The organism is Rhodovulum strictum, assembly GCF_009649175.1.
In the GTDB taxonomy this organism is placed as follows: Bacteria; Pseudomonadota; Alphaproteobacteria; order Rhodobacterales; family Rhodobacteraceae; genus Rhodovulum; species Rhodovulum strictum.
This window is the reverse complement of record NZ_WJPO01000005.1, coordinates 113082-164686: the sequence shown is the minus strand read 5'-3', so window position 1 is coordinate 164686 and position 51605 is coordinate 113082. Positions and strand designations below refer to the sequence as shown.

General features: G+C 66.3%; 48 protein-coding genes and 1 pseudogene. 27 read left to right on the top strand and 22 right to left on the bottom strand.

Translation table 11 applies throughout. The features are described from left to right. Positions 1-137: 137 nt before the first annotated feature. Positions 138-2036: an alkyl sulfatase dimerization domain-containing protein gene (locus GH815_RS05565; RefSeq protein ID WP_170290299.1), complete on the bottom strand. Its 1899-nt coding sequence runs from the start codon at positions 2034-2036 to the stop codon at positions 138-140. Positions 2037-2217: 181 nt separating this feature from the next. Between GH815_RS05565 and GH815_RS05560 the strand changes: the two genes are divergently transcribed. After that, entirely contained in the window at positions 2218-2913 is a 696-nt protein-coding gene (locus tag GH815_RS05560; protein ID WP_153747762.1) for a Crp/Fnr family transcriptional regulator, read from the top strand. 218 nt (positions 2914-3131) lie between these two features. On the opposite strand, the pseudogene GH815_RS19575 reads toward GH815_RS05560, so the two are convergent. Further along, a pseudogene (locus tag GH815_RS19575) lies at positions 3132-3461 on the bottom strand (IS1634 family transposase); the annotation flags it as partial. A 414-nt stretch (positions 3462-3875) separates the two neighbouring features. Continuing rightward, positions 3876-4502, bottom strand: a complete 627-nt coding sequence (locus GH815_RS05550; protein WP_153747761.1) for a J domain-containing protein — start codon at positions 4500-4502, stop codon at positions 3876-3878. A 76-nt stretch (positions 4503-4578) separates the two neighbouring features. On the opposite strand from GH815_RS05550, the gene GH815_RS05545 reads away from it, so the two are divergent. Next, entirely contained in the window at positions 4579-4848 is a 270-nt protein-coding gene (locus tag GH815_RS05545; RefSeq protein WP_153747760.1) for a BolA family protein, read from the top strand. Here GH815_RS05545 and GH815_RS05540 read toward each other — a convergent pair. Next, positions 4845-5252, bottom strand: coding sequence for a DUF4177 domain-containing protein (locus GH815_RS05540; RefSeq protein ID WP_153747771.1), 408 nt, complete (start codon positions 5250-5252; stop codon positions 4845-4847). The genes GH815_RS05545 and GH815_RS05540 overlap by 4 nt on opposite strands. 543 nt (positions 5253-5795) lie before the next feature. Here GH815_RS05540 and GH815_RS19145 point away from each other — a divergent pair. Together GH815_RS19145 and GH815_RS18820 are read left to right on the top strand one after the other, a co-directional pair. Then, on the top strand, positions 5796-6272 hold the full coding sequence (locus GH815_RS19145; protein ID WP_281354774.1) for a VPLPA-CTERM sorting domain-containing protein: 477 nt from the start codon (positions 5796-5798) through the stop codon (positions 6270-6272). Between the two features lie 200 nt (positions 6273-6472). After that, positions 6473-6697 (top strand): hypothetical protein, encoded by a 225-nt coding sequence (locus GH815_RS18820; RefSeq protein ID WP_170290298.1) that lies wholly within the window; start codon positions 6473-6475, stop codon positions 6695-6697. Between the two features lie 186 nt (positions 6698-6883). Here GH815_RS18820 and gatB read toward each other — a convergent pair whose 3' ends face one another. Continuing rightward, positions 6884-8392: an Asp-tRNA(Asn)/Glu-tRNA(Gln) amidotransferase subunit GatB gene (gene gatB, locus GH815_RS05530; RefSeq protein ID WP_153747759.1), complete on the bottom strand. Its 1509-nt coding sequence runs from the start codon at positions 8390-8392 to the stop codon at positions 6884-6886. Positions 8393-8631: 239 nt separating this feature from the next. Here gatB and GH815_RS05525 point away from each other — a divergent pair, with 239 nt between their 5' ends. The 6 genes from GH815_RS05525 (at position 8632) to GH815_RS05500 (ending at position 12909) form a co-directional block, all read left to right on the top strand. Next, the gene (locus tag GH815_RS05525; protein WP_246176325.1) at positions 8632-9195 is read left to right on the top strand and encodes a transglycosylase SLT domain-containing protein; all 564 of its coding nucleotides are present in this window, start codon (positions 8632-8634) and stop codon (positions 9193-9195) included. A 143-nt stretch (positions 9196-9338) separates the two neighbouring features. Further along, a complete protein-coding gene (locus tag GH815_RS05520; RefSeq protein WP_246176324.1) occupies positions 9339-10439 on the top strand; it encodes an ABC transporter ATP-binding protein in 1101 nt (366 codons plus the stop codon). Between the two features lie 141 nt (positions 10440-10580). Further along, positions 10581-10793: a twin-arginine translocase TatA/TatE family subunit gene (gene tatA / locus GH815_RS05515; RefSeq protein ID WP_153747757.1), complete on the top strand. Its 213-nt coding sequence runs from the start codon at positions 10581-10583 to the stop codon at positions 10791-10793. Between the two features lie 24 nt (positions 10794-10817). Next, complete coding sequence (gene tatB, locus GH815_RS05510) at positions 10818-11189, top strand: Sec-independent protein translocase protein TatB (RefSeq protein ID WP_153747756.1); 372 nt, start codon at positions 10818-10820, stop codon at positions 11187-11189. Further along, on the top strand, positions 11186-12070 hold the full coding sequence (gene tatC / locus GH815_RS05505) for a twin-arginine translocase subunit TatC (protein ID WP_153747755.1): 885 nt from the start codon (positions 11186-11188) through the stop codon (positions 12068-12070). The genes tatB and tatC overlap by 4 nt, the downstream gene beginning before the upstream one ends. 8 nt (positions 12071-12078) lie before the next feature. After that, the gene (locus GH815_RS05500; protein WP_153747768.1) at positions 12079-12909 is read left to right on the top strand and encodes an ATP-binding protein; all 831 of its coding nucleotides are present in this window, start codon (positions 12079-12081) and stop codon (positions 12907-12909) included. 119 nt (positions 12910-13028) lie between these two features. Here GH815_RS05500 and GH815_RS05495 read toward each other — a convergent pair whose 3' ends face one another. The 9 genes from GH815_RS05495 to GH815_RS05455 all read right to left on the bottom strand — a co-directional run bounded on the left by GH815_RS05495 (position 13029) and on the right by GH815_RS05455 (position 22648). After that, positions 13029-14234 carry a peptidoglycan DD-metalloendopeptidase family protein gene (locus GH815_RS05495; RefSeq protein WP_153747754.1) on the bottom strand — a complete coding sequence of 402 codons (1206 nt, stop codon included), beginning with the start codon at positions 14232-14234 and terminating at the stop codon, positions 13029-13031. Between the two features lie 52 nt (positions 14235-14286). Beyond that, positions 14287-14934: a protein-L-isoaspartate(D-aspartate) O-methyltransferase gene (locus GH815_RS05490; protein WP_153747753.1), complete on the bottom strand. Its 648-nt coding sequence runs from the start codon at positions 14932-14934 to the stop codon at positions 14287-14289. After that, entirely contained in the window at positions 14931-15716 is a 786-nt protein-coding gene (gene surE, locus GH815_RS05485; protein WP_153747752.1) for a 5'/3'-nucleotidase SurE, read from the bottom strand. Before surE ends, GH815_RS05490 begins: the two co-directional genes overlap by 4 nt. 93 nt (positions 15717-15809) lie before the next feature. Then, positions 15810-16472 (bottom strand): SDR family NAD(P)-dependent oxidoreductase, encoded by a 663-nt coding sequence (locus GH815_RS05480; RefSeq protein ID WP_153747751.1) that lies wholly within the window; start codon positions 16470-16472, stop codon positions 15810-15812. Between the two features lie 62 nt (positions 16473-16534). Further along, positions 16535-17992: an amidophosphoribosyltransferase gene (purF, locus tag GH815_RS05475; protein WP_153747750.1), complete on the bottom strand. Its 1458-nt coding sequence runs from the start codon at positions 17990-17992 to the stop codon at positions 16535-16537. Between the two features lie 137 nt (positions 17993-18129). After that, positions 18130-18735: a CvpA family protein gene (locus GH815_RS05470; RefSeq protein WP_153747749.1), complete on the bottom strand. Its 606-nt coding sequence runs from the start codon at positions 18733-18735 to the stop codon at positions 18130-18132. 18 nt (positions 18736-18753) lie between these two features. Next, entirely contained in the window at positions 18754-20118 is a 1365-nt protein-coding gene (gene radA, locus GH815_RS05465; protein WP_153747748.1) for a DNA repair protein RadA, read from the bottom strand. Positions 20119-20254: 136 nt separating this feature from the next. Next, on the bottom strand, positions 20255-20818 hold the full coding sequence (gene ilvN, locus GH815_RS05460; RefSeq protein WP_153747747.1) for an acetolactate synthase small subunit: 564 nt from the start codon (positions 20816-20818) through the stop codon (positions 20255-20257). A gap of 84 nt (positions 20819-20902) precedes the next feature. Next, a complete protein-coding gene (locus tag GH815_RS05455; RefSeq protein WP_153747746.1) occupies positions 20903-22648 on the bottom strand; it encodes an acetolactate synthase 3 large subunit in 1746 nt (581 codons plus the stop codon). Between the two features lie 461 nt (positions 22649-23109). On the opposite strand from GH815_RS05455, the gene GH815_RS05450 reads away from it, so the two are divergent. The 7 genes from GH815_RS05450 (at position 23110) to GH815_RS05420 (ending at position 31833) form a co-directional block, all read left to right on the top strand. Continuing rightward, complete coding sequence (locus GH815_RS05450) at positions 23110-24192, top strand: TRAP transporter substrate-binding protein (protein WP_153747745.1); 1083 nt, start codon at positions 23110-23112, stop codon at positions 24190-24192. Positions 24193-24307: 115 nt separating this feature from the next. Further along, positions 24308-25237, top strand: coding sequence for a TRAP transporter small permease subunit (locus GH815_RS05445; protein ID WP_153747744.1), 930 nt, complete (start codon positions 24308-24310; stop codon positions 25235-25237). 17 nt (positions 25238-25254) lie between these two features. Beyond that, positions 25255-27612 carry a TRAP transporter large permease gene (locus GH815_RS05440; RefSeq protein ID WP_153747743.1) on the top strand — a complete coding sequence of 786 codons (2358 nt, stop codon included), beginning with the start codon at positions 25255-25257 and terminating at the stop codon, positions 27610-27612. 221 nt (positions 27613-27833) lie between these two features. Beyond that, the gene (zwf, locus tag GH815_RS05435; RefSeq protein ID WP_153747742.1) at positions 27834-29288 is read left to right on the top strand and encodes a glucose-6-phosphate dehydrogenase; all 1455 of its coding nucleotides are present in this window, start codon (positions 27834-27836) and stop codon (positions 29286-29288) included. After that, positions 29285-29947: a 6-phosphogluconolactonase gene (gene pgl, locus GH815_RS05430; protein ID WP_153747741.1), complete on the top strand. Its 663-nt coding sequence runs from the start codon at positions 29285-29287 to the stop codon at positions 29945-29947. The genes zwf and pgl overlap by 4 nt, the downstream gene beginning before the upstream one ends. 12 nt (positions 29948-29959) lie before the next feature. Then, the gene (pgi, locus tag GH815_RS05425; RefSeq protein ID WP_153747740.1) at positions 29960-31597 is read left to right on the top strand and encodes a glucose-6-phosphate isomerase; all 1638 of its coding nucleotides are present in this window, start codon (positions 29960-29962) and stop codon (positions 31595-31597) included. 44 nt (positions 31598-31641) lie between these two features. Then, the gene (locus GH815_RS05420) at positions 31642-31833 is read left to right on the top strand and encodes a hypothetical protein (RefSeq protein ID WP_153747739.1); all 192 of its coding nucleotides are present in this window, start codon (positions 31642-31644) and stop codon (positions 31831-31833) included. A gap of 42 nt (positions 31834-31875) precedes the next feature. Here the strand turns inward: GH815_RS05420 and GH815_RS05415 are convergent, their stop codons facing one another. The 3 genes from GH815_RS05415 to GH815_RS05405 form a co-directional block, all read right to left on the bottom strand. Next, the gene (locus GH815_RS05415) at positions 31876-32202 is read right to left on the bottom strand and encodes a phosphoribosyl-ATP diphosphatase (protein ID WP_153747738.1); all 327 of its coding nucleotides are present in this window, start codon (positions 32200-32202) and stop codon (positions 31876-31878) included. Continuing rightward, on the bottom strand, positions 32199-32960 hold the full coding sequence (hisF, locus tag GH815_RS05410) for an imidazole glycerol phosphate synthase subunit HisF (protein ID WP_153747737.1): 762 nt from the start codon (positions 32958-32960) through the stop codon (positions 32199-32201). The genes GH815_RS05415 and hisF overlap by 4 nt, the downstream gene beginning before the upstream one ends. Positions 32961-33191: 231 nt before the next feature. Then, a complete protein-coding gene (locus GH815_RS05405) occupies positions 33192-33596 on the bottom strand; it encodes a hypothetical protein (protein WP_153747736.1) in 405 nt (134 codons plus the stop codon). Between the two features lie 38 nt (positions 33597-33634). Between GH815_RS05405 and recA the strand changes: the two genes are divergently transcribed. The 3 genes from recA (at position 33635) to GH815_RS05390 (ending at position 37384) form a co-directional block, all read left to right on the top strand. Further along, positions 33635-34705 (top strand): recombinase RecA, encoded by a 1071-nt coding sequence (recA, locus tag GH815_RS05400; protein WP_153747735.1) that lies wholly within the window; start codon positions 33635-33637, stop codon positions 34703-34705. 108 nt (positions 34706-34813) lie between these two features. Further along, on the top strand, positions 34814-36640 hold the full coding sequence (locus GH815_RS05395; protein ID WP_153747734.1) for an ABC-F family ATP-binding cassette domain-containing protein: 1827 nt from the start codon (positions 34814-34816) through the stop codon (positions 36638-36640). Positions 36641-36712: 72 nt separating this feature from the next. After that, entirely contained in the window at positions 36713-37384 is a 672-nt protein-coding gene (locus GH815_RS05390) for an alpha/beta hydrolase (protein ID WP_343030668.1), read from the top strand. 15 nt (positions 37385-37399) lie between these two features. Here GH815_RS05390 and GH815_RS05385 read toward each other — a convergent pair whose 3' ends face one another. Both GH815_RS05385 and GH815_RS05380 read right to left on the bottom strand, forming a co-directional pair. After that, positions 37400-38320, bottom strand: coding sequence for a response regulator transcription factor (locus GH815_RS05385; RefSeq protein WP_153747732.1), 921 nt, complete (start codon positions 38318-38320; stop codon positions 37400-37402). Next, positions 38310-41684, bottom strand: a complete 3375-nt coding sequence (locus tag GH815_RS05380; protein ID WP_153747731.1) for a hybrid sensor histidine kinase/response regulator — start codon at positions 41682-41684, stop codon at positions 38310-38312. The genes GH815_RS05385 and GH815_RS05380 overlap by 11 nt, the downstream gene beginning before the upstream one ends. Positions 41685-41893: 209 nt before the next feature. Between GH815_RS05380 and urtA the strand changes: the two genes are divergently transcribed. The 7 genes from urtA to GH815_RS05345 all read left to right on the top strand — a co-directional run bounded on the left by urtA (position 41894) and on the right by GH815_RS05345 (position 48468). Next, positions 41894-43162, top strand: a complete 1269-nt coding sequence (urtA, locus tag GH815_RS05375) for an urea ABC transporter substrate-binding protein (RefSeq protein WP_153747730.1) — start codon at positions 41894-41896, stop codon at positions 43160-43162. An 81-nt stretch (positions 43163-43243) separates the two neighbouring features. Further along, on the top strand, positions 43244-44170 hold the full coding sequence (gene urtB, locus GH815_RS05370) for an urea ABC transporter permease subunit UrtB (RefSeq protein ID WP_153747729.1): 927 nt from the start codon (positions 43244-43246) through the stop codon (positions 44168-44170). 10 nt (positions 44171-44180) lie between these two features. Further along, positions 44181-45362 carry an urea ABC transporter permease subunit UrtC gene (urtC, locus tag GH815_RS05365; RefSeq protein WP_153747728.1) on the top strand — a complete coding sequence of 394 codons (1182 nt, stop codon included), beginning with the start codon at positions 44181-44183 and terminating at the stop codon, positions 45360-45362. Positions 45363-45371: 9 nt separating this feature from the next. Continuing rightward, positions 45372-46121, top strand: coding sequence for an urea ABC transporter ATP-binding protein UrtD (gene urtD / locus GH815_RS05360; protein ID WP_153747727.1), 750 nt, complete (start codon positions 45372-45374; stop codon positions 46119-46121). A gap of 12 nt (positions 46122-46133) precedes the next feature. Beyond that, positions 46134-46823, top strand: coding sequence for an urea ABC transporter ATP-binding subunit UrtE (gene urtE / locus GH815_RS05355; protein ID WP_153747726.1), 690 nt, complete (start codon positions 46134-46136; stop codon positions 46821-46823). A 32-nt stretch (positions 46824-46855) separates the two neighbouring features. Continuing rightward, positions 46856-48085 carry a formamidase gene (fmdA, locus tag GH815_RS05350; RefSeq protein WP_153747725.1) on the top strand — a complete coding sequence of 410 codons (1230 nt, stop codon included), beginning with the start codon at positions 46856-46858 and terminating at the stop codon, positions 48083-48085. A gap of 53 nt (positions 48086-48138) precedes the next feature. Continuing rightward, positions 48139-48468, top strand: a complete 330-nt coding sequence (locus tag GH815_RS05345; RefSeq protein WP_153747724.1) for an FmdB family zinc ribbon protein — start codon at positions 48139-48141, stop codon at positions 48466-48468. Positions 48469-48472: 4 nt separating this feature from the next. On the opposite strand, the gene GH815_RS05340 is transcribed toward GH815_RS05345, so the two are convergent. The 3 genes from GH815_RS05340 to GH815_RS05330 are packed head-to-tail and all read right to left on the bottom strand — an operon-like array spanning position 48473 to position 51389. After that, on the bottom strand, positions 48473-49342 hold the full coding sequence (locus GH815_RS05340) for an NAD-dependent epimerase/dehydratase family protein (protein ID WP_153747723.1): 870 nt from the start codon (positions 49340-49342) through the stop codon (positions 48473-48475). Then, positions 49339-50175: a glycosyltransferase gene (locus GH815_RS05335; protein ID WP_407072163.1), complete on the bottom strand. Its 837-nt coding sequence runs from the start codon at positions 50173-50175 to the stop codon at positions 49339-49341. The genes GH815_RS05340 and GH815_RS05335 overlap by 4 nt, the downstream gene beginning before the upstream one ends. Beyond that, on the bottom strand, positions 50172-51389 hold the full coding sequence (locus GH815_RS05330) for an NAD-dependent epimerase/dehydratase family protein (RefSeq protein WP_153747722.1): 1218 nt from the start codon (positions 51387-51389) through the stop codon (positions 50172-50174). The genes GH815_RS05335 and GH815_RS05330 overlap by 4 nt, the downstream gene beginning before the upstream one ends. Between the last annotated feature and the right edge of the window lie 216 nt (positions 51390-51605).

The window sequence follows — 51605 nt, the reverse complement described above, 5'->3', positions numbered from 1 at the left end:
TGACACCTCCGTCGTTACGGGCGTCATCTCGGACAGCAGACCACCTCAGGCAACGAGGGTACTGGGCGGTCGCTTACGCCCAATTCAGAGGTGATCGGGGGTCCCATCTTCGGGGGGGCGGAAGGCTTCTTTGCGATCTACTGCGAGCCCTCGCCCAGCAGGTGCACCTCCGCGGCAGGGTCGTCCAGAACCGCGGCTGGGGAGGCAGGAAGGAAGACGAACCCGCTGCGGTCGAGCGCAGCATCGAGGACGGCGAGCGGCGAGTCCGATGCCGGTGCGGCGAGGCCGAGGACGAACTCGGCGAGCTCATCGGCTGTCAGTTCCACGTGGTCGTGCAGCGGCACGGTCGCAGGCTCTGTCAGGATCACTCCGTTGCGCATCTCGATGTGCCATGCCGTCTCGTCGCCTTCGACTTGGAGCGTAAAGGCGGTGCGGGTCTCTCCAGCCTGGTCCGGGTCCACGAGCACCCGCAGAAACGCAAGGCTGGCCGCGGTTCCGGCCGCGATCAGATCCTCGCGCCGCGGCGTGCCCAGGACAGCCCGCACTTCGCCGATGGTGACCGGCCGGCCCATGGCGAGGAGATTGCCGTCAAGCTCCAGCGCCTCGGTGATGTACCAGCCGCGGGCGTTAGACGATGTGGTGCGCTGGCCAAGCGCGCGGGCGGCGATCGACCGCGTGGCGCGCGCGGCCTGGTCCTGCGAGTCGAGTTGGAGGAGAAGCGAGGTCAGTCGCAGCGCCCATTGCCAACCGGCGATGTCGCCCCCTGCGGCAGAAGCCGCTGCAGCGGCCTGCACCTCTTCCCGGCCGCCCATGAGCGCGATGGTTCGACGAGCCTCCTCGCGGACCGGAAGCGGATTGATGTCATAGACGTCATTGCCGAACCAGCTGACTTCCGTATTGTAGATCTGACGAACCTGGCTTTCGACCTGCCCGTAGAACTCGTAGTCCTCTCGCAGGCTTGTCGGCATTTCGACCGCCTCCGCCGCCTCTCGCCCGTCCATGCCGCGCGCGATCATGCGCAGCGACTGGTCGCGGATCAGGCGGATCCGATCAGCGGAGCGGCGAATGGCCGAAAGCACCGCGTCCTCACCCGTAACCGGCGCCGCATGCAGATCGAGCAGGATAGCAGCGTTGTAGGTTTCCAGATGACGGGCATCGTCGAGGTAGGGATCAGGGTCCCGCAAGGGGCCGCCGCGCAGGGTGGAAAGGTTGAACATGAACCCCGGCGCCATGGCGTTCGTGATCAGGAGCCGGAGCCGCGGGAAATAGAATCCCACGCTGTCGGTCGCATCCGATCGGTTCGGCATGACCGTCACGTCTTCGCCGGCGATCTTGAGTGTCTCGACGATACCGTTCGTGAACAGCCGATCAGGTGCGCGGTAGCTCGATTCCGCCAAAAGCCTTTCAGGGGTGAAACCGAGGTTGTTGGGGAAGGCGTCGGGTCCTTCCGGGGGATGGAACACGCCGAATTGAGCGACAGCGCGCGCCTTGAAGAGACCTGAGAGAGGACCGAGACCCACGCTGGCCGTGCGGTTCCTGTCCAGCCATTCGTGCCCCCAGAGTTCGACGCCCTCGTCTGACCAGGCCGCAGTGCCTTCGGAGTAGTGCCAGTGGGTGAGTAGGATCGCTGCCACACGGACAGGCTCACCCAAGGCGGTTGCGAGCGCGTCGCGCATCTCCTGCGCGGCACCCGTCGAATCGCCAGTGTCGATGATGATCCAGCCGTCTGGCGCACGAATGGCCATGGAATGCGCGATGCCCCAGCCTGCGAGAAGCCAGATGTCGGGCGTTACCCTGATGGCGCGCCTTTCGGTCATCGCAAGACGTTCGTTCGCACCTGCCACGGGAGCGGTAGTTATCGCGCCATTCGCAGCTATTGCAGTCTCCTCGCGCAGCGACGGGCTGCGCCAGAGGGGACCGGGGACCGACGTCTCCTGAGCTCGGGCTGCCGAGGGAACAGAGAGGGCTGCCGGGCCGAGTGCGAGGAATGCTCCCGCGACGGGGGCGGCGGAAAGAAGGTCGCGGCGGGTGGTCATCGTTGCAGTCTCCTTGCAGGCAAGACCGGTGAAAGTAGTGGCGCCTTGCGGGGGGGCGGGTGGGACACATTCAGCACGCGCATGACCGTCGGCGCCGGATCGGATCGTCTCAGGCGGCATCTCTTCGTTGAAGTCTGCACGGCGGCACGGTATCGATTGTGCAGAATTGGCCAGTTGCACCATGAAATCCTTTCCCAAGCCTTCGGCCCTGATCCAGACGGGATGGCTCTCGCGGTCCACGCCAGAGTTTCGTCGGGACCTCATCGAGGGATCGACTCCGCACAGGATCGCGCCAGGCCAATACCTCTACCACACGGGGGACGAGACCGGCGCGCTCTGGGGCCTCGAGTCCGGAAGCGTCGCGATCGAGTTCGCACATTCCGACCACCTGATGCGGACGGCCTTCGTGCTGCATCGCGGACACTGGCTCGGCGAAGGAACGCTCTTCGATGGAAGAGCACGGGTGGTCGGTGTCCGGGCCCTGCGGGAGAGCGTGTTCTTCGGGGTCCCGATGCTCCGTTTGCGCGGCCTTCTTTCCCGCAAGCCCCAGTACTGGCGCGAGTTCGGCCGTCTTGCCCTCGAGCATTTCGACGTTGCCACCGGCATAGCCGCCGACGGGATGATCCCCGATGGTCGTCGGCGGTTTCTTGCGGTCCTCATGCGACTTTCCGGCCTACGGGACACAACTCCACCGGAGTATCCCGAGGTCAATCTGTCCAAGGAGGAACTGGGCGCGGTCGCCAACCTCTCCCGAAGTTCGCTCACGCCCATCCTGCGCGATTTGGAGGCGAAGGGCGTCATCACGCTCGGCTATCGTTCGCTTCGGGTCATCGATCCTGTGATGCTCGGCGCAATATACGGGCGAGCGAACCGATGAACGGCTGGGAAACGAAAGCCTCCGACCAGGCGGGTAGCATGCCCGAGATGCCGGCCAAGATCGAACATCACCACCTCCTGCGGGCGATGGATGCGCTGATGGACAATGTCGATCGGGTGGAAGCCGAACTGGCCCGCCAGATCCGCCCCCTGGTCGATCGTGACCTGACCATCGCACGCAGTTGCCATTGGCGCGCCATCGGTCCGAGAGACAATGGCGACGGCATCTGCCTCGATCTTGCGCCGCCCGGATCGCATCGCGCGTCCAAGGGCGCGGTCGAAGCCAAGGTCTTTCCAAAGTTCGTGCAGGGCAAAGACGTTGCCATAGGCCTTGGAGCTTTCGATCTCGACGGGAAACGCGGTGTTGTCGCTCCGCCCCATGGCCCGGTTCAGGCCGTTGATCAGGGGATCGAGCTTCGCGGGGTTCAAGTCTTCCAGTCGGCCGAGGTTGGCGACGACCCGATGGCGGACCTTGCCCTCATCGTTGCGATAGCCCTCGACCAGTTGCAGATACTGGCGCCCGCCGGATCTCGTGATCTTCGTGTACATGTCGCAACATTATAATCTGATGCGTCATACTGAAATAGCCGCGCATGATACGACGTGCCACAACATGACTTTCGTCAAAATCGGGCTTTCCGCACGCGAAGAGCCCTTGCTTTATTGAACTCCGCCCCGCCAAATCGGGCTCAAATCTACGGCGAAGTGTCGAAGTTGGGGGGTAAGTCCGTCCGGGGAAAGGGGAATTCCGGACCTCAGCCGATTTGTGCAACAGTGCCGGTCCTGACCCTAACTGCATGGATTCGTGATGTGAATCCTTCACGGCGAGAGTTCTGCAACAATGCCTATTGAACACCTACATAAGGCCGCGAATATCCCGGGGAGAGGCCGAAGGACGGGGGGCAGCGCCCCCGTCGTGACGGCGGCGATCCCTCGGGCCGGGCAACGCGCAGGCACCCGGTCTCAGCGAAAGCTGCGGCTGTCCTTGATCTGGTCCCAGGCCCAGACGACCTCCTGCAACCGGTCCTCGTCGGCGCGGTTGCCGCCATTCATGTCCGGGTGCAGATCCTTGACCAGCGACTTGTATTGCTTGCGGATTTCCAGCTTGGTCCAGTTGTCCTCGGCGCCCAGGATTTCCAGCGCCTTGCGTTCGGTCGGCGGCAGCCGTCGCGTTGCGCCCTGCTTGCGGCCCGGGTTGCGGGTGGCGTTCTCGCCCAGCACCTGCATCGGATCGTCCACGCCCAGCCGCGACCAGGCGCGCTGTTCGTCACGATTGCCGAAGGGCCGCGTCTCGCGCTCCCAGACCCGGTCCTTGTCGACCTGGGCCTCGAATTCCTCCTCGGTGACGCCGTGGAAGAAGTTCCAGCGCAGGTTGTATTCGCGCACATGGTCCTTGCAGAACCACAGGTACTCGTCGAGGTGATCGGGCGATTTCGGCGCACGATACTGACCCGACAGGGTGCAGCCCGGATGCTCGCAGACCCGCTGAGAGGTCTCGAACGCGCCAGACATGCCGCGCCGTCCGCGCGTGCGCTTCTTCTTGTCCGCCGAGACGGAGATGTCGAACCCGAATGGGTCGGTTTTCGTCATGGCCTGTGCCCTTTGCGACTCGGACCAGAGAGTTTAGTCAGTTGAGTGTGAGAATGAAGGGGGCAGAGGGCGAAAAATGAGTATTGCCGAGGAAATCCGTGGGCGGCTTGAGGCAGCACTTGCCCCCGAGCGGCTGGAAGTCGTCGACGACAGCGAGCGTCACCGCGGCCATTCCGGCTGGCGCGAAGGGGGCGAGACGCATTTCCGCGTCACCATCGCCGCGCCCGCCCTTGCGCCGCTCTCGCGGATCGAGCGGCACCGCGCCATCCACCGCGCCCTCGGTCCCGATCTGGTCGCCCGCATCCATGCGTTGGCGCTCGACATCCAGGTTCAGGCCCCGGACTAGCTGTCGTCGCCCTGCGCGGGCCCCAGCCGGCGCACCGGCCGCGGCGCCGCCTCGCGGCTGGGCGCGCCCAGGGTCGGTGCGAACCCCCGCCCGGCAAAGGGCGAGAGCGAGGCCGCCGCCGCCGCCGCGATCGCCTCGGGGCTGGCGGGCAGGGGGCGTGCCGTACCCTCGGGCCGGGCACGGCGGAACACCAGCAGGTTCTGCGTGACCTCGATCCGCCCGGTCAGCCCCTTGCGCTCGGTGCAGGGCAGGCTTTCGGCGCGCTGATATTCCCAGCCCTCGGCCGCCATCGCGTTCAGGATCTCGGTCAGCGCCAGCGCGAACCGGTCCGCCGCCCCGTTCGTTCCCTTGACCCGCTTGCCCCGCTCGGGCGCGGGCAGCACCTTGTATTCATAGACCGTCATCGCTTGCATTCCCCCGGACATGCCTCCGCACATCCCGTTGTGATTTGCCCGATCCCGCGCCGAATGCCGCACCCGGCCGCTGTGCCCCGACTGATTCTGATGTCCTTGAGGTTGTAGTCCTCTGCGGCATCAAAACCCATAGGCGAGCCGCCCCCTGTCCGGCGAAGTTGCGGTCATTCCAGGAAATCTCATGTATTCAAGCGTTTGCAGAAATTTTCCCGGCGCGATGCAAAGGACGCAGCACCTGACTCGAAATACAGGCGCCGAGCGCTTCGTGAAAGCCGAAAATCATGTTAGCGTGGAACCGTTGCAAGGTACCTGCAACTTGATGAGGGGGGTTATCTCATGTCGAAATTTCTGAAGACAACCGCGTTGGCCGCAGTGGCGGCTCTGGGCATAACGGGGGCGGCGTCCGCGGCAACGGTCTAGGGGACGATCCCGGGCGGCACGGCGACCAATGACGGTCTGGTTCCGGTCTACGGTGCCGGCACGGCCGAGCGCGACGGCTGGTATGGCGGGCAACTCTGGCTGATCGGCACCGACGTGACGCTGACCTTCGATTTCCTGGGCAGCGAAGCAGGCTTCAACAACTCGTTCTGGTTCAACGGCGTCGAGTTGTTCGCAACCGGCGGGAACACGAACAGCTGGTGCACGGTCGACTGCACCGTCCCGCTTGCCAGCGTCTCTGTGGGCGGCCTGTCCACCGGTCTGCTGGACTTCAAGTTCGTCACGCCGGTCGGTGAGGCCGTGAACGGGTCCAATCCGGACAACACCACGCCCACCGTCCCGAACTTCTTCCTCAGCTTCGACGGGGCCAACCCGAAAGCGGGTTCGGGCACTTCGGTTGTGCTCTGGCTCGATGATGGTGGCGCGGACGGCGATGACAACCATGACGACATGGCCGTGCGGATCCGGATCGACAATGGCTCGATCTCGGCCGTTCCGCTGCCGGCCGCCGGCTGGCTGCTGATCGCAGGCCTCGGCGGGCTCGGCGTGGTCGCGCGGCGCAAGAAGTCGTAACGAATCGTCCCGTCTTGCGGACAGACCGGAACGGCGGCCCCAGCGGCCGCCGTTTCCCGTGCTGCCCCCGGATGAAGCGGCCCCCGGTCAGGATTCCGAAAGCGCCGCCAGCGTCGCCGCGATCCGCTCGCGCAGCGCATTGGCCCGTTCGTAGCCATAGCCATGTGCCCGGGGTCATAGACCCGCAGTGCGGCATCGACATGGCCAACAGCCGCAAACAGATGCGAGCGCGCATTGGACATGGGGTCATGCGCGGCCAGTGCTTACGTCGCCAGCGCAAGATTCTCGTGCGTCATGGCCCACTGCACGTATTGGTCTGCCTCGGTGAAAATGCGAAGCGCGGCGTGCCACGCTTCAACTGCCTCGGCTATCAGGCTTGCACCCGCAACGCCGCCGCTGCGCATGCCCAACTCTGTGCGGACTGACCGCGCAAGCCCGCCACCGGCGACGATCAGCCTTGTTCCGTTTTTCAAAGGGTCGGCAATGGGTGCGCGGTTCTATTCGCAAATCTGTCGCCCAGCCCGTGACGAGCCCTGGCGGCCGATCAAGCCTGCGCCCGACCCCGAAAATCCTCATATGGGTTTCATATCCCCGCGGCGTCGTAAGGCGGCTCAGAGTCCCAGCTTTGCCGCGACGATCTCGTTGACCGCCTGCGGGTTTGCCTTGCCGCCCGTGGCCTTCATCACCTGGCCCACGAACCAGCCTGCAAGCTTCGGATTCTGCCTGGCCTTTTCCACCTGCGCCGGGTTCGCGGCGATGCACTCGTCAACCGCCGCCTCGATGGCGCCCATGTCGGTGACCTGCCGCATCCCCCGCGTCTCGACGATTTCGGCCGGATCGCCGCCTTCGGTATAGACGATCTCGAACAGATCCTTGGCGATCTTGCCCGAAATGTCGCCCGAGGTGATAAGGTCGATGATCTTTCCCAGTTGTTCCGGGCTGACGGGGCTTTCGGCAATCTCGCGGTCATCCTTCTTGAGACGGCCGAACAACTCGTTGATGACCCAGTTCGCCGCCGTCTTGCCATCGCGGCCCTGCGCCACGGCCTCGAAATACCCCGCCGCCTCGACCTCGGCGGTCAGCACCGAAGCGTCGTACTCGGTCAGGCCGAAATCGGTCACGAAACGGGCCTTCTTCTCGTCCGGCAGTTCGGGCAGCGAGGCCCTGATCTCGTCCACCCAGGCCTGGTCGATTTCCAGCGGCAACAGGTCGGGGCAGGGGAAGTAGCGGTAATCATGCGCCTCTTCCTTGGATCGCATCGACCGCGTCTCGCCCTTGTCGGGGTCGTAGAGCCGGGTTTCCTGCATCACCGTGCCGCCATCCTCGACGATGGCGATCTGGCGCCGGGCCTCGTACTCGATCGCGGCCTGGATGAAGCGCATCGAGTTCATGTTCTTGATTTCGCAGCGCGTTCCCAGCGCGTCCTTGTCGCCCGCAAGCCATGCCTCATAGGCGCCGGGGCGGCAGATCGAGACGTTCACATCGGCGCGCAGGTTGCCGTTCTGCATGTTGCCGTCGCAGGTGCCCAGATAGCGCATGATCTGGCGCAGCTTGCCGACATAGGCCGCCGCCTCTTCGGGGCCGCGGATGTCGGGGCGGCTGACGATCTCCATCAGCGCGACGCCGGTGCGGTTGAGATCGACAAAGGACATGGCCGGATCCATGTCGTGGATCGACTTGCCCGCGTCCTGTTCAAGATGGATGCGCTCGATCCGCACAAGCCGCGCGATGCCGGGGCCCATGTCGACCAGCACTTCGCCCTCGCCGACGATGGGGTGGTAAAGCTGGGAAATCTGGTAGCCCTGCGGCAGGTCGGGATAGAAATAGTTCTTGCGATCAAAGGCCGAGACCAGGTTGATCGCCGCCTTCAGCCCCAGCCCGGTGCGCACGGCTTGCGCCACGCAGAATTCGTTGATGACGGGCAGCATGCCGGGCATCGCGGCATCGACAAAGGCGACATTGGCATTGGGTTCGGCGCCAAAGGCGGTCGAGGCGCCCGAGAACAGCTTGGCGTTCGAGGCCACCTGGGCATGGACCTCGAGCCCGATCACCAGTTCCCAATCGGCCTTGGCGCCGGAGATTACCTTGGGTTTGGGGGCTTGATAGGCAAGGTCGAGCATCGGGGCGGTCCTTTCTCAGCGGAGCCTGTCTAAGGCAGGGGGCGCGCGCGGGCAAGGGGGACGGGGCGGCGGAGGATTGCCGATCGGGCGCCCTGCGATCGGCGGCACCCCGCGCATGTCCGAAGGGCAGGGTTGCCCGATGACCCCTTGCCGGGCATTACCCCCCGGCCGGTCAAACTGCGTCCGGTGCAACACCAGGACGACCGATGCGCCTTGTTCCGCTTGCCCTCTGCCTTGTCATGGCCGCCACCGGATGCGTGAAATCCCCCGACAGCGCCAGTCGCGCTGCCTACTTCCCCGGGGATCTGCCGCGGATGGGATGGGATCACCGGCCCGAGGCGCCCGCCTGGACCGAGGCAAGCCTGCAAGCATTGTCGAGCCATGGCGCAACGCTGGCCCAGACCGTCCCGGCCGATATCGCGCATTGGTGCCCGGCCTATCAGAAAGCGGGAACGGCGCAGCGGCAGGCCTTCTGGGCGGGGATGTTCTCGGCGCTGGCCAAGCATGAAAGCACCTGGAACCCGCAGGCGGTCGGCGGTGGCGGGCGCTGGTTCGGGCTGTTGCAGATCTCTCCGGCTACCGCGCGTCATTACGGGTGCATGGCGACCAGTGGCGAGGCGCTGAAGGACGGTTCGGCCAATATCAGCTGCGCGATCCGCATCGCCTCGCGCACCGTGCCGCGCGATGGCGTGGTGGCGGCGGGCCGTGGGGGCGTTGCCGCCGATTGGGGGCCGATGTCGGTTTCGGCCAAACGCGAGGAAATCGCCGCCTGGACCCGGTCGCAGCCCTATTGCAGGGGCTGAGCGGCGCGGATTTCATCTCTTGCGGCCGCGCCTGCCCATTCGACGGGCAGGGGACACTGCCCAGCCTTGCGGCATTGGCGCCGCGTTGATATCTGCCCCTCAAGCCCGATAGTTTCCATCGGAAAACGCATGCGAGGCAGGTCTTGAGTTCACTCACTCCCCGGCTGGAAATCCAGAACATCATCCGTGTCTTTGGCGGGCGCACGGTGGTCGATGACGTGTCGCTCAAGGTCATGCCGGGGCAGGTGACCTGTCTGCTGGGGCCTTCGGGCTGCGGCAAGTCCACGACACTGCGGGTGATCGCGGGCGTCGACATGCAGGACAGCGGAAATATCTTCATCGACGGCAATCTGGTCTGCGACACGGTGTTCCGCGTACCGCCCGAACGCCGTTCGGTCGGGCTGATGTTCCAGGATTTCGCGCTGTTCCCGCATCTGAGCGTGGCCGAGAACGTCGCCTTCGGGCTCAGCGGCAGCCGCGCCGAGAAACGCCGGCGGGTCGAGCAGTTGCTGGAGCGGGTGGACCTGCTGGGCCATATCGACGACTATCCGCACCAGTTGTCGGGCGGCGAACAGCAGCGCGTGGCGCTGGTGCGCGCGCTTGCGCCGCGGCCCAAGATCATGCTGATGGACGAGCCGTTCTCGGGGCTGGACAACCGGCTGCGGGATGAAATCCGCGACGATACGCTGAGCGTGCTCAAGGAAGAGGGCGCCGCCGTTCTGCTGGTCACGCACGAGCCCGACGAGGCGATGCGCATGGCCGACGAGATCGCGTTGATGCGGCACGGCAAGATCGCGCAGCAGGGCGCGCCGTATAACATCTACAACGCGCCGGTGGATCGGGCCGCTGCGGCTTTCTTCAGCGATATCAACGTGATCCGGGGCAAGGTCAAGAACCTTCTGACGGAAACCGCTTTTGGCCAGTTCCTGACGCCCGCCATGCCCGATGGTTCCGAGGTGGACATCATCATCCGCCCCCAGCATATCCGCATCGATTTCGACCGCAACGGCCGCGGCCCGAACCCGACACCCGAAACCGGCGTGGCGGCGCGCGCGGTGGTGGAGCGCGCCCGCTTCATGGGATCGGAAAGCCTGGTCGAGTTCCGCATGGATTACGACGGCACCATGCTGAAGGTGACCGTGCCCGCGGTGTTCCTGCCCCGGCCCGGCACGGCGATGTGGCTGATGATCCGGCGCGACCGCTGCTTCGTCTTCCCCGCGCCGGGCCATGAACGCGCGGCCTGACGGGGTGCAGTCGGCGGAATTCGGCAAATAATCGCGAGATCGCGATGGAATGGGTCTTTGATCTGGCCGTTGGACCCAATAGATGTGACAGACAGAATTCCATGCGGGGCGCGGGGTGCGCCCGCCCGGAGGGAGTAACCCATGCTGAACAATATCGGCCTTCCCGGCCTGCTGCTGATCGCCGTCGTGGTTCTGGTGCTTTTCGGCCGCGGCAAGATCTCGTCGCTGATGGGCGAGGTTGGCAAGGGCATCACCGCCTTCAAGAAGGGCGTCAAGGAAGAGACCGAGGAGGCCAAGAAAAGCCTCGAGTCCGCCCGCGACGTGACCCCCGAACAGGAGAAGGACAAGGCCTGATCCGCCTGTCCCGCGCATAGCCCCATGTTCGACCTCGGCTGGACCGAACTTCTGCTGATCGGCATCGTCGCGCTGATCGTGGTGGGTCCGAAGGACCTGCCGGGCATGTTCCGCACGCTTGGCCGGTTCACCGCCAAGGCCCGCAACATGGCGCGCGAATTCCAGCGCGCCATGGACGACGCCGCCGACACGGCCGGCATGAAGGACACGGTCAAGGATCTCAAGGATCTGGCCAACCCGCGCAAGATGGGCCTCGACAAGCTGAACGAGGCGGCCGATGCCTTCGAGAAATGGGAGCCGAAGAAGCCATCCGGCCCGCCGCCGTCCGGGGCCACCACGACGCCGCCGGACCAGAATGCCGCCGCACCCGCCCCCGAGACCAAGAGCGACGCATGAAAAGCGACGAGATCGACGACAGCTCTGCGCCCCTGATCGAGCATCTGGCGGAACTGCGCACAAGGCTGATCTATTCGGTCTCGGGCTTCGTCGTGGCCATGGTCGCCTGTTTCATGGTCTGGAAGCCGGTCTTCAACTTCCTGACCCAGCCGATCTGCTCGGCGCTTGCCGCGCGCGGGCAGGATTGCGGGCTTTACCTCATCAAGCTTCAGGAAGGCTTCTTCGTCGCGATCCAGATCTCGCTGGTGGGCGGGATCGCGCTGTCCTTTCCGCTGATCGCCTTCCAGATGTGGCGGTTCGTGGCGCCGGGGCTCTACCGGTCGGAAAAACGCGCCTTCCTGCCCTTCCTGATCGCCTCGCCCTTCATGTTCTTCCTCGGCGCGGCATTTGCCTATTACGTGGTCACGCCGCTCGCCTTCGATTTCTTCCTGGGCTTCCAGCAGGTCGGCGCCATCCCGGCCGAGGGGGGCGAGGTCACGTCGCAGACCGCGGGCGTGACCTTCCATGGCTCGGTCCAGGAATACCTGTCGCTGACGATCAAGTTCGTCCTGGCCTTCGGCCTGTGCTTCCAGTTGCCGGTGCTTCTGACGCTGATGGGCAAGGCGGGGCTGGTCTCGTCGGCCGGTCTGGCGACGACGCGCAAATATGCGGTGGTCGGCATCCTGGTGCTGGCCGCCCTGGTCACGCCGCCCGATGTGATCACGCAGATCATCCTGTTCGTGGTGGTCTACGGCCTTTACGAGATCTCGATCCTTCTGGTGCGCCGCGTCGAGAAGAAGCGCGAGAAGGAACTGCGCGAACAGGGCCTGTGGTTCGAGGACGATCCGGCCGAAGACCCCCTGATGAAGGAATTCGACCGCAGCGAGGATGCCCGCCCGTGAACCGGGACATGCTTTGCCGGATCGCCGAGGCGCTGGAACGGATCAGCCCCGCGCCCGCCGAGGCCCCCGATTTCGCTTGCGCCGATGCCTTCGTCTGGCATGCCGCACCCGACCGGCTGGCGCCTGTGGCCCGCGTCAACCGGGTGGACCTGACGCTGTTGCAGGGGATCGACCGGGCGCGCGACACGCTGCTGACGAATACCCGCCATTTCGCACAGGGCCTGCCTGCGAACAACGCGCTTCTGTGGGGCGCGCGCGGCATGGGCAAGTCGAGCCTGGTCAAGGCGATCCACGCCGCGATCTGCGCCGAGGGCCATGCGCTGAAGATCGTCGAGGTCCAGCGCGAGGATCTGCCCTCGATCGGGCGGCTCCTGACGCTCTTGCGCGCGGCGCCCGGTCAGCGCTTCATCCTGTTCTGCGACGACCTGTCCTTTTCCCATGACGACCAGCATTACAAGTCGCTCAAGGCGGTGCTGGATGGCGGGATCGAGGGGCGGCCCGAGAATGTGGTGTTCTACGCCACCTCGAACCGGCGCCACCTGATGCCGCGCGACATGATCGAGAACGAACGCTCGACCGCGATCACCCCGTCCGAGGCGGTCGAGGAAAAGGTCTCGCTCAGCGACCGGTTCGGGCTGTGGCTGGGCTTTCATCCGTGCAGCCAGGACGAGTATCTCGCGATGATCCGCGGCTATTGCGACGCCCATGGCATCGCCATGGATGATGCGGTGCTGCGGGCCGAGGCGATCGAATGGCAGGCCACGCGCGGCGCGCGCTCGGGCCGGGTCGCCTGGCAGTTCTTCACCGATCTTGCCGCGCGCCGTGGCGTGCGGATCTGAGCGCGCCCTGTCCTTCTTCTTGGTCCAAATACCCAAAACCGGCGCGCAATGCGCGCCGGGAAAGATCTTGCAGCAGGATTAATCGTCCCCTTGGGCTTGCTGGCGAACGCCGTCGGGTCTTACGGCGTCAGATAGGGCATCGGATCGACGCTTTCGAAGCCCTTGCGGATTTCGAAATGCACGAAGGCCGGGTTGCCCGCGCGCACCTGCGCCACGGTCTGGCCGCGCTTGACGCTGGCGCCCTTCTCGACCGCGATCCCGTCGATATTGGCATAGACCGACAGCATGTTGTCGGGGTGGCGCACCACGAGGATGGGTACCTGTTCGGTGTCGCGGGTGATGGCGGCAACGGTGCCGTCGGCCGCGGCCTTGACCGGGCTGCCCGCGCGGGCCGAGATGTCGATCCCGTCATTCTTGCCCTTCTGGTAGCCGCGGATGATGCTGCCCTGCACCGGCATCGCGAAACGCGGCTGCGAGCTGCTTTCGGTCTTCATCTGCGGCGAGGCGGGAGCGGCGGCAGCGGCGGGCGGGGCGGCCGCCGGCGTTGTCGTCTGCTCGCGCGGCAGGGGTGTTGCAGCACTGGGCGGGGTGGGGGCGGTCGATCCGGCACCGGGGCGGGTCGTTGCCACGACGGCGGGCGCGGCGGCCACCTCGCGCGCAGGCGTCGGGATCAGCAGAAACTGCCCCTCGCGCACCGCCATGTCGGGGCCAAGCCCGTTCCAGTCGGCCAGCGCGCGCGGCGTCACGTTGTAGAGCCGGGCGATGGAATAGGCGGTCTCGCCGCGCTCGACCCGGTGGCGCGTCGGTTCCTGTCCGCGCGGTGCAGCGGGGGCAGCGGCTGCGGCGGGTGCCGATTGCTGGCCCGAGCGCTGGATGGCGTCGCCCGCGATGGTGGTGATGTCGATCTCGCCATCGCCGCGGAAACCGCCCGTAGCCGCGCCACCTGCGACGCCGACGGCCATGCCACCGCCGATCTCGGGCACGCGGCGGGGCAGGGCGAGGATCTCGCCCTCGCGCAGGCGGGCATCGCGCGCGATTCCGTTATGGCGCGCCAGTTCCTCGGCCGGAAGGCCCACGCGGTTGGCCACATCGCCCAGGCTGTCGCCGCGCCGGGCCACTGCCACCTGGTAATTGGCGTAAGAGATCACCCCGCGCGAATCCGGGTCGGGGCGCGGGGCGCTTTCGACGCGGACGGGCTGGTTGCCGCCGCCCATGTCGCGGAAATCGTAGTCCCAGCCGCTCTGGCATCCGGCAAGCAGGCTGGCGCCAAGGCCCAGGGCAAGGATTCGGGCGGGCAAGCGGGTATTGCGGTCGCGGATGGACATCGCTCGATCCTCACTGATGCGGGATCCGTTTGCCCGGACCCTCTGGCTGTTCCTAGTCGTTGCCGAGCCCCTCGACCAGCGGCACGAAACGCACCTCGCGAAGCTCGTCGTAATCGAAGCCGGTCTCGCCGCGGGTCACCTTGATCAGCCGCTGCACCGTGTCCGACTGCCCGACGGGCACGATCATGATACCGCCAACACGCAATTGCGCCAAGAGCGGGCCGGGCGGATCCTCGGCGGCGGCGGTCACAAGGATGCGGTCGAAGGGCGCCTGTTCGGGCAGCCCGAACGAGCCATCGGCGGCCAGAGCGGTGACATTGGTCAGCCCCAGCGCCTCGAACCGCTTCTGCGCCTCGCCGACAAGGCGGCGATGGCGTTCGACCGTATAGACCCGCCGCGCGAGCCGCGACAGGATCGCGGCCTGATAGCCCGAGCCGGTCCCCACCTCTAGCACCTTGTCGCGGGGCTGCACGTTCAGCGCCTGGGTCATCAGCGCCACCACCGAGGGCTGGCTGATGGTCTGGCCGCAGGGGATTGGCAGCGGCATGTCCTCATAGGCGCGCGGGGCGAAATGGCCCTTGATGAACACGCCGCGGTCGATCCGCTCCATCGCGTCCAGAACGCGGGCATCCGTGACCCCCTTGGAGCGCAGCGTGTACAGGAACTGCATCTTGCGTTCCGAATTGTCCTCGCCGGTCATTCCAGCCTGGCCTTCAGCGCGTCGATGGCATCATGCGCGGTCAGGTCGGCGCGCATCGGCGTGACCGCGATATAGCCGTCAAGGTTGAGCGCCGCGTCCGAGCCCGGCGCGGTCGGCAGGTGCTGCGGCCCGCCCTTGATCCACAGGAACTTGCGCCCCGAGGGCGAGCGGTGCGGTTCCACCCCGAAAGAGGCATCGCGCCGGTAGCCCTGCGGCCCGACGCGCAAGCCCTTGACCCGCCCGGCCGGAAGTGGCGGGAAATTGACGTTGTAGAACAGCCGGTAATCGGCGCTGTCCCAATGGCCCTGATCGAGCAGCGCGCGCACCGTCGCCGCCCCATGGGCGCGCGCGGCATCGAATTGCAGTTCCTCGTCGAAATTCAGCGGCCCCAGATATTGCGACAGCGCGATTGCGGGCAGCCCCTGCAACGCCGCCTCCATCGCGCCGCCGATCGTGCCCGAATAGAGCACGTTCTCGGCCGCGTTGTTGCCCCGGTTGACGCCGGAAAGCACCAGATCGGGCCGGGCATCGGTCATCACGTCATAGATCCCGGCCAGCACGCAATCGGCGGGCGAGCCTTCGGCGGCAAAGCGGCGGGGGCCAAGCTCGGCGATCATCATCGGATGGGTGTACGAGATCTTGTGCGCCACGCCCGATTGTTCGAACGCAGGCGCGACCACCCAGACCTCGCCGCCCGGACCGGCGATGTCTTCGGCGATGGCCTCGAGGATCTTCAGCCCCGGGGCGTTTATGCCGTCGTCATTGGTGATGAGAATGCGCATGCGTCCTGCCCTGTGCCACAGGCCCTTCCATAGAGCCAAGCGCGGAAAGCGTAAAGCGCGAGACGATGGATGGCGCGGCCGGGGCGGGGCCTGTCAGCCCAGCCCCAGTGTAGCCAGCAGCCGCCGCGCCTCGTCCGTGGGCTGCGCCAGGGCCGCGGTATCCTCGCCCGGGTACAGCCGATGGCGGTGGGCGGTGGCCATCGCGGCGGGTACGAAACGGTGCACATGCACATCGCCCAGCCGCGCCTGTTCGGCCTCCCACGCGGCAAAGATCGCGCGTTGCGCCGCCTTGCAGGCGGCATAGGCGCCCAGGAACGGGCCTTCGGCAAGGTCATCGACCAGCACCGCATGCCCGCCGCCGGGCGCCGTGCGCAGCAAGGGCGCAACGTAATTCGTCAGCACGCCCAGCGCCTCGATATTGGCGGCGATGGCCTTGGTCCAGAATTTCAGGTCGATCTGTTCGGCCGGGCTGAAGGGCGGGGTCTGGATCGCGCAATGCACCCACAGATCGACATGGCCCCAGCGGTCGAAGATGCCGCGGCAAAGCGTGCGCATGGCCTCGTCAACGGTGATGTCCATGGGCGCCAGCGTGGCATGCCCGCCCGCGGCCTGGATGCGGTCGTCCAGTTCCTCTAGCCCGCCGCTGGTGCGGGCGACGGCAACGACGTGATGACCCTGCCGGGCCAGTTCCTCGGCCACCGCCGCGCCGAAGCCGCGGGAGGCGCCCGTCACTAGGGCGATCTTGTGGTCTGTCATGGATGCTCCTTGAAACAGCAACGCTGCATGGTCGGGACGCGGCGGCGGACCCGTGGGGGCGCTTATTCTGCGGCTTTGGTCTGAAATCCCTTGTCGATCATGTCCGAGGGGGCGACCGGATAATCGCCCGAAAAACAGGCATCGCAATATTGCGGGCAGGCGGCATTGCGGCCCCGCGCCTCGCCCACGGCGCGGTAAAGCCCGTCCAGCGAGATGAAGCGCAGCGAGTCGACGCCCAGATAGTCGCGCATCTCGTCCTCGTTCATGTGGCTGGCCAGCAGCTTTTCACGCTCGGGCGTGTCGACGCCGTAGAAGCAAGGCCAGGCGGTCGGCGGCGAAGCGATGCGGAAATGCACCTCCTTCGCGCCGGCATCCAGGATCATTTCCTTGATCTTGCGGCTGGTGGTGCCGCGCACCACGCTGTCATCGACCAGGACGATCCGCTTGCCCTCGATCAGGGCGCGGTTGACGTTCAGTTTCAGCCGCACGCCCATGTTGCGGATCTGTTCGGTCGGTTCGATGAAGGTGCGGCCGACATACTGGTTGCGGATGATCCCCATGCCGAAGGGAATGCCGCTTTCATGGGCATAGCCGATCGCCGCGGGCGTGCCGGAATCGGGCACCGGGCAGACCAGATCGGCCTCGACCGGGGCCTCGCGTGCCAGTTCCACGCCGATCTGGTGGCGCGTCTCATAGACCGAGCGGCCGCCCAGGATGGAATCGGGGCGCGAGAAATAGACCTGCTCGAAGATGCAGAAGCGCGAGGGCCGCGGCTCGAACGGGCGGAAGCTTTCCACGCCCTTCTCGGGCGAGATCTGGACCATTTCGCCCGGCTCGATCTCGCGCACCAGTTCCGCGCCGATGATGTCGAGCGCGCAGGTTTCCGACGACAGCACCCAGCCTTCGCCGAACCGGCCCAGCACCAGCGGGCGCACGCCCAGCGGGTCGCGCACGCCGATCAGTTTCGTACGCGTCATCGCCACCACCGAGAACGCTCCCTCGACCCGGCGCAGCGCGTCCTTCATCCGCTCGGGGATGGTCTTTTGCAGCGAGCGCGCCATCAGGTGGATGATGCACTCGCTGTCCGACGAGCTTTGAAAGATCGAGCCGCGGTCGATCAGCTCGCGCCGCAGCGCCTCGGCATTGGTGATGTTGCCGTTATGGGCGATGGCCGCCCCGCCCATCGAGAACTCGCCGAAAAAGGGCTGCACGTCGCGGATCGCGGTCTGGCCCTTCGATCCGGCGGTGGAATAGCGCACATGCCCGATGGCCAGCGTTCCCGGCAACGTCTCCATCAGGCTGGCCTTGGTGAAGTTGTCGCGCACATAGCCAAAGCGGTGGGCCGAGTGGAACCCCGTCCTTGCGTCATGGCTGACGATGCCGCCCGCTTCCTGGCCGCGATGTTGCAGCGCGTGCAGGCCCAGCGCCACGAAATTCGCGGCATCGGTCAGGCCGATCACGCCATAGACGCCGCATTCCTCGCGCAGCTTGTCGTCATCGAAGGGATGGGCGGGGGGCATGTCTCGCTCGGGCGAAACATGCGGGTTCATCGGGCGCATGGGCGTCGAGGCTCCGAATCCAACTGGCGGGGACTGGCCCCTCTCTACGCGCTTGGGCACGCGCTGTCACGAAAGGATCACACAGCGCGCGCGGGCTGTCACTGGGCGTCGGCGGGGGGCAGGGGCGTGCCCGCGGGCGCAGGTGCTGCCGGGCGGTCGCAGGCGCCCATCAGGGTCTCGTACTGGCGGGTCAGCCAGCCCAGCGCCTGATCGGGATCGGCCTCGGCGATCTGGCGGGTCAGCGCGCCGAAGATGTCGGCCGAGCGCGAGTTGTCCACCACCGGGTAATCGCCCGCGGTGACCACCATGCCGTAGACGAACAGCGCGACCGCCACCAGCAGAACGCCACGCGCCACCCCGAAAAGGAAGCCAAGCCCCTGATCAAGCCCCCCCAGAACCGAGCCCTGGATCATCGAGGACAGAAGCGGCGTGAACAGCGAGACCGCCACCAGCGCCACCATGAACACGCCCGCAAAGGCCGCCAGGATCGCCAGTTCGCAGGAATTGCCGACCAGCGTACCAAGGAACGGCACCTCGTAGACCAGCGGTTCGACCATCGGCGCGAAGATGAAGGCCATGATCGCGGCCACGATCCAGCCCGCGATCGCCATCGTTTCGCGTACGAAACCACGCGAATAGGCGAGGATCGCCGAAAGCAGGATGACGACGGCCACGATCCCGTCGACAGCGGTAAACCCTTCCATGGTAGTCCCTCCTCGGCCTCAGCCGGCGCCGAACATCTCTCCGACAAAGGCCGCGAGATCCGGCATGTGCCTGAGCCGCAGTCCCGTCGGGGCGCCCGGCTTGCTGTCGGCGGGCGCGATGGCTGTGGAAAAACCAAGTTTCCGCGCCTCTTTCAACCTGTTTTCCGTCTGCCCGACGGGACGCAGCGCGCCCGACAGCGAAATTTCCCCGAAGACAACGCAATCCGCGGGCAGCGCGACATCTTCGCGCGCGCTGATCAGCGCCGCGGCCACCGCCAGATCGGCGGCGGGTTCGGTCACCCGAAGCCCCCCCGCGACGTTCAGGAACACGTCGAGCCCGGTAAAGGGGATGCCGCAGCGCGCCTCGAGCACGGCAAGCGTGGTCGCCAGCCGCCCGGCATCAAGTCCGACCACGGTGCGCCGCGGCGTGCCCAGCGGCGAGGGTGCGACAAGCGCCTGAATCTCGGTCAGAACCGGCCGCGTGCCCTCGATCCCGGCAAAGACCGCCGCCCCCGGCGCGGGCGTGCCGCGCCCCGACAGGAACAGCGCGGACGGGTTCTGCACCTCGGCCAGCCCCGATCCGGTCATCTCGAACACGCCGATCTCGTCGGCCGGGCCGAAGCGGTTCTTGACCGCGCGCAGGATGCGGAACTGATGCCCCCGCTCGCCCTCGAAATAAAGGACGGTATCGACCATGTGCTCGACCACGCGCGGGCCTGCGATCTGGCCCTCCTTGGTGACATGGCCGACAAGGATCACCGCCGAGCCCCGCCGCTTGGCAAAGGCGGTCAACTCATGCGCCGCGGCGCGCACCTGGGCCACGGATCCCGGCGCGCTGTCGACCATGTCGGCCCAGAGCGTCTGGATCGAGTCGATGATGGCAAGGCCGGGGCGCTCGGCGTCCAGCGTGGTCAGGATGTCGCGCAGATTGGTATCGGTCGCAAGCTTGACCGGCGCCTCGGCCAGGCCCAGACGGCGCGCGCGCATGCGGATCTGGGCACCTGCCTCCTCGCCGGATATGTAAAGGCATTTCAGGCCGTTGCGGGCGAAACTTGCAGCAGCCTGCAAGAGCAGGGTGGACTTGCCGATCCCCGGATCGCCGCCCACCAGGATCGCCGAGGCCGGCACCAGCCCGCCCCCCAGCACCCGGTCAAGCTCTGCCAGCCCCGAGGCGGCGCGGGGCGGTTCGGGCTCGGTCGTGGCCAGATCGGACAGCGGCAGCGTCCGCCCCCGCGCCGCCCCCAGCGATTTCGCGGCAGGCCCGGCCGAAAGCGGCGCATCCTCGGCGATGGTATTCCACGCCCCGCACGCCTCGCACCGGCCCGCCCATTTCTGGTGGGACGCGCCGCAGGCGGTGCAACTGAAGGCGGGGGCTCTGGCCATGGCCTGTTCTGGCGCAAGGGCGCGCGGCGGGCAAGGGGGTGCCTCCGCGCCACAGCCGCCGATCAGGATGCCCTTCCCGTCGCAGACCGGCCAGGGCGACAGGTCAATACCCGTTCGACCCGCGCGCCGGCCCGGTTCAGGCCCCGCGCGAAAGTGCCGCGATGCCGGTGCGCGCCATCTCGACCAGCCCCAGCGGCCGCATCAGCTCGGCAAAGGCGTCGATCTTCTGCGGTGTGCCGGTGATCTCGAAGACGAAGCTTTCCAGCGTCGAATCCACCACATTCGCGCGGAAGATATCCGCCAGACGCAGCGCCTCGACCCGCTTCTCGCCCGCGCCCGCCACCTTGAACAGCGCCAGTTCCCGCTCGACCGAGGGGCCCTCGACGGTCAGGTCATGCACCTCATGGACCGGCACGATCCGGCCAAGCTGCGCCTTGATCTGCTCGATCACCGCGGGCGTTCCGGCGGTGACGATGGTGATGCGGCTCATATGCCCGGTATGGTCGACCTCGGCCACGGTCAGGCTGTCGATATTGTAACCGCGCCCGGAAAACAGCCCGATCACGCGCGCCAGCACGCCCGGTTCGTTATCGACGATCACCGCCAGCGTGTGCCGCTCGATGACGTCCGAATTGGGGTCGCGCAGGTCATAGGCGGAATGCTTCGACGTGCCCTTCTGGATGTTGAGTGCTGCTGCCATGTCTTTTCTTCTGGCTCCAAATATCCTCGGGGGGAGTCCCCGCAAGGCGGGGACGGGGGGCGGAAAGCCCCCCTTGCGCACGCATCAGACCAGTGCTGCGCCTTGCTTGAAGGCTTCGGCATCGGCGGCGAGCAACATGTCGTTATGCGCCCGGCCCGAGGGGATCATCGGGAAACAATCCTCGTGCTTCTCGACCAGGCAATCGAAGATCACCGGCCCGTCATATGCCAGCATCTCGGCGATGGCGTCATCCAGATCGGCCGGGTCGGAACAGCGGATGCCCTTGCAGCCGAACGCCTCGGCCAGCTTGACGAAATCGGGCAGCGCCTCGGACCAGGAATGCGAAAAGCGGTTGCCATGCAGCAGGCTCTGCCATTGCCGCACCATGCCAAGGCGTTCGTTGTTCAGGATGAACTGCTTGACCGGCGCGCGATACTGGATCGCGGTGCCCATCTCCTGCATGTTCATCAGCCACGAGCCTTCGCCCGCCACGTTGAGGACCAGCGCCTCGGGATGCGCGATCTGCACGCCGATCGAGGCGGGCAGCCCGTAGCCCATGGTGCCCAGCCCGCCCGAGGTCATCCAGCGGTTCGGCGCCTCGAAGCCCAGGAATTGCGCGGCCCACATCTGGTGCTGGCCGACCTCGGTGCAGATGTAGCGGTCGGCGCGGTGTTTCGTCAGCGCCTCCAGCCGTTGCAGGGCATATTGCGGCTTGATGACCGTGTCCGAGTTCCGGTAGCGCAGGCACTCGACCTTCTTCCAGTCCTCGATCTGCGCCCACCAGCGCGCCAGGCCCTCCTTGTTGACCTTGCGCCCGCGCGATTTCCAGATCCGCAGCATGTCCTCCAGCACATGGGTGACATCGCCGATGATGGGCATGTCCACGCGGATCGTCTTGTTGATCGAGGAGGGGTCGATGTCGATATGGGCCTTGCGCGAGCTGGGGCTGAAATCGGCCACCCGCCCGGTGATCCGGTCATCAAAGCGCGCGCCGATATTGATCATCAGATCGCAATCGTGCATCGCCAGATTGGCCTCGTAAAGCCCGTGCATCCCCAGCATGCCCAGCCAGTTCTTTCCGCTGGCGGGATAGGCGCCCAGCCCCATCAGGGTCGAGGTGATGGGAAAGCCCGTGGCCTCGACCAGTTCGCGCAGAAGCTGCGTTGCCGCATCGCCCGAATTGATGACCCCGCCGCCGGTATAGAAGACCGGGCGCTCGGCGGTTTCCATCGCCTCGACAAGGCGGGTGATCATCTCGCGGTCGCCCTTGACCTGGGGCTGGTAATGGGCGTTGCCCGCCGCGCGCGGGGCGACATAGGTGCCGGTGGCGAATTGCACGTCCTTGGGGATGTCGACCAGAACCGGGCCGGGCCGCCCAGTGGTCGCGACATGGAATGCCTGGTGGATCGTCTGGGCCAGCCTGTCGGTTTCCTTCACCAGCCAGTTATGCTTGGTGCAGGGCCGGGTGATGCCGATGGTGTCCGCCTCCTGAAAGGCGTCGTTGCCGACCATGAAGGTGGGCACCTGCCCGGTCAGCACGACCAGCGGGATCGAATCCATCAGCGCGTCGGTGATGCCGGTGACCGCGTTGGTCGCGCCGGGGCCCGAGGTGACCAGCACGACGCCGGGCTTGCCGGTCGAGCGGGCATAGCCCTCGGCCATGTGGACCGCGCCCTGTTCGTGGCGCACCAGCACATGCTGGATGTCGTTCTGCTGGAACAGCTCGTCATAGATCGGAAGCACGGCGCCGCCCGGGTAGCCGAAGATCACCTCGACGCCCTGATCCCTGAGCGCCTGAACCACCATCATCGCGCCGGTCATCTGTGTCATCTGTCTGTCCGTCCCTTCCGCCGTCCGTCTGTGCATCCGCTGCGCATAAAAAAGCCCCCGGTCAGGGCGGGGGCGCATGGGGTGAGCTGGGCTCCGTCGTTACCGGCCCATGCGCCTGTCCTTCGCCACTACGCCTACCATCGCCATCGGGGTTCCCCAGCTTGCGTGCGCGGGACATTAGGAGCGCACCGGGTGGGGGTCAACCCGCAAAGGGCAGAATTTTCGTACCCTGCGGCAAGAAATCCTTTCCGAATGTTGCTCGAGGCCGGGGTTTTGCGCATGGATCGGAAATCGGGCACCGCGCGCGGCCCGCAGCACAGGGCGGGGCGCGTCCATTCGACATCGGGAAAAAGTCGGGCCCGCCGCTCGGCGCTATTTATCTGGGGCAAAGCTGTCGATAGATTTCGCCCACGCAAACGATCCGCCCGCAAAGGTGCGGGCGCCAACCGGGAGGAATATTGATGGATCGCCGTTCTTTTCTGAGGAGCTCCGCGCTGGGCGGTGCGGCCGCCGCCGGAACCCTTGCCGCGCCCGCCTATGCCCAGGGCAGGCGGACGCTGACACTGGTCACGACCTGGGGCCGTGGCCTTGCGGGGGTGCATGACGCAGCGCAATATTGCGCCGACGCGATCACCGCGATCACCGACGGGCAGTTGACCATCGACCTCAAGGCCGCGGGCGAACTGGTCGGCGCCTTCGAGGTGTTTGACGCCGTCTCGGCCGGTCAGGCCGACATGTATCACGGGGTCGATTACTACTTCCTCGGCCAGCACCCGGCGCTGTCCTTCTTCAGCCAGGTGCCGTTCGGCATGACGTTTCAGGAATACAACAATTGGATCCACCATGCCGGCGGGCGCGAACTGGCGGACGAGCTGTACTCGATCTTCGGGCTCAAGCCGTTCTCGGCGGGCAATACCGGGGCGCAGGCCGGCGGCTGGTTCCGCAAGGAGATCAACAGCCCCGAGGATTTCCAGGGCCTGAAGTTCCGCATGCCCGGGCAGGGCGGGCAGGTGCTGGGCAAGCTGGGCGCGAGCGTGCAGAACCTGCCGGGATCCGAAGTGTATCAGGCGCTGGCCTCGGGTGCCATCGACGGGACCGAGTGGATCGGCCCCTGGGCGGACGAGAAGGCCGGGTTCCAGGAGATCACCAAGATCTACTACACCGCCGGTTTCCACGAACCCGGGCCGAACCTGAACCTGACGGTCAATCTGGACGTGTTCGAGGATCTGGCCCCGGCGCACCGGGCTGCCATCGAACAGGCGGCTGGGGCCTGCAACATCTGGTCGATGTCGCAATTCCTGGCCAACAACGCCGCCGCGCTGACCCGGCTTCAGGCGGGCGGGGTGCGGGTTCTCGAATATCCCGACAGCGTGTGGGATGCCTTCGGCGCCGCCTCGCTCGAGGTGATCGCCGAGCCGATGGGCGATCCGCTCTACAAGAAATGCCATGACAGCTACATGGCGTCGCTGAAAAGCTCGGCGGCCTGGAATGGCCGGGCCGAGGCGGAATTCACCGCCCAGCGCAACCGCGTGATGGGTCTCTGATCCGAAATCCGGCTGGCGCCCCCGTTCGCAGCGGGGGCGCCGTCCCAGGCGTGGCGCATCCGCCCCGGAATGAAGGGGGGGCAGATCCGCGACGGCTGGGCAATAGGGGGCGCAGATGGACGGGTCCGGATCGGCCGGGGTGCTGGGCGCGCTTGGTGGCGGGGTCTTGTGGTTCTTCAAGAACCTTGCGCTGGCCTTCTACAATTTCGGCTATGCAATCGCCCATCCGGGGTTGTGGCTCGACTGGTCGAACCCGCAGGCGATCATGCGCGTGGTCTATTACGGCGCCTCGACCGAGTTCTTCTTTGTCGTGCTTGCCGCCTTTGTGGTGCTGACCGGGCTGGGGCTTTGGCGGCGGTCGATCATGTGGGGATCGGTGCGCTTACTGGAAGGTTTTGCCAACACCATCGGGCGGTTCTTTGCCTGGGCGGGGCTTCTGATGGTGCTGCAACAGATCATGATCGTGTTCCTGCAACGCATCTTTCGCGTCTCCGAGATCAGCCTTGGCCCGCTGGGCTATGCGTTTTCCAAGGATCTGAGCTGGTGGTCCGAGGAGCTGAAGCTTTACAACGCGATGATCGTCTGCCTGTGCATCAGCTATACCTTCGTGCAGTCGGGCCATGTCCGGGTCGATCTGGTCTATGCCCATGTCAGCCACCGCACCAAGCGGCTGATCGACATGTTCGGCGCGTTGTTCTTCATGATGCCGATGGCGGTGCTGGTCTGGCTTTACTCGTGGTATTTCCTCTGGCGCCACCTGATCACGCCCAAGCCCTCGGCCTCGGAATCGCTCGACCGGCTGTTGATGAAGGCGCAGGCGCTGCGCTGGAATGTCGAGACCATCGGCTTCTCGCCCAATGGCTTCAACGGCTATTTCCTGTTCAAGGTGCTGCTGGTGGCCTTTGCGGGGCTCGTGTTCCTTCAGGCCATCGCGGTCTTCTACCGGGCCTTGCTGGAATATCTCGAAGGCGAGGAGAGCGCCGGGCGCTTCCTTGACAGGGACAGTCTGGGTCCGGGCGAGGACGCCCGTGAAGCCACGCATTAAGGGGGCAGGGCGGGCGCATGTTGTTCGGACTTGACGGTATCGAGATCGGCCTGATCATCGTCTTTCTCTGCCTGTTCGCGGGGATCCTGTCGGGCTTTCCGGTGGCCTTTGCCATCGGCGGCGCGGCGGTCATTTCGTTCGGGATCATTGCCGCGCTGGACAGTGCGGGGCTGTTGATCCACCAGGCGGTGGATACCGGCAGCGCGGCCTATGCGGCGCTGACCGCGCAGGGGATCCATCCCAACGACATATCCGTGTTCCGGTTTCCCGACCTGCCGCGCTACGAGACGGCGCTGTTCCCGCAGGGCTGGGAAGTGGCGATGGATCGCAATGTCAGCTTCATCGTCAACCGCATCAACGAACGCGTTCTGGCCGGCCAGTCGATCGAGACTCTGCTGGCGGTGCTGATGTTCGTGATGATGGGCATCACGCTGGAACGCTCGAAGATCGCCAATGACCTCTTGACCACCATGGCGCGGGTCTTCGGTCCGCTGCCGGGCGGGCTGGCGGTGGCCGTCGTCGTGGTGGGCGCCTTCCTTGCCGCCTCTACGGGCATCGTGGGGGCGACGGTGGTGACGATGGGGCTGTTGTCGCTGCCGACGATGCTGCGCAACCGCTATTCGCCGGAACTGGCCACCGGGGTCATCGCGGCCAGCGGCACGCTGGGCCAGATCATCCCGCCCTCGATCGTGATCGTGCTGCTGGGCACGCTGGCGGGCGATCTTTATGCAACGTCGCAGGAAAGCCGGGCGCAGATGGCGGGTTGCACCGATGCGCTGACCTATCTGGGCAAGGCGGCGGTGGTCTCGGTCGGCACGCTGTTTCAGGCGGCGATCCTGCCGGGCATCCTGCTGGCGGTGCTGTATGCGGGCTATGCCTTCGGTTTCGCGCTGCTTTACCCGTCCAAGGCGCCGCCCGTGTCCTTCGCTGCGGCCTCGGGTCCGGCCAAGTCGCGCGCCGATAAATTTCGGTGGTTCCTGGCCGCGCCGCTCGGGCTGATCGGGGGCGCCTTCCTGCTGGGTGCGGTGGGCATCGTGGGCAGCCAGGATGTCACGGTCAGCGGCTTTTCCGAACAGACCGAGGGCGCGGTGCTGCGCACCAATGTCTCGGACCAGTGCAAGGCGTCGATGATCGAACTGCACGGCCAGCAGAAATGGGATCGCGCGGTCGAACAGCAACGCGCCATCGAGGCGGCGGGCGGCGAGGTGCAGGCCCATCAACTGAGCCCCGAGGAACGCGCCCTTGCGCGCGAGGCCAGGATCGCCGCCGCCGCGCCGTTGTCCTCCTCGCTGATGGTGGTCGTGGTGCTGCTGGGGCTGCTGCTGAGCACGGCGCGTGGCGTGGTGCCCGGGGCCGATCCCCGCCCGCTGCTGATCGGGGCGGGGGGGCTCTTGCTGGCGCTGGCGGTCGATGCGGTGCTGATCTCGCCCGTCACCTCACCCGGTGCGATGTTCCTGCTGCTGGCGATCCCGTTCGGCATTGCGCTTTACGGGCTGCGGCATGCGGTCGGCCTGCTGGCCCAGTCGGACCTGTTGCGCGTCGTCTTTCCGCCGCTGGTGCTGATCGTGGCGGTGCTGGGCTCGATCCTGGGCGGCATCACCAACCCCACGCCCGCCGCCGCGCTGGGGGCGGGCGGGGCGCTGATGCTGGCCGCCTATCGCAAGCTGCGCGAGGAAAACCGTTCCGGCAGGACGATCATCTGGGCGTCCTTTGCCATCGTGATCATGATCCTCGCGGGCGTGAATTTCGACCTGCGCATGGGGCGCGCAAGCGTGCCCTTCGAGGATTGGGTGGCCTTCTTCGTCGCGCAGGGCGCCTATCACTTCGCGATGTTCGGCATTCTTTACGCCTGCTGGGTGCTGCTGCGGTCAGGCGTGCTGCCGCCGGTGGTGCGCGAGACGGCCAAGGTCACCACGATGGTCTTTGCCATCCTGATCGGCTCGCAATTGCTGAACCTGGTGGTGATCTCGTTCGGGGGGGAGCATTACATCCAGCAATTCCTGCGCAGCTTCGATGACGAGTTCAAGGTGTTCCTGATCGTCATGCTGGTGCTGTTCGTGCTGGGCTTCGTGCTGGATTTCCTGGAAATCATCTACATCGTGGTGCCCATCGTCGGCCCGGTGATCTATGGCGGCACCTTCGATCCGGCTTGGGTCACGATCATGATCGCGGTGAACCTGCAGACCTCGTTCCTGACGCCGCCCTTCGGCTTCGCGCTGTTCTACCTGCGCGGGGTGGCGCCCAGAGAGGTCACGACGATGCACATCTATCGCGGCGTCGTGCCCTTCGTGCTGATACAGGTGGCCGGGCTTGGGATCCTCTGGGCCTTTCCTGAGATCGTGACCATCGTGCCAAGCCTGCTTCCGGCGCGCTGATACGGGCGGCGCGGTGCAGCGGATTCGCCGGGGCCGGGGCGCCGTTCGGTTACGGATTTCCTGCGCCTGCGCAGCGCACCCCCTGCCGATCCCCGTGAAATCAGCGGGTTACAATGGTGCGGCAGATGCCGTGCTTCCTTCTCCCCGGGGGGCGAGCCGTGCTAGACAGGGGGCGCGCGCCGTTCCGGCGTGTCCCTGTCACCGATCCGGCGAGGTTTGCGATGGTCTCACGCGTGATCCCGGTCGATCCCTTTGACCTCGTGATCTTCGGCGCGACGGGCGATCTGGCGCGGCGCAAGATCCTGCCCGCGCTCTACCGGCGCGACCTTGCGGGGCAATTGCCCGACGAGGCGCGGATCATCGGCACCGCCCGCGCGGCACTGGACGATGACACCTGGCAGGGCGAGATCCGGCACGCCATCCTCGAACATGTGCCCGCGGACCGGATCGAAAGCGCCGCGCTCGAACGGTTTCTGGCGCGGCTGGGTTATGTCCGGCTTGATGCGACCGGCGAAGACGGCTGGCAAAGGCTGGCCAGCCTGATCCGTCCGGGCGTGGTGCAGGCCTATTACTTCTCGGTCGGGCCGGGGCTTTTCGGCGATCTGGCGCGCGGGTTGCACCGTCATGGCATGAACCGCGAGGGGTGCCGGATCGTGGTCGAGAAACCCTTTGGCCACGATCTTGGCAGCGCCCGGGCGCTGAACGCCACGCTGGCCGCCCATTTCGACGAGCAACAGATCTATCGCATCGACCATTACCTTGGGAAGGAGACGGTCCAGAACCTGATGGCCGTGCGCTTTGGCAACATGCTGTTCGAACCCCTGTGGAACGCGCAATATGTCGATCACATCCAGATCACCGTGGCCGAGATGGTGGGCGTTGCGGGCCGGGGAGGCTATTACGACAAGTCGGGCGCGATGCGCGACATGGTGCAGAACCACATGATGCAGCTTCTGTGCCTGATCGCGATGGAGCCGCCCTATGCCTTTGAACCGGACGCGGTGCGCGACGAAAAGCTCAAGGTGATCCGCGCCCTCGATGCGGTCGAGCCGGGTGATATCGTGCGCGGGCAATATGCGGCGGGCAACGGGCAGGCAGGCTATGCCGAGGATGCAGCGATCCCGTCCAGCCGGACCGAAACCTTCATCGCGCTCAAGGCGCATGTGTCGAACTGGCGCTGGAAGGGCACGCCGTTCTACCTGCGCACCGGCAAGCGGCTGCGCGCGCGAACCTCGGAAATCGCGATCACCTTCAAGGATCCGCCGCATTCGATCTTTGGCGAGCAGGAGGGGCAGAAATCGAACGTGCTGGTGATCCGGTTGCAACCGAACGAGGGGATCAAGCTGAAGGTGACGATCAAGGAACCCGGCCCGGGCGGCATGCGGCTGATCGAGGTGCCGCTGGACATGTCCTTTGCCCAGGCGCTGGGGCCGGGGGCCGAGGATATCGCGGATGCCTATGAGCGGCTCATCATGGACGTGATCCGGGGCAACCAGACGCTGTTCATGCGCGGCGACGAGGTCGAGGCCGCCTGGGCCTGGACCGATCCCGTGATCGCTGCCTGGGAGGCGCGGGCCGACCGGCCCAAGCCCTATGATCCGGGCAGTTCGGGCCCCGAGGATGCGTTGATGCTGATGCACCGCGACGGGCGGCGCTGGCGGGAGATACGGCCATGAAGCTCGTGACCTATCCGGATGTCGAGATGATGATGATCGACCTGGCCAACAAGCTGGCGGGCGAGTTGAACACCGTGCTGTTCCATGCCGAACAGGCCAGCATCGCGCTGCCGGGCGGTACGACGCCGGGGCCGCTTTACGACGCGCTCTGCGCCAGTTCGCTGGACTGGCGCCGGGTGCGCGTGCTGCCGACCGACGAACGGCTGGTGCCGCCCGACAGCCCGCGTTCGAACGAGGGGATGATCCGCGCCCGCCTGCTGACCGGCGCCGCGGCCGAGGCGCAGATGATCGCGCTGCGCCCGGGTGCCGATGGCATGGACGGGCTGGCCGGGCGTGTGGCCGAGGTGCTGCCGCTCGATATCCTGCTTCTGGGGATGGGGGCGGACATGCATATCGCCTCGCTCTTTCCCGGCGCGCCCGAGCTTGAGGACGCGCTGCGCGCCGATGCCCCCCCGGTGATGCAGATCACCCCCCCCGCCCAGCCCGAGCCGCGGCTGAGCCTGACCGCCCCCGCGCTGCGCAGCGCGACCATCGTGCATATCCTGATCACGGGGGCCGACAAGCGCGCGGCGTTGGAACGGGCGGTCGAGATCGACGATCCGCTGCTGGCCCCGGTCTGCGCGGTGCTGGGATCGGCCACGATCCACTGGGCGGAATAGACAAGGATGGACATGGACAGGATCTGGATGGCGCTCGATGCCCGGGCGCGCGCGGTGGCCGAGCGGCCGATTTCGGCACTGTTCGAGGATCCCGGCCGCGCCGCCGCCTTTTCGGCGCGCGAGGGCGACATGCTGTTCGACTATTCCAAGACGAATATCGACGCCGAAACGCTGGAATTGCTGCTGAACCTTGCCGAAGCCGCCGGCCTTGCGGCTTGCCGCGAGGCGATGTTCACCGGCGCGAAGATCAACGAGACCGAGGGCCGCGCGGTACTGCATACCGCGCTGCGCGCCCCCGGCGGGTCGGTTCAGGTCGACGGGCGCGACGTGATGCCGGAACTGCGCGCGACGCTGGCGCGGATGCGCACCTTTGCCGAAATGGTCCGCGGCGGGCAATTCGCGGGGCAGGGCGGCGCGATCACCGATGTTGTGAATATCGGCATCGGCGGATCCGATCTGGGCCCGGCCATGGCGGTGCAGGCGCTGGCACCCTTCCATGACGGGCCGCGCTGTCATTTCGTCTCGAACGTGGACGGCGCGCATGTTGCCGACACGCTGAAGCGGCTGAACCCGGAAACGACGCTGGTGATCGTCGCCTCCAAGACCTTCACCACCATCGAGACGATGACCAATGCCGAAACCGCGCGGGACTGGATGGCCGCCCGCGTCGCCGATCCGGCCGCGCAATTCGTGGCGCTGTCCTCGGCGCAGGAGCGGACGCAGGCGTTCGGCATCCCGGCCGGGCGGGTCTTTGGTTTCGAGGATTGGGTGGGCGGGCGCTATTCGGTCTGGGGGCCGATCGGGCTGTCGCTGATGCTGGCCATCGGTCCCGACCGCTTCGACGATTTCCTGTCGGGCGGCGCGGTGATGGATGCCCATTTCCGCAGCGCGCCGCCGCGCGGGAACCTGCCCGTCCTGCTGGCGCTGGTCGGGCTCTGGCATGCGCAGGTGCTGGGTCATCCCACCCGCGCGGTGCTGCCCTATGACCAGCGTCTGGCGCGGCTGCCCGCCTATCTGCAACAGCTGGAAATGGAATCGAACGGCAAGGGCGTGACGATGCAGGGCACCCGCCCCCTGCGCCCCACCGGCCCCGTGGTCTGGGGCGAGCCCGGCACCAATGGCCAGCACGCATTCTACCAGTTGCTGCATCAGGGCACCCAGGTCGTGCCCTGCGAATTCCTGGTCGCCGCGCGCGGGCACGAACCCGACCTGGCGCATCATCACCGCCTGCTGCTGGCCAATGCGCTGGCGCAATCCGCCGCACTCATGCGCGGGCGCAGCCTAGACGAGGCGCGCGCCATCGCGGCGCGGGCTGGCCATGCGGGCGACGAGCTTGAGCGTCAGGCCCGCCATCGCGTCTTTGCGGGCAACCGGCCCTCTACCATGCTGATCTATCCGCAACTGACTCCGCAGGTGCTGGGCCGGATCGTGGCGCTTTACGAGCACCGGGTGTTTGTCGAGGGCGTGATCCTTGGCATCAATTCCTTTGACCAGTGGGGGGTCGAGCTTGGCAAGGAACTGGCGACCGCGCTGGCGCCGGTGATCGCGGGCACCGATCCGGGCGCGGGGCTTGACGGTTCGACCCGCGCGCTTCTGCAATTCGTGGCGGAATTCGAGTCTCGGCCCCAGGAGGAGGGAAGGTTTCGTTAAGGATTTCCGGGTAGCGTTCGATCCGAACGTGGAGTCTGTATCCAATGGCGACCTGTCGGGAATGTGGAAAGGTTCTGGGGCTGTTCGGCGCGAAATCCGGCGCCCTGTGCGAGAATTGCACGCTGGTCCTTGAGGCGGAGCAGATGTTCCACGACATCAAGGCGCTTGAGGAAAAGGGCCTGAGCCGCGAGCAGATCGCGGCGGCCGTCTGGAAACGCGACAGCGCTCAGGGCTGATTTCTGCCGGCCGTCATGTTCGGTCAGTCCGCTGCCGGGCGGTCAATTGCCCATGTCGCTGGTCCGCGCGGCCTTCTCGGCCAGCCCCCCGGTCCCCTCGCGCCGTTCCAGTTCGGCCAGCACCGCATCCAGCGTCACATCGCGCGAGGCGAGCATCACCAGCAGATGGTACAGCACATCCGCCGCTTCCGCGGTCAGCCGGTCGCGATCGCCCCGCACCGCCTCGATCACCGCCTCGACCGCTTCCTCGCCGAATTTCTCGGCGCACTTCTCGGGGCCGCGGGCCAGCAGCTTTGCCGTCCAGGAACTGTCGGGATCGGCCGCGCGGCGCGCCGCAATGGTGGCCGCCAGCCGTTCGAGCGCGTTCATGCCAGCCTCACGGGCACACCGGCCGCCGCCATATGTGCCTTGGCCTCGCCGATCGTGTAGGTGCCGAAATGGAAAATCGAGGCCGCAAGCACCGCGCTGGCCCCGCCCAGCGTCACGCCCTCGACAAGGTGATCCAGTGTCCCCACGCCGCCCGAGGCGATCACCGGCACATCGACCGCCGCGACGATGGCGCGGGTCAGGTCCAGATCGAAGCCCGATTTCGTGCCGTCCTGGTCCATGCTGGTCAGCAGGATCTCGCCCGCGCCGAATCCGGCCACGGTCGTTGCGAACTGCACCGCGTCGATGCCGGTGGCCTTGCGCCCGCCATGGGTGAAAATCTCCCAGCGGCCCGGCGCAACGCGCTTGGCGTCGATCGCGACCACGATGCACTGGCTGCCGAACTGCCCGGCCGCCCGGCGCACGACTTCGGGATCGGCGACCGCGGCAGAGTTGAAGCTGACCTTGTCGGCCCCTGCCAGCAACAGCGCGCGCACATCCTCGCCCGAGCGCACGCCACCGCCCACCGTCAGCGGCATGAAGCATTGCTCCGCCGTGCGCCGCACCACGTCGAACATGGTTCCGCGGTTCTCGTGTGTGGCGTGGATGTCGAGAAAGCACAGCTCGTCCGCGCCTGCCGCGTCATAGGCCCGGGCCGCCTCGACCGGGTCGCCGGCATCGACGAGATCGACGAAATTCACACCCTTGACCACGCGGCCATCGGCGACATCAAGGCAGGGAATGATCCGGGTCTTGAGCATGCTCGGCTCCTTTCGCGCCCTCATAGCCCGGGCGCGCGCGCAAGGGAAGCGTGGCAGGCGGGGCGCTGCCCCGCACCCCGGGATATTTCGGGCCAGAAGAAGCAAGCAGGGGTCTTTTCCGACCCCGGATAGCGGGATTAGTGGGACAATCGCACCCGCGATGAAGCCAGGGCCGATGTCTTCGGTTCCATCGCGCGCTTCTGCAACCCGACGCGGCGTCATCCCGAGCCATCAAGGCGCCATCGGTTCAAGTCCGGTGGCGAATGCCGTCCGCATTGCCAGCAACGAGGGCGCCGAATTCTGGCGCGCGGTGATGACGAGCCGTGCAACCGGGGCAGTCAGGACGGTCTGGCGCACGGAATCACCCCGGCGCCGATCCTGTACGAAACCGGTACAGCGGCCGACCTGGTCGCGCATTTCACGCGGTCTGGTTGGAGACCGGCTGCCGATGGCCCTGAAAAAATCGTCCTGAAACAGATGGCTGCACGGCAGGCGGGGGCAACCGGATTTGCGGCCTGCGCCCGTGAACCTTTCCTTAACCGTTTCCTCGAATCCTCGGGGGGCTCGAATTTGACTTGAAATGTTCTCGTTTTGATCCGATAGATTGGAGAACGGGAAGTGAACACGAGCGGTCATTGCCGCCCGCTTTGCGGTGTGGAATAAGGATGGGAAACATGGGCACAGCGAGCCTTCTTGACATGGTGGACAAGCGCAGTTCCGACAAGCAGAAGGCGCTCGACTCGGCGCTGGCGCAGATCGAGCGGCAATTCGGCAAGGGCTCGATCATGAGGCTCGGCGCCGACAACCCGGTGGCCGAGATCGAGGCGACCTCGACCGGGTCGCTGGGGCTGGATATCGCGCTGGGGATCGGCGGGTTGCCCAAGGGCCGGATCATCGAGATCTACGGCCCCGAAAGCTCGGGCAAGACGACGCTGACGCTGCATTGCGTGGCCGAGGAACAGAAGAAGGGCGGCATCTGTGCCTTCGTCGATGCCGAACATGCGCTGGACCCGATCTATGCCCGCAAGCTGGGCGTCGATCTGGACGAATTGCTGATCTCGCAGCCCGATACCGGCGAACAGGCGCTGGAGATCGTCGATACGCTGGTGCGCTCGGGCGCGGTCAGCATGGTGGTGGTCGACTCGGTTGCGGCGCTGACGCCGAAATCGGAACTCGAAGGCGACATGGGCGACTCGAATGTCGGCGTGCAGGCCCGGCTGATGAGCCAGGCGATGCGCAAGCTGACGGCGTCCATCAGCCGGTCGAAATGCACGGTGATCTTCATCAACCAGATTCGCATGAAGATCGGCGTGATGTTCGGCAGCCCCGAGACGACCACGGGCGGCAATGCGCTGAAATTCTATTCCTCGGTGCGGCTCGATATCCGCCGGATCGGCGCGATCAAGGACCGCGACGAGGTGGTGGGCAACGCGACCCGCGTCAAGGTGGTCAAGAACAAGGTGGCGCCGCCGTTCAAGCAGGTGGAATTCGACATCATGTATGGCGAAGGCATCTCGAAGACCGGCGAGCTGATCGACCTGGGCGTGAAGGCCGGTGTGGTCGACAAATCGGGCGCCTGGTACTCCTTTGGCGACGAGCGCATCGGCCAGGGCCGCGAGAATGCCAAGCAGTTCCTGCGCGATCACCCCGAGGTGGCGCTGTCGATCGAGGACAAGATCCGCGCGGCCCATGGGCTGGATTTCCACATGGGCGCCGAGGATGGCGACGAGGTGATGGAAGCCTGAACCGCCGCCCCGCGCAAGGCCCGGCCCGCCAGAGCGATCCGGCGGGCCTTTTCCATGGCGCGCTGCCGGTCGCTTGACCGCGGGGGCGGGCCGCAGTAGCCAGCGCCCATGGCCCGCGCACCGCTTCTGCAACTTTCCGGCATCTCGCTGAATTTCGGCGGCAACCCCGTCTTTGACGGGCTCGATCTGGTGATCCAGCCGGGCGACCGTGTGGCGCTGGTCGGCCGCAACGGGTCGGGCAAGTCGACGCTGATGAAGGTGATGGCCGGGCTGGTCGAACCCGATGCGGGGGCGCGCACGCTCTCGCCCGGCATGACGGTCGGCTATATGGAGCAGGATCCCGACCTGTCGGGCTTTGCCACGCTGGGCGATTTTGCCGCCGCCAGCCTGCCGCCGGGCGAGGAATACCGCGTGGCGATGGTGGCCGAGGGGCTGAAATTCGACCCCGCGACCCCGGTTGCGACCGCCTCGGGCGGCGAGCGGCGGCGGGCGGCGCTGGCGCGCCTTCTGGCCGAGGCGCCGGCGCTGATGCTGCTGGACGAGCCGACCAACCATCTGGACATCGAGGCGATCGGCTGGCTGGAATCGCAACTGGCCGAGACGCGCTCGGCCTTTGTGCTGATCTCGCATGACCGGGCGTTCCTGCGCGCGCTGGCCCGGGCGACGCTGTGGATCGACCGCGGCGAGGTGCGCCGCCAGGAACGCGGCTTCGAGGCGTTCGAGGAATGGCGCGACCGGATCTGGGCCGAGGAGGACGAGGCGCGCCACAAGCTCGAACGCCGGATCAAGGCCGAGGGGCGTTGGGCGGTCGAGGGGATTTCGGCCCGGCGCAAGCGCAACCAGGGACGGCTGCGCGCGCTGGCCGCGATGCGCGAGGACCGCGCGGCGATGATCCGGCGGCAGGGCACGGCGGCGATGGCGCTTGAATCGGGGCCGCAATCGGGCAAGCGGGTGATCGAGGCCCGCGCGATCGCGAAACGCTTCGGCGAACGCATCATCCTGCGCGAATTCAGCCTGCGCATCCATCGCGGCGAGCGGGTGGCGCTGGTCGGCCCGAACGGGGCGGGCAAGACGACGCTGTTGCAGATGCTGACCGGCGTGCTTGCGCCCGATAGCGGCGAGGTCAGCCTGGGCGCGAATGTGCAGATGGCGGTGTTCGACCAGAACCGCACCGCGCTCGACCCCGAGATGACACTGTGGGAAAGCCTGACCGGCGATCCCGAGATGCGGGTTTCGGGCAAGGCCGATCAGGTTCTGGTGCGGGGCCAGCCGAAACATGTGGTCGGCTATCTCAAGGAGTTCCTGTTCGACGAGGCGCAGGCGCGCGCGCCGGTCCGCTCGCTCTCGGGCGGCGAACGGGCGCGGCTGCTGCTGGCGCGGATCATGGCGCGCGAGTCGAACCTGCTGGTGCTGGACGAACCGACCAACGATCTGGATGTCGAGACGCTGGATCTGTTGCAGGAGTTGCTGTCCGACTATGACGGCACGGTTCTGATGGTCAGCCACGACCGCGATTTCCTGGACCGCGTGGCGTCCACCACGATCGCGATGGAGGGGGACGGCCGCGCCATTGTCTATGCGGGCGGCTGGTCGGATTACCGCGCGCAACGCAACGCGCCGATGCCCGAGCCCGCGGCCGGAACGCCGCGCCCGCAGCCGTCGAAACCCGCCGCCGACCGGGTAAAGAAGGAACCGGCGCAGGGGCTCAGCTTTACCGAACGGCACCTGCTTGACCGCCTGCCCGCCGAGATCGAACGGCTTGAGGCCGAGATCGGCAAGCTGGCCGCGCTGCTGGAGGATGCCGATCTGTTCACCCGCGAGCCGGTGAAGTTCCGCAAGGCATCCGAGGCGCTGGCGGCGCGGCAGACCGCATTGGCCGAGGCCGAGGAAGAATGGCTGGAGCTTGCCGCCAAGGCCGAGGCCGCCGGTCGCTGAGCCGTTCCGCCCCGTTGCGGCGCCGCCGCTTTGCGCTTACACCCGGGGGGCCGGAAAGCTGGAGGGTATCGGGTGACACGGGTTCTTGATGCGGGCCGCGCAGGCGCGGCCAAGGGCGAGGCGGATCGGCTGGTGATCTTCCTGCATGGCTATGGCGCGAACGGGGCCGATCTGCTGGGGCTCGCGCAGCCGCTGGCGCCGCACATGCCGCGCACCGCCTTTCTGGCCCCCGATGCGCCCGAAAGCTGCGCGGGCGTGCCCTTTGGCTATCAGTGGTTCCCGATCCCCTGGATCGACGGCTCGACCGAGGAACAGAGCCGCGAGGGCATGTTGCGCGCGGTGGACGACCTGAACGCCTGGCTCGATGCGGTCGCCGCGGAGGAAGGGATCGGGCCGCGCCAGACGGTGCTGTTCGGCTTTTCGCAGGGCACGATGATGGCGCTGCATGTGGGCGCGCGCCGTGCGCCGCCCTGTGCCGGGATCGTGGGCTTCTCGGGGCGGCTGCTGGCACCGGAACTGCTCGAGGACGAGATGGTGGCCCGCCCGCCGGTGCTGCTGGTGCATGGCGATGCCGATGACGTGGTCCCGATCGAGGCGCTGCCCGAGGCGGGCAATGCGCTGAGCGAGGCGGGCTTCGACGTCTATGCCCATGTGATGAAGGGCACCGGCCACGGCATCGCGCCCGACGGGCTGAGCGTGGCGCTGGCCTTCATGCGCGACCGGCTTATGATCGACCCGACCTGAGGTCGGCAAGCTGCGTCAGGCGTTCAGCAGCCGGTCGGCGATCACCGCGGCCGAGGTGCGGTTGTCCACGCCCATCTTGTGGAACACCTGTTCCAGATGCTTGTTCACCGTGCGCGCGCTGAGGTTCAGGATCTCGGCGATGTCGCGATTGGTCTTGCCACGGGTCAGCCAGAACAGCACCTCGGCCTCGCGGTCGGTCAGCCCGAAGGCCTGCGCCAGTTGCGCCTCGTTCTCGCCCTCGCCATGGCGGCGGATGCGCAGGATCACCTCGCCGGGGTTCTGGCCCAGATAGCGCAGGGCGAGCCCCGCGCCCGCAAAGGGCGGCGCGCTGGAAATCGGCTGATCGGCCAGCCCGGCCAGCCAGCGCGCCAGCGCGGGCAGGGCGCGCCCCTCGGCCACCAGCATCCGTCCCTCGGGGGTTTCCAGCAGCGCCAGCGCCCCGGGCGAGCCCCAGGCCAGCCGCCCGTCCGGCGCAAAGGCCAGCACGCTCTGGCCCGCCTGTTCCAGCGCCGATCGGGCCGAGGCGACGGCGCGGGCGTTCAGGACATGGGTGATGATGCGCGCGATCAGTTCGTCCACCACCACGGGCTTGGCGATGTAATCGACCCCGCCCGCGCGCAGCCCCTTCAGGATATGTTCGGACTCGGTCAGCCCGGTCATGAAGATCACCGGCGCGGGTTCGGGCCGCGGCCCGGATTTCAGGATGCGGCAGGTCTCGAACCCGTCCATGCCGGGCATCATCGCATCCATCAGGATCACGTCGGGCCGCACCCGCCGCGCCAGGTCGATCCCCTCGGGACCGGAACGTGCGACCAGCACCGTCATGCCGTTATCCTCCAGCGCCGCGGAGATCAGCCCCAGCGTTTCGGGGGCGTCGTCGATCACCAGCGCGATCGAGCGGGCGGGCAGGGCCGGGGGAAAGCTCTCAGGCAGCATCGCGGGTCATCTCCTTGAGCAGGCGCAGGATCCCGGCCATGTCGAACTCGGCCAGCCGGTCGCGCAGCCGCGCCAGCGTCGCGGGATCCAGCGCGCCATCTGCGTCCAGCGCGTCCAGTTCGCGCCTCACGCCCGCGGCATGGCCGATCCCGGCCAGCCCCTGAAGCCGGGTCAGCGTCTCGGGCGCGATGGCGGGGGGCGGGGCGACCGGCGCGGTCTCGGCGGCGAAGGGGTCGTCGAAGACCAGTTCGATCTTCATCAGATCCGCCAGCCGCACCAGCACGTCGCGCAGCGAATAGGGCTTGACCACGAAGGCATCATATTGCCCTTCGCGGTCGACCGGCATCCGCGCCTCCAGCGCGTGGCCCGTGACCATCACGATGGGCGTCGATCGGTGCTCGGGCCGGGCGCGCAGCCGCTGCGCCAGTTCCCAGCCATCCATTCCCGGCATGTCGATGTCGAGCAGGAACAGGTCTGGCGCGCAATCGTCCAGGATACCCAGCGCGGTTTCGGCATCGGGAACGGTCTGCACCAGAAACCCCATCGGCCGCAGTACGGTATCCAGCAGCCGCAGATGGTCCAGATCGTCATCGACCGCCATGATCGTCTTGCGCGGCCCCAGATAGCCCCGTGCCTTCAGCCGCTCGGGCGCGGGCGCGGCGGCGCGGGGCTGGTCGGCCTCGGGCAGCACCGAGGGCAGCATCAGCCGCACGCGAAAGGTCGTGCCCTCGCCCGGCACGCTGTCCACGGTGATCTCGCCGCCCAGGATCTCGACCAGCAGCCGCGTGATCGTCAGCCCCAGCCCCGAGCCCGGCCCGCCGCCCCGGGGCGTCAGCCGCTCGAAGGGTTTCCAGATCCGGTCCAGTTGATCGGGCGCGATGCCGATGCCGGTGTCGCTGACCTCGATCACCGCCACCTCGTTGCGATAGCGCACGCTCAGCGACACCGAGCCGCGCTCGGTATAGCCGATGGCGTTCGACAGCAGGTTGATCAGGATCTGGCGCAGCCGCTTCTCGTCGAAATCGATCCATTCGGGCAGATTGCCGCTGGTATGGATGCCGAAATCCAGCCCCTTCTCGCGTGCAGGGGCCTCGAAGATCGCCGCGACATGGCGCAACAGGATCGGCAGGTTGATCCGGTCGCGATAGATTTCCAGCCGCCCGGCCTCGATCTTCGAGATGTCGAGCAGGTTCTCGATCAGCCCCGCCAGATGTTCCGAGCCGCGCCTTATCGCGCGCACCGCCTCGCGCCGCCCGGCCGGGATCTCGGGGCTGTTTTCCAGCACCTGGGCAAAGCCGTAGATCGCGTTCAGCGGCGTGCGCAGCTCGTGGCTGATCCCGGCCATGTAGCGCGTCTTGGCCAGGTTTGCGGCCTCGGCCTTTTCCTTTTCCTTCTGCAACTGGGCATCGGTGCGCTCATGCGCCCGGATTTCGCGCAGCAGCCGCTGGGTTTGCAGGTCGGCCTCGTCCCGGGCCTTGTGCTGGCTTTCGATGGCCAGGATCAGCGTCCAGGCGATCACCCCGATCACCACCAGCGCGGTGCAGAAGATCACCGTCAGCACCGCGTCCAGATCGGGGCTGGCGGCATGCGCCCGCACCAGCAGCAAAAGCCCCCCGATGATCGCCGCCGGAATCGCCGTGCCGATCAAAAAGACCGACAGCCGCGACATCAGCGCGCGTGCCACCGGGTCGGGCAGGGCCGCGTGCAGCATCCGCACCGCCAGCGCATCGACCCGGCCATGCGGCTTGCAACTGTCCCGGCAGGAACTGTCCAGCGTGCAGCACAGCGAACAGATCGGCCCGGCATAGAACGGGCAATGGGTCATGTCCTCGGCATCGAAGCGGTATTCGCAGATCGAGCATGCGCAGGTCGCGCCCGTCTCGTGCCGCGCGGGGGCAGCGAACTGGGGCAGCGGGCGGGCGATGTAGAACTGCCCGCGCGTGGCCCAGGCGATCACCGGCGCCATGCCGAAGGCGGTGCCGAGCGCGATGAAGGCCGACAGCGCCTCGGCCGTTTCGCCCATCAGCCCGCCATGGGCGACAAAGGCAATCACCACCGCGCCGCCCATCGCCCCCATGCCGACCGGGTTGATGTCGTATAGATGCGCGCGGCGGAACTCGATCCCCCGCGGGCTCAGGCCGAGCGGCTTGTTGACCACCAGATCCGCGGTCAGCGCCCCGATCCAGGCCAGCGCGACATGGGAATAAAGGCCCAGGATATGTTCCAGCGCCCCGAACACGCCCAGTTCCATCAGCATCAGCGCAATCGCGACGTTGAACACCAGCCAGACCACGCGGCCCGGATGGGAATGGGTCAGCCGCGAGAAGAAGTTCGACCAGGCGATGGAGCCGGCATAGGCATTGGTCACGTTGATCTTGAGCTGGCTCAGGATCACGAAGGCCCCGGTCAGCGCCAGCGCCAGCGCGGGCGAGGCCAGAACCTGTTCGAAGGCGGTGTGATACATCCGCGTCGGATCGGTGGCGTCCCTTGCAGGCACGCCCGCCGCGACCACCAGCGTCACCAGAAAGGATCCCGCCAGCATCTTGGCCACGCCCAGCACCGACCAGCCCGGCCCCGCGGCCAGCAGCGCCGCCCACCATTTGCGCCGCTCGGCCCGCGTCTTGGGTTCGGGCAGGAAGCGCAGGAAATCGACCTGTTCGCCGATCTGCGCGATCAGCGACAGCGCCACGCCCGAGGCCGCGCCGATCATCAGGATCGTCGCCCCCTCCTTGCCATGGGCGCCGTCGAACCCGGTCCAGACGCCCAGATCGGTCCCCGCCCAGGCGAGAAAGGCAAAGGGCATCAGGTGCAGCACGATCCAGAACGGCTGGGTCCAGGTCTGGAACGCCGAGATCTTGGAAAACCCGTTCACCACCAGCGGGATCACGATCAGCGCCGACAGGATGTAGCCAAGCGTGACCGGGATGCCGAAGCACAGATCCAGCGCCAGCGCCAGGATCGCGGCCTCGAGCGCGAAGAAGATGAAGGTGAAGCTGGCATAGATCAGCGAGGTGACGGTCGAGCCGATATAGCCAAAGCCCGCGCCGCGGGTCAGAAGGTCGATATCGACGCCGTAGCGCGCGGCGTAATAGCTGATCGGCAGGCCGGTCAGGAACAGCACGGCCCCCACCAGCATGATCGCGATGATCGCGGCATCAAAGCCGTAGGTCAGCGTGATCGCGCCGCCGATTGCCTCCAGCGCCAGGAACGAGATCGAGCCCAGCGCCGTGTTGGCAACCCGCGCATGGCTCCAACGGCGCGCGCGGCGCGCGGTGAAGCGCAGCGCGAAATCCTCCATCGTCTCGTTGGCGACCCAGCGGTTATAGCTGCGCCGCCCGCCGGTCGCGCTGAACGGAACCTGCATGTTCCCTGTCATCCCGTCATGCCATACCGCCCGGGCGTCGCCCGGCGGTCACCCACCGCAAGGGATGATAGGTGGAAAAACGCGCAGTCCCATACGTCATTCGACGTATACTGCACTGCGGCATTCTCTGCGAGCCTTCAGGTCACGGGCGGGGATCACACCCGCCGCTCTCCCACACACGGACCAGTCTGATCTGACAAGGAGGCGAGATGACCGATTTTTCCAAACCCACCATGCCGGGCATGAGCCGGCGCGCCGTTCTGGCCGGCGGTGCCGCGCTGACCGCATCGCTGTTTGCGCCGAGGGGGCTGCGCGCCCAGGACTTCCCGACTGCCGCGGTCAACACGACCGGGCTTGCCGTCACCGACAGCACGGTGACCATCGGCATCCTGCATTCGGTCACGGGCACCATGGCGATCTCGGAAACCGGCTCGGTCCAGGCCGAGAAACTGGCCATCGAGCAGATCAACGCGATGGGCGGCGTGCTGGGCCGCAAGATACAGTTCATCCAGGAAGACGGCGCCTCGGACTGGCCGACATTCGCCGAAAAGGCGCGCAAGCTGCTGGTCAACGACAAGGTGGCCTCCGTCATGGGCTGCTGGACCTCGGCCAGCCGCAAGGCGGTGCTGCCTGTGTTCGAACAGCATAACGGCATGCTCTACTATCCCACCTTCTACGAGGGGCTCGAACAGTCGCCGAACGTGATCTACACGGGCCAGGAAGCCACCCAGCAGATCATTGCCGGGCTCGACTGGGTCAACCAGACCAAGGGCGCGAAAAGCTTCTACCTGCTGGGCTCGGACTATATCTGGCCGCGCACCTCGAACAAGATCGCCCGCAAGCATATCGAGAACTTCATGGAGGGCTGCGAGGTCGTGGGCGAGGAATACTACCCGCTCGGCCACACGCAGTTCAATTCGGTCATCAACAAGATCAAGCTGCGCAAGCCCGACGTGATCTATGCCATCGTCGTCGGCGGCTCGAACGTGGCCTTCTACAAGCAGCTCAAGGCCGCGGGCATCGACCCGACCAAGGAATCGCCCATCGTGCTGACGATCTCCGTCACCGAGGACGAGATCCGCGGCATCGGCGGCGAGAATGTCGAAGGCTCCTATGCCTGCATGAAATACTTCCAGTCGCTCGACAATCCCAACAACATCGCCTTTGTCGATGCGTTCAAGAAGATGTGGGGCGCCGACATGGTGATCGGCGACGTGACGCAAGCCGCCTATCTGGGGCCGTGGCTGTGGAAGGCGGCGGTCGAGAAGGCGGGCAGCTTCGACATCGACAAGGTACGCGAGGCCTCGCCCGGCATCGAGCTTCCGACCGCGCCCGAGGGCTATGTCAAGATCCACGAGAACCATCACCTGTGGTCCAAGACCCGCGTCGGCCGGGCCCGGGCGGACGGGCAATATGACGTGGTCTTCGAGACCGCCGATCTGGTCGAGCCCGATCCGTTCCCGGAAGGCTACCAGTAAGCGGCGCACCCGCGCGGCCCGGCAGAAGTCCCGCTGTCCGGGCCGCGTTCCCCCTACCTTCCCGTGCCTGGAGGATTTCCGATGTTTGCCGGCTATTCCGCGGGCGAGCTCACCGCGATCTTCGCGATGCAGGGCTTCGCCGGTCTGATACTGTTCTCGGTCTTCGTGCTGATGGCGCTGGGTCTGGCGATCATCTTCGGCCAGATGGGCGTCATCAACATGGCGCATGGGGAGTTCATGATCCTCGGCGCCTATGTCACCTATCTGGTGTCCAACGCCTTCGCCACGCATCTGCCCGACCTGTTCTCGATCTATTTCTTCGTCGCGATGGTGCTGGCCTTCCTCGCCTCGGGTGCGCTGGGGATGCTGGTGGAATGGGGGTTGATACGGCATCTTTATCGCCGCCCGCTGGACACGCTGCTGGCGACCTGGGGGCTGAGCCTGATCCTTCAACAGATCTACCGCTCGGTCTTTGGCGCGCGCGAGGTGGGCGTCACCATTCCGAACTGGATGATGGGCTCGCTGCCGCTGACCGACATGATCGAGGTGCCGATCAATGGGCTCTTCGTCATGGTGCTGGCGGTCGGGATCTCGGTTTCTATCTATGCGCTGATGTTCCGCTCGCGCTGGGGCCAGCAGGTGCGCGCGATCAACCAGAACCGGGTGATGGCCGGTGCGGTCGGCATCAATACCGAACGCACCGACCGGCTGACCTTCGGCATCGGCTGCGGGATTGCGGGCGTGGCGGGATCGGCATTCACCATGATCGGCTCGACCGGGCCGACCTCGGGCCAGCTTTACATCGTCGATACCTTCCTCGTGGTCGTCTTCGGCGGCGCGGGCAGCCTTCTGGGCACGATCGCCTCGGCCTTCACGATCAGCCAGGCGCAATCCGTCCTCGAATTCTTCCTCTCGGGCTCGATGGCCAAGGTCATCACGCTTCTGGTGGTCGTCGGCATCCTGATGCTGCGCCCGCAGGGCCTGTTCGCCCTTAAACTCCGCAAGTGAGGGAAGACCCATGCAAAGCGACCGCAAGACCCGCTTCCTGACCCGCGAAGAGGCGATCTATTTCGGCCTGCTCGCCGCAGTGATCTTCCTGATCCTGCCGATGGCGCTGGACAGCTTCCGGCTGAACCTGTTCGGCAAGTACCTGTCCTATGCCTTCGTCGCCATCGGCCTTGTGCTCTGCTGGGGGGCTGGGGGAATCCTCAGCCTCGGGCAGGGGGTGTTCTTCGGGCTTGGCGGCTATGCCATGGCGATGTTCCTCAAGCTCGAAGCCTCGACGCCCGAGGCGACCGCGATCCAGTCCACGCCGGGCATCCCCGACTTCATGGACTGGAACCAGGTCACCGCGCTGCCCTGGTGGTGGGAGCCGTTCAACTCGCTGGCCTTCACGCTGGTCGCGGTGGTGGCGGTGCCGGTGGCCTTCGCCTTCATCATCGGGGTCGCGATGTTCCGCCGCCGGGTGGGGGGCGTCTATTTCGCGATCATCACCCAGGCCATCGCCGCGATCCTGACCATTCTCATCATCGGCCAGCAGGGCTTTACCGGCGGGGTCAACGGCATCACCGACCTGCGCACGCTAAAGGGCTGGGACATCCGCAGCGACGAGGCCAAGGAAATCCTCTACTTCGTCAATGCGGGGCTGCTCTTCGCCTGCCTCTTCGCCGCGCAATATGTCCGCCGCTCCAAGCTGGGCCGCCTGCTGATCGCCATGCGCGACCAGGAGGACCGGGTGCGTTTCTCGGGCTATGACGTGGCCAGCTTCAAGGTCTTCGTCTTCTGCCTTGGCGCGGCCTTCGCTGGCATCGGCGGCGCGATGTTCACCCTTCAGGTCGGCTTCATGTCGCCCACGCTGGTCGGCATCGTGCCCTCGATCGAGATGGTGATCTTTGCCGCCGTGGGGGGGCGCCTGTCGATCCTGGGCGCGGTTTATGGTACGCTTCTGGTCAACTGGGCCAAGACCACGCTTTCGGAAAGCTTCCCCGAACTTTGGCTTCTGGGCCTCGGCGCGCTGTTCATCGCGGTCGTGATGTTCTTTCCGAACGGGCTTGCCGGGCTCTGGTCCGAACAGGTCAGGCCGCGCCTGCGCAAGCTGTTCGCCGGTCGCGGGGCAGGGGCCACGCCCCCCGCCGCGCCGGTCCCCGCCAATTCCGCATCGGCCCCGGACCGCCCGGCGGCCAAGGCCGCAGCCGAGTGAGGTGATCCCATGTCAATTCATCAGACCAGTTTCGTACTGTCGGTCGAGGATCTGACCGTCTCCTTCGACGGGTTCAAGGCGGTGGACGGGCTGACCTTCTATGTCGAGCCCAACGAATGCCGGGTGATGATCGGGCCGAACGGTGCGGGCAAGACCACCGTTCTGGACCTGATCTGCGGCCGGACTAGGGCCACAAGCGGCTCGGTCCGGTTCAAGGACCAGGAATTGCTGACCATGCGCGAGGACCAGATCGTTCTGGCCGGCGTGGGCCGCAAGTTCCAGACGCCCTCGGTCTACGAGGATCTCAGCGTCTTCGAGAACCTCGAACTCAGCTATCCGCGCGGCCATTCGGTCTTCGGCTCGCTGTTCTTCCGCCGCGATGCCGAGGTCAAGGCGCGGATCGAGGAGATCGCCGAGACGATCTTTCTGGCCGATCTGCTGGACGAAAAGGCCGCCTTTCTCAGCCATGGCCAGAAGCAATGGCTGGAAATCGGGATGCTGCTGATCCAGGATCCCGAACTTCTGATGCTGGACGAACCCGTTGCCGGCATGTCGGTGGCCGAGCGCAAGAAGACCGCAGAGCTTCTGAACCGCATCATCGACCACCGCTCGGTCATCGTGATCGAGCATGACATGGGCTTTGTCGAGGATATCGCGACCCGCGTCACCGTCCTGCACCAGGGCAAGACCCTGTCCGAGGGCAAGATGGACAAGGTCAAGAACGATCCCAAGGTCATCGAAGTCTATCTGGGCCATTGAGGAGGGCGAAAGATGCTGAACGTCACCGACCTGCATGCCGCCTATGGCCAGTCGGAAATCCTGCACGGGCTGCACCTGAACGTCGCGCCGGGCGAGATCGTCGCGATCATGGGCCGCAACGGCATGGGCAAGACCACGCTGATGAAGACGCTGATGGGCATCGTGCCGGCCACCGGCGGCAGCGTGCGCGTGGGCGAGACCGAGGTCACGGGGCTGAAATCGCACCAGCGCGTGGCCAGCGGCATCGGCTATGTGCCGCAGGGCCGGATGATCTTTTCCGCCATGACGGTGCAGGAAAATGTCGAGACCGGCCTGACCGTCACCGGCAGGAAAGAGGTGCCGGGCGATATCTACGAACTCTTTCCGGTGCTGCTGGAGATGAAGTCGCGCCGCGGCGGCAACCTGTCGGGCGGCCAGCAGCAGCAGCTTGCGATTGCCCGCGCGCTGGCCTCGGACCCCAAGGTGCTGCTGCTGGACGAGCCGACCGAGGGCATCCAGCCCAACATCATCCGCGAGATGGCCCGCACCCTGCGCCGCATCCGCGACCAGCGCGGCCTGTCCATCGTCGTCTCGGAACAGGTGCTGAGCTTTGCCCTGGACGTCGCCGACCGCGTGCTGGTGATCGAGAACGGCACCTTCGTCCATGACAGCCCGCGCGACGGCATCGACGAGGCGAAGGTCGCAAAGTTCCTGTCCGTTTGACCCTTCAACCCTGGCAGAAAGAGAGGAAGACCATGGCTGATACCCTGATCTCGGTGAACCTCGGCGAAAGCCCGCACACGAATGACTGCGTGCACAACCGCTGGCACCCCGACATCCCCATCGCCGTCTGGGTCGAGCCCGGCGACGAGTTCAAGATCGAGACCTATGACTGGACCGGCGGCCAGATCCTCAACAATGACGATGCCTCCGACGTGCGCGATGTCGAGTTGGAACAGGTGCATTACCTGTCCGGTCCCGTCGGCGTGAAGGGCGCCAAGCCCGGCGATCTTCTGGTGGTCGAGATCCTCGATATCGGCGCCAAGGAGGAAATGCTCTGGGGCTTCAACGGCTTCTTCTCCAAGAAGAATGGCGGCGGCTTCCTGACCGAGCATTTCCCCGAGGCGCAGAAGTCGATCTGGGATTTCCACGGCATGTTCACCTCGTCGCGCCATGTGCCGGGGGTGAAATATGCGGGGCTGATCCATCCCGGCCTGATCGGCTGTCTGCCCGACCGCAAGATGCTGGACATGTGGAACAGCCGCGAAAAGGCGCTGTTCGACACCGATCCGGCCCGCGTGCCCCCCTTGGCAGCGCTGCCCAACACCCAGTCCGCCCATATGGGCAAGCTGACCGGCGAGGCCCGCGACAAGGCCGCCGCCGAGGGTGCCCGCACCGTGCCGCCGCGCGAGCATGGCGGCAATTGCGACATCAAGGATCTCAGCCGCGGCTGCAAGATCTACTTCCCCGTCTATGTGGATGGCGCAGGGCTTTCGATGGGCGACCTGCATTTCAGCCAGGGCGATGGCGAGATCACCTTCTGCGGCGCCATCGAGATGGCGGGCTGGCTGCATCTGAAGGTCGATCTCATCAAGGACGGCGTGGCGAAATACGGGATCCGGAACCCGATCTTCAAGCCTTCGCCCATCGCGCCGAAATATGACGACTACCTGATCTTCGAGGGGATTTCCGTCGACGAACAGGGCAAGCAGCATTACCTCGACGTCCATATCGCCTATCGCCAGGCCTGCCTCAACGCCATCGAATATCTCAAGAAATTCGGCTATACGGGCGCACAGGCCTATGCGATCCTCGGCACCGCGCCGGTGCAGGGGCATATCTCGGGCGTGGTCGACATCCCCAATGCCTGCGCAACGCTCTGGCTGCCGACCGACATCTTTGCCTTCGACATCAAGCCGGGCAGCGCCGGGCCGACCAGGTTCCTTGATGGCTCGATCGACGTGCCGCTGGCGCCCGATCTGTGACATGACCGGGGCCGCGGCGCGCGTCGCGGCCCCTTTCCCGAGCGGAGTGAAAGATGCCCTATTACGATTACTGCTGCGATACCTGCGGCCCCTTCACCGGCTTTGCCGCAATGGCCGATTACGACAAGCCCACCGCCTGTCCCGATTGCGGCGGCTCCGCGCCGCGCGCGCTGTTCACGCCGCCCAAGCTGGCCATCGTGGGCGCCGCCACCCGCAAGGCGCATGAGACCAACGAACGCGCCCGCCACGAGCCGAAACGCTCGGGCCACGGGCCGGGCTGTGGCTGCTGTTCGGGCGGCGCCAAGAAGAACAGCGGCACGCTGCACCGCCCGGACGGGTCCAAGAGTTTTCCGGCCAAGCGCCCCTGGATGATCTCGCACTGAGCGCTCAGAGCAGGGCGGGCAGGCTGGTGCGCAGCCGGTCCATTCCGCCCGGCCGCCAGCCCAGCGCGCTGGCCCGGTCGCAACGCAGCGCGCTGACCGGGGCCTCGCTGTGCGGGGGCAGGGGATGGCCGATCCCCTCGGCCCGGGCCACCAGCGCCAGCAGATCGTGCCGGTCAAGCAGGATGTCCGACAGGTTCACCGCGCAGCCCGCCACCGCCTCGGCCGGGGCGGCGCGGATCAGCCGGGCAGCAGCGGCCAGATCGGCGCCGTGCAATTCGGTGCCCCGGCGCGGCGCGATGGGGCGGCCTGCGCGGAAATCGTCGAAAAGATCGGCCCATTTGTGCCGCTGCCCCGGCCCCGGCGGCCCGTAGACCCCCGTCGCCCGCAGCGATACCGGCACGAAACCCGGGCCTGCCAGCGCGAACAGCGCATCCTCGGCCCGCGCCTTGACCACGCCGTAAAGCGTGTCGGGCCTTGCGGGCAGATCGTCGGTCAACTCGGCCCCCAAGGGCCAGCCGTCCTGCACCGCGCGGCTCGACAGGAACAGCATATGCCGCACGCCCGCGTCCCGCGCCGCCTGAAACAGCGCGACCGAGCCTGCCAGATTGGCCGCCAGAAAGCCCTCGGGGTCATTGCCCTCGCCGCCCCGATAGCGCCCGGGCACATGGGCAAAGGCGCAATGGATCACCGCCGCGACCTCGGCCAGATCGGGCCGGTCGCCCAGCGCATAGGTCCGATGCGTGACCGGGCCGGAAAAGAAGCCGGGCGCGGGCGGGGTGCGGGTCAGCACGGTGACCGCCTCGCCCGCCGCCAACGCCTCCTCGACGAAGAAACGCCCGACCAGCCCCGTTGCGCCGGTGACGGCCAGGCTCATGGCGCGGGGCCGGGCAGGGTGGCGGGATCGGGAATATCCGCGCCCCGCTCATAGGCGCGCCACAGCTCAATCAGCGGGCGCAGGCGGTCGGCCTTGGCATGGTCCTGCCACGGCTTTTCATACTGGAAATGCAGCACCCGGATGTCGGACCAGGACCACAATTCGGGCAGGTTGAGCCAGACATATTGCAGCATGTTGTCAAAGACCGGCAGCCCGTGCCAGTCGGGAAAGAACTCCTGCAAAAAGGTCTGGTCGGTGCGCCGCCAGAACGCGCCGGGCGCGTCCAACCGGGCCAGCATCCGTTGAAAGGTTTCGGGGTTCGGCCGCGCGGTGAACACGCCCGAATTCATCCGGTGGAAATCGGAAAGGCTTTCATAGACATTAGGGGCCGCGCAAAGCTCGGGATAGTCGAACAGCCGGTCGATGGGGCGCAGTACCAGCGTGTCGGCGTCAAGAAAGATCACCCGGCTGTAGTCGAGTTGCCACAGGTGCAGCTTACAGAAATTGTCGAGCGGTGTGTGGAAGGCGGGCTTGGTCCCCTTGGTGAAGGGGGCGAGGCCGTGGATGCGATCCTTCGCGTGGGCGGCGTTGAACGCGTCCGAGGTCGGCAAGAGGTCCGTTTCCACTAGACGCGCGCCCAGATCGGCCAGCGGCGCCAGATCGGCATCGCCCACGCCGCCGGTATGCAACACGCAGATATCGGCCGCCGTGCCGGTCTGCCCGAGCGAGCGCACCAGCGCCTTTGCCCCCAACGCGAAATCCGCGTTGGTGACAAGGGTGACAAAGGCGTGTGGCGCGCTTGCCGGCCGGGCGGGGCGCAGCCCCTCGGTCACGATACCGACTTGAGCTGCTTGCCCTCGACATCATGCACGACGCGCGCCGCGATGTCCTTGGTCCAGGCCGAGACGCAGGGCACGCGCGAGCGGTCGACGCGATGGGCGAACTTGCGGGCGATCTCGACCACTTCCTCCAGCAGACCCTCCTGCAAGGTGATCGGCTGAAGCCCGAGATCGAGGAAATGGTCGTTCCTGACCACCAGTTCGTTCTCGGCCGCCTCCTTGCGCGGGTTCGGCAACCAGGCGATCCGTGCCCCGGTGAGTTTCGATACTAGTTCCGCCAGATCGCGCACCCGATGCGTTTCGGTCATCTGGTTGAAGATCTTTACCCGGTCCCCGGCCTGGGGCGCATCGCCCAGCGCCAGCGCGACGCAGCGCACCGTATCCTGGATATGGATGAAGGCGCGCGTCTGGCCGCCCGTGCCATGAACCGTCAGCGGATAATCGATGGCCGCCTGCGCAAGAAAGCGGTTCAGCACCGTGCCGTAATCGCCGTCATAATCGAAACGGTTGATCAGTTGCGGATGGCGCCTTGTCTGGTCGGTATTGGTGCCCCAGACGATGCCCTGATGCAGGTCGGTGATGCGCAGCCCGTCATTCTGGGCGTAGAACTGGAACAGGATCTGATCCAGCGACTTGGTCATGTGATAGACCGAGCCGGGCCGCGTGGGATAGAGGATCTCCATCCCCTTGGCGCCCGCCGGCGTGTCGATATTGACATCCAGATAGCCCTCGGGGATCGGTGCGCCGATCGTCGAATAGCCATAGACCCCCATCGTGCCCAGATGCACCAGATGCGCGTCGATGCCGGTTTCCACCATCGCCACCAGCAGGTTGTGGGTCGCGTTGATGTTGTTGTCGACGGTATAGATCTTGTGGCGGTCCGAGATCATCGAATAGGGCGCGGCGCGCTGCTCGGCGAAATGGATGATCGCGTCGGGGCGTTCCTCGGCCAGCCAGTCGCGCAGGCGGTAATATTCCTTGGCCAGGTCGATCAGGTGAAACCGGATCGTCTGGCCCGAGACCTCTTTCCAGACCCGGCAGCGTTCCTGGATCGAATCCATCGGCGTCAGCGACTGCACGCCGAGTTCGGCGTCGATCCAGCGGCGGCTGAGATTGTCGAGGATATGGACCTCGTGGCCCATGTCGGACAGATGCAGAGAGGTCGGCCAGCCGCAGAACCCGTCGCCGCCAAGAACCGCAATCTTCATAGAGCTTTCCTTTCGGAGTGGGGGCAGGGCGCGCATGCCGTCCCCGCACAGGTGCAGTCACGAGGGCCTTTTCCCGCTTTCTCTTGAAGCTTTTGTGTCACCGCGCCCGCTGCGCCGATTTGGCCACAAACGCCGCCTCCTTTCCAGTCCCGCGGCCCCTGCGACCGAGTGTCGCCGCCTGTAACGATTATAAGCTGTTTCTAAGAGTAATGTTTT

What these genes read in the sequence shown, in the direction of transcription:
- urtD (WP_153747727.1), top strand. Translation starts at nt 45,372, where the DNA reads ATGTCAATTCATCAGACCAGTTTCGTACTGTCGGTCGAGGATCTGACC.
- GH815_RS05445 (WP_153747744.1), top strand. Translation starts at nt 24,308, where the DNA reads ATGGACGGGTCCGGATCGGCCGGGGTGCTGGGCGCGCTTGGTGGCGGG.
- GH815_RS05545 (WP_153747760.1), top strand. Translation starts at nt 4,579, where the DNA reads ATGAGTATTGCCGAGGAAATCCGTGGGCGGCTTGAGGCAGCACTTGCC.
- GH815_RS18820 (WP_170290298.1), top strand. Translation starts at nt 6,473, where the DNA reads ATGGCCAACAGCCGCAAACAGATGCGAGCGCGCATTGGACATGGGGTC.
- tatB (WP_153747756.1), top strand. Translation starts at nt 10,818, where the DNA reads ATGTTCGACCTCGGCTGGACCGAACTTCTGCTGATCGGCATCGTCGCG.
- GH815_RS05480 (WP_153747751.1), bottom strand. Translation starts at nt 16,472, where the DNA reads ATGACAGACCACAAGATCGCCCTAGTGACGGGCGCCTCCCGCGGCTTC.
- zwf (WP_153747742.1), top strand. Translation starts at nt 27,834, where the DNA reads ATGGTCTCACGCGTGATCCCGGTCGATCCCTTTGACCTCGTGATCTTC.
- purF (WP_153747750.1), bottom strand. Translation starts at nt 17,992, where the DNA reads ATGCCCCCCGCCCATCCCTTCGATGACGACAAGCTGCGCGAGGAATGC.
- GH815_RS05490 (WP_153747753.1), bottom strand. Translation starts at nt 14,934, where the DNA reads ATGACCGGCGAGGACAATTCGGAACGCAAGATGCAGTTCCTGTACACG.
- GH815_RS05560 (WP_153747762.1), top strand. Translation starts at nt 2,218, where the DNA reads ATGAAATCCTTTCCCAAGCCTTCGGCCCTGATCCAGACGGGATGGCTC.
- GH815_RS05395 (WP_153747734.1), top strand. Translation starts at nt 34,814, where the DNA reads ATGGCCCGCGCACCGCTTCTGCAACTTTCCGGCATCTCGCTGAATTTC.
- GH815_RS05500 (WP_153747768.1), top strand. Translation starts at nt 12,079, where the DNA reads ATGCTTTGCCGGATCGCCGAGGCGCTGGAACGGATCAGCCCCGCGCCC.
- GH815_RS05565 (WP_170290299.1), bottom strand. Translation starts at nt 2,036, where the DNA reads ATGACCACCCGCCGCGACCTTCTTTCCGCCGCCCCCGTCGCGGGAGCA.
- recA (WP_153747735.1), top strand. Translation starts at nt 33,635, where the DNA reads ATGGGCACAGCGAGCCTTCTTGACATGGTGGACAAGCGCAGTTCCGAC.
- tatC (WP_153747755.1), top strand. Translation starts at nt 11,186, where the DNA reads ATGAAAAGCGACGAGATCGACGACAGCTCTGCGCCCCTGATCGAGCAT.
- GH815_RS05340 (WP_153747723.1), bottom strand. Translation starts at nt 49,342, where the DNA reads ATGAGCCTGGCCGTCACCGGCGCAACGGGGCTGGTCGGGCGTTTCTTC.
- hisF (WP_153747737.1), bottom strand. Translation starts at nt 32,960, where the DNA reads ATGCTCAAGACCCGGATCATTCCCTGCCTTGATGTCGCCGATGGCCGC.
- GH815_RS05450 (WP_153747745.1), top strand. Translation starts at nt 23,110, where the DNA reads ATGGATCGCCGTTCTTTTCTGAGGAGCTCCGCGCTGGGCGGTGCGGCC.
- GH815_RS05380 (WP_153747731.1), bottom strand. Translation starts at nt 41,684, where the DNA reads ATGCAGGTTCCGTTCAGCGCGACCGGCGGGCGGCGCAGCTATAACCGC.
- radA (WP_153747748.1), bottom strand. Translation starts at nt 20,118, where the DNA reads ATGGCCAGAGCCCCCGCCTTCAGTTGCACCGCCTGCGGCGCGTCCCAC.
- pgl (WP_153747741.1), top strand. Translation starts at nt 29,285, where the DNA reads ATGAAGCTCGTGACCTATCCGGATGTCGAGATGATGATGATCGACCTG.
- urtE (WP_153747726.1), top strand. Translation starts at nt 46,134, where the DNA reads ATGCTGAACGTCACCGACCTGCATGCCGCCTATGGCCAGTCGGAAATC.
- tatA (WP_153747757.1), top strand. Translation starts at nt 10,581, where the DNA reads ATGCTGAACAATATCGGCCTTCCCGGCCTGCTGCTGATCGCCGTCGTG.
- GH815_RS05525 (WP_246176325.1), top strand. Translation starts at nt 8,632, where the DNA reads ATGGCCGCCACCGGATGCGTGAAATCCCCCGACAGCGCCAGTCGCGCT.
- pgi (WP_153747740.1), top strand. Translation starts at nt 29,960, where the DNA reads ATGGACAGGATCTGGATGGCGCTCGATGCCCGGGCGCGCGCGGTGGCC.
- GH815_RS05550 (WP_153747761.1), bottom strand. Translation starts at nt 4,502, where the DNA reads ATGACGAAAACCGACCCATTCGGGTTCGACATCTCCGTCTCGGCGGAC.
- GH815_RS05455 (WP_153747746.1), bottom strand. Translation starts at nt 22,648, where the DNA reads ATGACACAGATGACCGGCGCGATGATGGTGGTTCAGGCGCTCAGGGAT.
- urtB (WP_153747729.1), top strand. Translation starts at nt 43,244, where the DNA reads ATGTTTGCCGGCTATTCCGCGGGCGAGCTCACCGCGATCTTCGCGATG.
- GH815_RS05470 (WP_153747749.1), bottom strand. Translation starts at nt 18,735, where the DNA reads ATGGAAGGGTTTACCGCTGTCGACGGGATCGTGGCCGTCGTCATCCTG.
- surE (WP_153747752.1), bottom strand. Translation starts at nt 15,716, where the DNA reads ATGCGCATTCTCATCACCAATGACGACGGCATAAACGCCCCGGGGCTG.
- fmdA (WP_153747725.1), top strand. Translation starts at nt 46,856, where the DNA reads ATGGCTGATACCCTGATCTCGGTGAACCTCGGCGAAAGCCCGCACACG.
- GH815_RS05405 (WP_153747736.1), bottom strand. Translation starts at nt 33,596, where the DNA reads ATGACCGCTCGTGTTCACTTCCCGTTCTCCAATCTATCGGATCAAAAC.
- urtA (WP_153747730.1), top strand. Translation starts at nt 41,894, where the DNA reads ATGACCGATTTTTCCAAACCCACCATGCCGGGCATGAGCCGGCGCGCC.
- GH815_RS05495 (WP_153747754.1), bottom strand. Translation starts at nt 14,234, where the DNA reads ATGTCCATCCGCGACCGCAATACCCGCTTGCCCGCCCGAATCCTTGCC.
- GH815_RS05420 (WP_153747739.1), top strand. Translation starts at nt 31,642, where the DNA reads ATGGCGACCTGTCGGGAATGTGGAAAGGTTCTGGGGCTGTTCGGCGCG.
- GH815_RS05415 (WP_153747738.1), bottom strand. Translation starts at nt 32,202, where the DNA reads ATGAACGCGCTCGAACGGCTGGCGGCCACCATTGCGGCGCGCCGCGCG.
- urtC (WP_153747728.1), top strand. Translation starts at nt 44,181, where the DNA reads ATGCAAAGCGACCGCAAGACCCGCTTCCTGACCCGCGAAGAGGCGATC.
- GH815_RS05345 (WP_153747724.1), top strand. Translation starts at nt 48,139, where the DNA reads ATGCCCTATTACGATTACTGCTGCGATACCTGCGGCCCCTTCACCGGC.
- ilvN (WP_153747747.1), bottom strand. Translation starts at nt 20,818, where the DNA reads ATGGCAGCAGCACTCAACATCCAGAAGGGCACGTCGAAGCATTCCGCC.
- GH815_RS05440 (WP_153747743.1), top strand. Translation starts at nt 25,255, where the DNA reads ATGTTGTTCGGACTTGACGGTATCGAGATCGGCCTGATCATCGTCTTT.
- GH815_RS05385 (WP_153747732.1), bottom strand. Translation starts at nt 38,320, where the DNA reads ATGCTGCCTGAGAGCTTTCCCCCGGCCCTGCCCGCCCGCTCGATCGCG.
- gatB (WP_153747759.1), bottom strand. Translation starts at nt 8,392, where the DNA reads ATGCTCGACCTTGCCTATCAAGCCCCCAAACCCAAGGTAATCTCCGGC.
- GH815_RS05330 (WP_153747722.1), bottom strand. Translation starts at nt 51,389, where the DNA reads ATGAAGATTGCGGTTCTTGGCGGCGACGGGTTCTGCGGCTGGCCGACC.
- GH815_RS05540 (WP_153747771.1), bottom strand. Translation starts at nt 5,252, where the DNA reads ATGACGGTCTATGAATACAAGGTGCTGCCCGCGCCCGAGCGGGGCAAG.